This is a genomic window from Ferdinandcohnia sp. QZ13 (assembly GCF_031324165.1).
In the GTDB taxonomy this organism is placed as follows: domain Bacteria; phylum Bacillota; class Bacilli; order Bacillales; family Bacillaceae_L; genus Ferdinandcohnia.
Map to the genome: position 1 here is coordinate 2,191,377 of NZ_JAVIVW010000001.1, position 57,671 is coordinate 2,249,047.

Sequence of the window (57,671 nt, forward strand, 5' to 3'; positions counted from 1 at the left end):
GTCCGGTATTCAGGGTGCAGTGGCAATGCAATCTTCCACTTCATCGCCATTTTATACACGGGTGACTCCTGTGCACTTTTAATCCAACTTTGATTAATTCCTTGCTCTTCTGCTTTTTGGATCACTTCCGGGTCAAATGGATCTAAAAAGACAGAAAGCTGTGATTCATATAAGTCTTTCGGATCTTCAACAGATGCTGCTTCCTTCACGCGATCCGCATCATATAAAACAACCCCGATATAGCGGATTCGACCTACACATGTTTCGGAACAAATGGTTGGTAGACCCGCTTCTGTACGTGGATAACAGAAATTACACTTTTCCGCTTTATGCGTGTTCCAGTTATAGTACACCTTGTGGTATGGGCAACCATTCATGCAAAAACGCCAACCACGACAAGCATCCTGATCAACCAGAACAATTCCATCCTCGTCCCTTTTGTAAAGCGCACCTGATGGACAGGAAGCTACACAGGATGGATTTAAACAATGCTCACAAATTCGTGGTAAATACATCATGAATGTTTTTTCATATTCCATCGCAATATGCTCTTGAAGCTTCTGCACATTAGGATCCATTGGAACAACTTCACTACCACCCGCCAGGTCATCGTCCCAGTTTGGGCCCCATTCCGGCTTATCCATGTATTTCCCTGTAATCATTGATTTTGGGCGTGCCACAGGGATATTTTCCCCTTTTTTAGCCCAATGAAGATGCTCAAAATCATATGTCCAAGGTTCATAAAAATCATCAAGCTCTGCCATATTTGGGTTGTAAAAAATGTTTGCCAGTTTGGATATTGGACCACCAGCTCGAAGGTGTAGCTTGCCATTTCTTAATGTCCAGCCACCCTTATAGCGATCCGTGTTTTCCCATTCTTTTGGGTACCCTGGTCCTGGGCGGGTTTCGACGTTATTGAACCAAACGTACTCCATGCCTGGTCGATTGGTCCATACATTTTTACATGTGACAGAACAAGTATGACAGCCAATACACTTATCTAGGTGCATCACCATCGCCACTTGTGCCTTAATCCTCAAGCCAGTCGACCTCCTTTAATGGGCGAACAATTGTCAACGTATCTCTCTGGCTACCTGTTGGTCCATAATAATTGAAACCATAGCTTAGCTGTGAATAACCACCAATCATATGTGTTGCCTTTGGATAAATTCTGGTCACGCTGTTATGTGTTCCACCACGATTTTTATTAATTGTATTTCCAGGCACTCCCATTGTGCGGTCTTGGGCATGGTGCATATAAACCGCTCCTCGCGGCATTCTGTACGTTAATACAGCCCTTGCGACAACGGCACCGTTCCGATTATATAATTCAATCCAATCGTTATCTTTAATGCCAATTTCAGCAGCATCCTCTTCATTCAACCAGACAACCTGCCAGCCTCTAAAAAGCTGAACCATGTTGCGGGTATCTGTGAACATCGTGTGGATCCCCCATTTTTGGTGAGGTGTCATGTATCGAAGAGTAATGGACTTCCCACGATTCTCAACCTCTTTTTCACCCTTAATAAAAGGACCTTTGTTAATTGGCGGAAGATAGAGCGGCAAACCTTCACCATAATCGAGCATGACTTCATGATCTAAATAGAAGCTTTGTCGACCCGTAAGAGTATGCCACGGAATGTGGTACTCTTTGTTGACTGTAAAAGGTGAATAACGACGACCATCACTTTCCAACCCACTCCAAACCGGTGTTGAAAGGGTTTGTCTTGGTTGAATGGTCAAGGCATCTAAGGTAAAATCCTCTTCCTCACGCGCTTCTGAAATATGGCCCAACTTCTTCCCAGTCTTTTGCTCCATCGATTTCCAGCCTTCAACCGCACGCTTACCATTTGTTGCTCCTGACATGAGAAGAATCGCATTTATGGCTTTCACATCGGAATATAAGGAAGGAAGACCTTTTCCAACCCCTTGTGATTTTGATGGCCCAAGTCGGTCCAATAAAGATTGGAATACCTTATCTCCAGGGATTTTAACCCCTTTCGTTCCGTAGCCATTTTTAATATTCGGTCCGACAGTTATCCACATGTCATACACATTTGGATAATCACGTTTCACGAAATTAAGGTTAGGCATCGTTTTTCCCGGAATTCCTTCCACTTCACCTTTACGCCAATCCTTCACTTTTCCAAAAGGTTGGGCGATTTCATTGATTGTGTCATGGGCAAGTGGGGAAATGACGAGATCCTCCTGTGCCGGCAAATGATCTTTGGCAAGTTCTGAAAAGACTTTTGCAATTTCCCTAAACGCATCCCAGTCACTTCTTGTTTCCCATGGTGGACTAATTGCCGCATTAAATGGGTGAACGAATGGATGTAAATCTGTTGTACTAATGTCCTGTTTTTCATACCAGGTTGCAGCAGGAAGGATGATGTCAGAGAACAGCCCAGAGCTGGTCATCCTAAAATCCATACTTACGAATAAATCGGTTTTTCCTTCAGGTATTTTTTCAGAAATCTTGACGTCCTTTGGCTGCCAAGATTGTTCTGGGTCTGATAAAACCGTATCCTTTGAGCCAATTAAATGCTTAACGAAATACTCATGGCCTTTCCCACTGTCTCCTAATAAATTGGAGCGCCAATTAAAGAAGACTCTCGGAAAGTTCCGTGGGTCATTTGGATTTTCAATCGCAAAATCAAGTTTTCCATCGACAAGTTGCTTTGCAATATCATCAATCACAGCCTGGTCATCACTGTTTTTCGAACGAGCTTCCTTCATGACATCCAATGAATTTTGCGATAGTGTTGGAAAGCTTGGTAACCATCCTAGACGTGCCGACATCGCATTAAAATCAGCCGGATGCATGTTGGAATATTTGCTGCCCCAGTCTGTCTCCCTATCATCAAAATCATATTCATAACGGAACTGTTCGGTTGCAAAGTAGAAAAACGATGTACCATTCATTAAACGCGGTGCTTTCACCCAGTCATTCGCAAATGCAATTTGGGAAAAGCCCTCTAATGGACGAACCTTTTCCTGCCCCACATAGTGAGCCCAACCACCACCATTGACACCTTGTGACCCTGTTAACAGTACAAGATTCAAAATAGCACGATAGATTTGGTCACTATGGAACCAGTGGTTTGTTCCTCCACCCATTGCAATCATCGATTTACCTTGGGTTAGAGCTGCATTTTCTGCAAATTCACGCGCTACCTGGATCACGTGTTCCTTTTTCACACCCGTAATGCTTTCCTGCCACGCAGGAGTGTATGGTCGAGTTGCATCATTATAGTCAGTCGGATAGTCACCTTGAAGTCCTCGGTTAATACCCGTGTGAGCAAGCATTAGATCATAAACGGTCGTCACAATCAATTCATTACCAGATTGGTCCTTCATCCGTTTAATTGGGACACTGCGAACCACTTTTCCGCCCTCTTTTTCTGCGAAATAAGGGAATTCTACCATCACGACTTCATCCGAATCTTTGATAAAACTTAACTTCGGATTGATACTCGCACCATCCTCCGTTGTCATATCGAGATTCCATTTTGTGCTGCTATCCCATCTAAAGCCCTGGCTTCCGTTTGGAATCGCGATTTGATTTGAATTTTCATCCCAAACCACAGTCTTCCATTCACCAAGCTCTTGTTGATCGGAAAAGTCAGACGCACGCAGGAACCGGTCAGATCGATAGTTTTCTCCTTTTTTATTTAGTGTTATGAGGAACGGCAAATCTGTGTATTGTTTCACATAATCCCTAAAGTAAGGCGTTTCTTTATCCACATAAAATTCCTTTAAAATAACATGGGTCATGGCCATTGCAAGCGCACCGTCTGTCCCCGCTTTTGCAGGGAGCCAAATGTCGGCAAACTTGTCATATTCCGCGTAGTCTGGGCTAACTCCGACTACCTTTGTGCCGTTGTAACGAGCTTCCACCATAAAATGTGCATCAGGTGTTCTCGTTTGCGGAATGTTAGTCCCCCATATAATGAAGTATTTCGTGTTGTACCAATCACCGCTTTCCGGAACGTCGGTCTGGTCACCCCACACCTGTGGTGATGCTGGCGGTAAATCTGCATACCAATCATAGAAGCTAAGAATAGTTCCACCAATTAGGGATAGGAATCTAGCACCACCTGCATAGCTAACCATAGACATAGCCGGAATCGGGCTAAATCCTACGACCCGATCTGGCCCATATTTTTTAATGGTGTAAATGGTAGATGCTGCAATGATTTGGCAGACGTCCTTCCAGTTGCCTCTCACAAATCCACCTTTACCACGGGCAGAAACATAAGCCTTCCGCTTTTCCGGATTAGAAACGATATTTTCCCATGCTTGTACAGGATTACCAGCCTTCGCGACTTCATCCTTCCAAAGTGCGAGGAGGTCACCTCGTACATATGGATATTTCACCCGTGTTGGGCTATATGTATACCACGAGAAACTTGCACCACGTGGACATCCGCGAGGCTCGTAGTCTGGAAAATCGTCCCCGGTTGACGGATAATCTGTTTGCTGAGTTTCATAGGCGATGATTCCGTCTTTGACATGGATTTTCCAGCTACATGAGCCTGTACAGTTCACACCATGTGTGGAACGGACAACCTTGTCATAAGCCCAACGCTGGCGATAGATTGATTCCCAGTCACGTGGCCGTGGATTTTCTTCTGTCCAGCCATCGTTTATACGCTCTCCACGCACTAAATGCTTTAGCGAGCGGAAGAGACTATTCTGCTTTGCCAATGTCTCCATCCTTTCCCTTTATGATTTTTGCCAATGGGTTAAAGTCTTCACCTACTAACCTGAAGCTTTGTGTACCTGCTTGAAATTCTTCAAGAAATACCTCCCAGCTCGATGCATTTGCTGCCGCTAAAATGAGGCGCTGAAGTGTACTCATATCCTGGATTTCATAGATTTCTTCGACCATTTTTCCTGGAATATCACCAAATCTCATCCGGATTACTGCAATCAAGTCTTCCCGATCATCAATTAACATTGCGTCATTCTCCATTGAAAACAACAAACCAACTCCTTTTTAGAAAAGTTACCAGCCTCAACTTTTAAACTAGTAAAAGTCTATAGTTTAATCATCTTGTAATAATCTGAAATCAATTGATTCTTACATTTTTCAGCAGTTTCTTTGAGAAAGTCAGTAATCTCTTCGTCTGGATTCTTTGCCTGCTCAAAGGTTACTAAGGCTGTGACAGATTGCGAAAAGGATTGTGAGAATCTTAATGTCAAATCATAGCCCTTTTCTTGCTTTACAACAGTTGCATAAATATCGTAGGAATGAATGTTATATGAAGAAAAGACATCAACCATCTTTTGGTATAAGTTTGGTGCTGCAAACCTTAGCAATTTTTCCTCAATTACATCTTTTTTACCCATTTTCATCCCCTTTCCTCCGTTTCCTAATTTTTCATATTATTCGTTGTTGGCTAGCAATTTATTCATCTCATCATCGTTATGGATCTCATCGATAATAATTAAGCTGTCCAGGAGAGGAATCATGCGATGATCTGCCTCTTCTGTCTCTAAGCTTTTCTTCATTGTTGCAACAATGCGACGCATTAAATCGTGATCTCGTGTTAATTGATTCACGATTTTTTCTAGCTTTGGATTACTCTCGATCATTTCTTTATATAAGCCCTCTTCTTCTGAATCAGCATGCTTCAGTGTTCTAGATTCCCAATGATCGATTGCCACCTCCGCAACCTGTAGTGCTTTTTCTTTATCTTCTTCTTCAATACACTTCCGAAAGAGATTTCGAAGCTCCTTCGCTTCATGTAAAGCCGCCTCATGAATCGCTGAATGAGCATCTGTTTTTCGTAAACTTGGTCCTGTTGCCACTATGTTCATCCTTTCTAATTTGAACTTTCTTCTTAATCCTTTCCATCTTGGGTTTGGTTAAACTTCTTTGCTTACAATTGGTAGGAAAATGTCATAATTGCGGGTAAACAAAGTTAGTTGGAGTTGAAAGTATTGAAGTGGGATTGTGTGTTAAGTTTGGAGAAAAGTGTTTTGGATTGAAGATTTGCGTCGGTACTTCGGAATTTGCGTATTTTTTGGGATTTTTGTGTCGCGGTTCTAGGATTTTGCGTCTCTTCTGGGATTATATGCGTCGGAGTTCATGAATTTGCGTCTCTTCTGAGATTTTTGCGTCGGCGGCTACGGATTTACGTCTTTTCCACGATTTTTGCGTCGGTGCCCAAGGATTTGCGCATTATTTCGTGGATTTGCGCTTTACTTTTATATTTGCGCGTTAACTCGTTGGATTTGCGCATTATTTTCAATAATTGTGCTATAACACGGTTACCACCCACTTTTTCCAAGCCCAAATAAGAGCTGAGGTCGCCCCCAGCTCTTATTCACGTCCCATTTTCAGTTAAGTCGTTGAAGAGGCCAACGTAGTATTTGACCTCACCCGCTTCATTTTTCACTTCACTTATGGTCAGCCATTCCCGATAGACCTCTTTATTTTTGCGTCGATTCCAAATTTCACCCTGCCAGTACCCTTGATTGCGGATTGAATTCCACATCTGATCATAAAACTCTGAACCATGCTTTCCGGAACGCAGAATGCTTGGTGTTTTTCCGATTGCTTCTTCCGGCTCAAATCCCGTAACTGTTGTAAAGGCTTGGTTGACCTTTTGAATGACTCCCTTTGGATTTGTGACCATCATCCCTTGGGCTACATTCTCAATAAGCTTTGCTTCAAGCTGAATTTTTTCAGTGTAGAACATCCACACAACGAATACAGAGCTTAATAATGCAAACATAGCAAGCGACATAAATCCTATTGCATAGTGACCCGTCATACCAAACACAATCGAAAGCACAATGGGTGGGAAAAATCCACCTAGACCACCCATCGCCGATACAATTCCGTTGACAATCCCAGCTTGCTTTGAAAAATAGTACGGTACTAGTTTAAATATCGTTCCATTTCCAGTCCCTGCAAAAATGGATACGAGCAAGCAACCGATTGTGTATAAAACAATATCTGGTGTGAAAGCCAGGAGTACTCCTGCAAAAGTGATGACATTAAAAACAATGAACAAAATTAAATAGGGATTGAATTTATCACCGAGCCATCCCCCGACAGGTCTCATGAGCGTTGCCAGTGTAATAAATCCAGCCGTCCTCAAGCCTGCGTCAACGGTTGTTAACCCAAAATAAGTAACTAAAAAGTTCGGTAAATATACAGTAAACGCAACAAATGAACCAAATGTGACAAAATAAAATAAGCTGAGGAACCAAAGCTTTTCATTTTTGTACACACTTTTAATCTGTTCGCTCAATGGTTTATTGACTTTAGGTTCATTGCGGTCACCAAGTAAAAAGTTTAAGAGGGCAAATAAAATAACCGGGATGAGAAATAACCGTACCGTGCTCTGCCACCCAATATTTACTGCAAGCACGGGGGCTGCAAAGGAAGTAATTGCTGTCCCGATATTTCCTGCACCGTATATCCCGTTCACAAATCCGTGACGTTCTTTCGGGTAATACTTCGGTAAAGAGGTAACCCCAATCGAAAATAAGGCTCCCCCAACCCCGATGATCAGTCCGCCAATTACTAAATCAAACATAGAATCTGCAATACTAATATAAAAAATCGGAAGGATTAGGATAATAAAACCTATAAAAAACAACCATCTAGCCCCATATCGGTTTGTCCAAAAACCTAATAAAATTCTGAGCAGAGAACCTAAAATAACCGGAACGGCGGTGACGATTGCTGTTTGGTTATCTGTTAATGGAATATCCTGCTTTATACTCGACATCAGGGATGACAGAATCACCCACACCATAAATCCAACAACCAAACTTGCAGTTTGAAGTGGCAGCTGCAATTTTTGCGTCCTCATTCTTTGTTCTCCTCCTCCAAACATTCCATTTTACATTTTCCCTAGTTTATGGAATTACAAGAAATTCAAACATACTTTTTGCAGATAGAAACTGGAAGTTCCTTAAAGATTTACAGCAAGCAAAAAATAAGGCATTATATCATAGGACTTACATCAAACCTATATATAACACCTTAACCTAGTTAGTTATTCAAATTTTTTGATGGCTTCATAATCTTCGGGTGTATCGACATCTCTTACTTTTTCAATCTCGGTATCATATAATATCTTTTTATCAAAATTGGCGATTATTTTTTTTGCACCGATATCCCCGTGCAATTCCATAAGTTTCGGAATCAATTTTTTCGAAAATAGGATGGGAGGATACACAACTTGCTCATTCCTGTACCCAAGAATTTCTTTCGATTTTTCAAATCCATAAGCATTTATTAGAAAATCAATCATTTTGGAGGTTACCAATGGTTGATCCGCGAGTAAAATAATCACTGCATCTGCGTTCTTTTTTATCGCTTCCTTCAAACCAGTTTTTATGGAGTAAGACTGACCCTTGTCGCTCTCTTTTGACGGAATTGTCTTCCACCTTTCCTGATATGGATTTGAAAACAAAGTTGAATCAATCCATGACAATGGATCATTTTCGTTGGTGATTACAAGAACATCATCTAATGAAGAATTAAGGGCGTTTTTTAGTCCAATTGAACCTAAGGGGAGCCCCTTAAACTCAAGCAATAATTTATTCTTTCCCATTCGACTACTCTTTCCTGCTGCGAGGTAAATGCCCACCACTTTCATATATTGCACCTTCCCCTACTTTTTCACCTCTCATTACTAAAATCATTTCTGCCAGAATACTTATGGCTATTTCAGTCGCTCCCTGTGCACCAATAGACAAGCCTACTGGTGCTGAAACCCACGGGGGTTTGGAATTTTGATCAAACAATAAATTAATTCTGTGCTTGGATCCTAAAATACCAACATAGCGAAGTTGCTTTTTTAATAGGTACGATACAATTTCTTTATCTCTTTTTAAATTGTGTGTCATTAAGACAACAAAATCTTCATGAGTGAAGGTAAGCCTCTGAAAAACATCATTTGGAAACCCAATTATAAAATCATCTGCTTGTAGCAAGTGATCTCGGTTACAGAGTGATTCCCGCCAATCACAAACAATTACAGAAAACCCTGTTTTGGCCGCTAATTCCACTAGAGGTTTTACATCGGGTCCAGCCCCAAATATGATCAGTCGTTTTCTTGGAAAATAGGTATGGTAGTATACTAGATTTAACAATCCTGATTTAGTGGGCCATTTGCTATTAACTAAAGTTCCTATTCTTTTTTCACCAATTAATTCTCCATATTCTGTACGGTATCCTGAAAATTCAACGGTAAAATTTGAGGAAAACTTGATTACATGCAGTACCCTTATCCCACTCTTCAATTGATCACGAACTCTTTTTAAGTTCTCTTTTAGGTGATCATTCACCATTTCTAGTAAAATATAGATTATTCCACCACAGCCAATTTCTTGTCCCCATATAACATCGTCTTCTACCGTAGAATCGTAAACAATCGTTTGGCTTTTCCCATCATTAAATACTTCTTTCACTCTATAGCTCAAATCCTCTTCTATACAGCCAGGGCTAATCAAACCACATTTTTTTCCATCCTCGAAAAACAACATAGAGGTGCCTTCCTTTAGATAGGCAGAGCCCTCTACATGAATGATTGTGGCCATTACACTTGGTTGATCACTCTCTATTGCCTGTTCTATTACTTGAAAAACATCATGCATGTTTCTCCCCAACTTTCTACATAACTAATCGTCATGCGAAAAGTTTATGACTGATTTGACCGCTTTCTCAATTTCTAAATAACTTGTACAGCGACAGATATTTGATTCGAGCCACTTCGTAATCTCTTCATCTGAAGGATTCCTCTTTGATTCTAGTAAAGCATGGCAATTCATAATAAAACCCGGTGTACAATATCCACATTGGAAGGCAAAGCAATCAACAAAAGCCCCTTGAATCGGCGAATCTAAACCTTCAATTGTAACGATTTCTTTACCAATCGACTCTATAGCCAAGTTCAGGCAGGACTTTTGAGCAATCCCATCAATAATAACCGTACATGCCCCGCAGTCACCGTTTAAGCAACCGGGTTTCGCGCCTGTTAATCCTAATTTAGAGCGTAAAACATCTAAAAGAATATCTGATTTGCGAAAGGATACCTCTGATTCCTCCCCATTTATCCGTAACGTTGTGCTTACTTTAAATTCAGATGTCTTCAGAGTTCTCACCTCCCAATGTTTGTAGCACATCATAAAGGATATTTTTTAGCACAAAAATTCTGTAACGGGAAGTGCCTTCCGTGTCATTTAAGATAGGTACGTTTAAGCTGTTAATGGCAAGTTCAATTCTTTCTTTATAGGACAGTTCTGTTTTGTTTAACGCATCTTCTATTTGATAGGAACGAAAGGGAAAAGGTGAGAGACCGCTAATCGCAACTCGAATACCTTGTTTAAATTTAAGAGCGGCCACAGTCAATAAAGGATAACCTGTATTCCATTGTCGTCTCCTTTTTAAAGTGAAAAAAGGAACTTCTAAAAATTTGCGATTTGTTTTGATTTGCATAAGAAACTCGCCTCTTTTTAATCGAAGCTGCTCGTTAAATATTTCTGTAATAGGAACACTTTTTATTCCTTGGTTGCTTGCAATAATCAAGATGCTATCCGTAAGTAAAAAAGGCAATACCGCCTCCCGATAAAAAATCTGTCCACATATGTTTCCACCAACTGTAATCTTATTTCTCGATGTACGGTCGGCAATCTCACTAACTGTTTGGCTCAATAACGGAAATAGGTTCTTCTCCTCAATAGTGGTTAGCGTGAGAGCTGCACCTAATACAAGGAACTCCTCATTTAACTCGTGAACATTACATTCAAGGATATTATTAATATCGATAACTGAACCTGTTCTTACTATATTTAATTTTCCTAGTGTAATAATCTCTGTTCCACCCGAATAATACATAGGGGATTTTCCATCTTTATCTGACTCATTGAATAAACTTACTGCTTCCTGATATGTTTTGGGGTTGTGGTACTCGAAATCATAGGATATCAAATCTCCGCCCCCTTACATCTCCATATTAATTCAGGTGTCACTGGTAGTTCATTAAGTTCTGCACCCGCTGCAAGAGTAAGGCTATTAGCTAGTGCTGCAGGCATCCCTAATAATCCGTGTTCTCCAACCCCTCTCGCCCCGTAAGGAGCATCTATCTGAGGTGTAGTCACAAAATCTACAAGATAGTCCGGATTCTCTCCGTAATGAATTGGTCTATAGGTTCGAAGCTGTGGGTTTGTGATTCTTCCTAAATGATCAAAAATAAAGGTTTCTCTCCCCGCATACGCTAAACCCATACTCATAGCTCCCATGACTTGACCGACTGCTGCTTTATGATTTAAGACAGTTCCAATATCCACTACCGTTACGGCTTTTTTGAGTTGGTATGTAAAATCTCTTTTATCGTATTCTACTTCGACCGCATGGGCTGCTACAGTCCATTCCGGACCTGGTTGACCTGCGCCAGTATTAGGATCTAATTTTGTGATTCTCCTTATCACATAATTCCCATGACCAATAATTTGACCACCAATTGTATTTCCATTTGGAAATTTGTATCCATAGACGACTTCTTTAAAATCCAAACTTACTTTTGGATTATCGCGTAAGAACACTTTACCATCGGCTACTTCGAGGTCTTCCGTCGATACCCTTAATACACAAGTAGCAATGTTTTTTATTTGTCTAATCACGTCTTCCGCCGCTTCTAATACTGCTCTTCCACCCATAAAAGTCCCTCTACTGGCTACTGTCTTCCAATGCTCCGGGGTTGTTTGTGTGTCGATCTGCATTCTTACGTGTATTTTATCAATGCTTAGTTTCAATCTTTCTGCAAGAATTTGAGCCAATACAGTCTTTGTCCCTGTTCCAATTTCAACTACACCTGACATTAAATTAATACTTCCGTCTGGATTAAAAGTAAGGATCACACCTGAACTTGCGTCAGGATCAATAGTAGATGTTTTCCAACTACACGCAATTCCCTTAACCCGAATTTTTCTTTCATTTACTTCTTCGATTTGCCCCTGATTCCAGTTAATCAGTTCTTTTAAGCGATCAATACACGCTGGTAAATTTCCAACATTGCTTCTGTTTAAAACAACTTGTGTCGGAGTTGTATGCCCAGGTAGTATCGCGTTTTTCTTTCTTAATTCAATTGGATCCATTCCTAGTTTTCTTGATAGTTTATCCATTGTTCTTTCAAATGCAAATAGTACCTCCGAATGACCAAACCCTCTAAATGGACTTCCATATGGGTGATTCGTGTATATGCAGTATGAATTGCACCATACATTTTCGATATGATACGGTCCTGTACAATCAACTCCGCCAGCACGGCTTACATCAATCGCTTTATCTGAATAAGCCCCACCATCGAAAAGATAAACTATTTCAGCCGCTTTAATAATTCCTTCCTTAGTACTTCCAATCTTTACTTTCGCTTCTAAACCAACATGACATGGCGCAGTCGTTAAATCTTCCTTTCGTGTATATGTAAGTTGTACACGCCTTCCTCCGACTGCTAGCGAAGCAAGATAAGCAAGAATTTCCCATTGAACAGGAGCCTTTCCGCCATAGCCTCCTCCTACAAGAGGGGTTTCGACAACAATTTTTCCAACCTCTATATTAAAATAAATACTCAGTAATTTTTTCACCATAAAGGGTGCTTGTGAGGAAGTCGTAATGTAAACATATCCATCTGGTTTAATTTCTGCTGTTGCACTTCTCGTTTCCATCGCTGCATGGCTAGATGGAGAAAACTTATACGTTCCCTCGACAATCACTTCCGATTGCCTCCAACCTAGATTCATGTTCCCTTTCCGTATTTTTGTCGTATTGGAAATATTAGAATTTGGTGTAGGATAAGCTGTTCCGATAATTTCATAATCAGCCAAGTTTGGGTGTATGATTGGAGAATCTTCTTTGAGGGCTTCTGATGGATTATTAATGACAGGTAGTAATTCATATTTTATATCAATCAACTCTGCTGCTTTTTTGGCAATTTCCGGGCGGTCCGCCACTACAAGAGCTACAGGTTCTCCATAGTATCGTACTTTCTCTACAGCAATTGGGGGGCGATCCCTTATTTCTTCACCCGTAAGTGGAAAATCCCTACTCCCAAGGATTATTGCTTTTACACCAGGAATATTTTTGGCTAATGTATCATCTATTGACACAATTTTCGCATGTCCATATGGACTTGTTTTCATTTTTACATGAAGTGTATGAACGGATTGTTCATCGGCTGTATACATTGCTCTTCCTGTCACCTTGTCAAAGGCTTCTTTTCGAATAACACTTTTCCCTATAATGTTCATTTTTTTCACCCCCAATTTTATCTTCTTTATAATATATGGAGGTGTCTTGAGAACTTTCCCTTTTTTCATTTTCGCAGAACCCACAAAAAAAAAAGAGAAGCAAATTGTCCTCTTTTTGTGTTAGCTATATCGTATGTTGTGTAGCATTACTTCAACCTTTGTTCGGTTGAAGTTTTTCGTGAAAATATCCGGAACCAAACCAATTGAAGGATACCCGCAACTAATACACCTACAAATGAGTCTCTCAGCCTGTCCATGGCGTAGCTCTTTGATTGGTGTTCAAAAACAAAAACAAATAGGATCGTAAGTGAGACTTGATGGAGGACCTTTTTGTCCAATTTTAAATACATGGAGATGTAACATCCTAAAAGGATTAACACTCCCAAGACCCAACCCTCAACAGGTAAGTGTTTTGCTATTAATACCGTAACAAAAATTCCTATTATCGTTCCAATCATTCGTTTTATCGAAAGGCTAATCGTTTTGTCCATTGTAGATTGGATAGTTAGGATGACAGTAAGTGGAGCTAAATAAGGATGATGGGAACCTAAAAGTTCGGCTAATTCCCAAGATATAATCGAGCCTATAGATAATTTCCAAGTTAGGATCGATAAATTTTTATTTGAAAGTTGTTTTTTCTGTAATTCCATCATAGGAAACCTCGATTATGTTTACTTTTTTCGTACAAGGCTTGGGTAGTTGAATTTACCGATTAGGTGTTTCTTTCATAATAAAGCTTAACCTGAGCTTTAGGTTTATATGCATAGGATTTACATCGCTCATCTATTACAAAGGCACATAAAAAAGCATGGGAACAAATTTCATTCCATGCTTTTCTGGTTCTGTAATAACTTACTTAACCTGTTACCTTACTTTTTAAAGCTTTTTTTAAAAAGTGAAAAGAGTCCTTTTTTCTCGGTGTTTTTCGGTTGTGTCAAATCTGTGTTAACTTTATAACCGATATAGATGTCTTCTTTGTCAATCGCATGATCAAGCGCAAGTACAAGTCCGAGGTCAGAATTATAGTCCTTGTTTGTGACAATGGTGTATTCAATGTTATTTGCACTCGCCAACTTCACATACTTGGACAAAAAGCGATAACTTACATGGCCATTCAAGTACATATGTACTTTGTTGTTCTTTTTACAAGCCTCTTCAATCTCCTTGTATACTTTATTCTCTCTGACCTGAGATTGTGTAAGTGCAAATTCGACTCGTTCTCGAATGGTTCCAAGAAATTTTTTACGTTCTTCTGGCTTTATTTCCTTTGCTCCGTGTATGCCCTGTTGAAGATAATCATCCATGTTTGGCTTCGTCATACCCGGTCCTCCCCTTCATCGATCAGCTTAGTTATTCCCCATTATACCAATACCTCGCTCCTTTTATCAGTATTCCTACCTGCATGTCTGTGTTCAACATAAAAACCATATGAAAGAATGACGGTAAGGAACCGCTAAGATGAATTCGTTAAAAGTGATATCCAGGGGGCGATATTCCATTACATTAAAACTACTTCATTTCCAAATGTTGCAGTTCTTCAATTAAATATTTTTCATTTAATAATGTATCCTCCGGATGAAAGGCATGGGCTGATTTTTCTACCCATACTATACGTTTCCCTTTTGGTGCATGAAGCCGATTTACAAACTCCTCTACTAGACTTCCATTCACATGAAAATCATGTCTTCCGTGAATAAAAGTAACTGGAATAGGAAGTTCGGGGACTGCTTCCATAAAATTATTCTCTGCTAGCTCCTCAATGAAAGCTTGTGAGTAAATAAGCTTAAATCCTTTATAATATGTATGGTACACATCTTTAAGCGAATACTCATCCGATCTGACCATATCCATTGTAAGCGCTAGAAGACCAGGTGCATTTTCGGTTTGATAAACCAATGTATTAAAAATACGTTGCCACTTGCGAATTAGACTCCATTGGACAAAACTTTCTATGTAAGGGGGCTCACCTACATTTTCTAATTGACCCATTGCTTTCTTATTTCCACGTCTTTTTGCTTCTTCCTTTAGCCATTTCAAAGCGAGTCGATCATTTTCCGTCCAACTAATAATCTGTGAAAAACCAATATACGAATAGAACTTTTCAGGATACAAAGATACTAAATTTAAACCAATCGTTGTACCCCAGGAATGTGCAGCAAGGAAAATTTTATCTTGCTTAAATCTATCCCGTAAATAATCTGTTAGTTCATTCGCATCCGAAATAAATTGTTCTATCGTCATAGAATCTTGTCGAATTTCCTTATGATAAGATTTACCTGTACCCCTCTGATCCCAAAATACAACAACGAAGTTTTTCACAAGTTCCTTCGTATTTGTCACAATCGTATAGTCACGCCCCTTAGAGGAGACACCTGGAAGCGGCATAGACGGACCGCCATGAATAAACAATATAACAGGTTTCGAAACATCAACCGCTTGAATTAAAATACATTGCTTAATGCCCCCAAGTGTAATTGTCTCAACGGATTGTATCCCACTAGAAGGAATCTCAAAATCGGGCTTTTTCGATAATATCCCCACACCATCCAACCTCTCAAACTATAGAATTAAATACTATCTATTTCTACAAATACAGGAAATTTCCTTTTTTGCACGTTACTATGTATGGAATAGAGGAACGGGTTCTGTCCCATCTAAAAAAACAAATGAGTGACAGAACCTGTCTTATCTAGCAATATGTACCTTAAGCAGTTTTCCTTTTATCGTTGTATCCTTCATAGCCGCTAGAACAAGCGGCGCTTTCCCGTTTAGGATGTCTACATATGTTGCGTTTTCCTGAATGGTAATGATCCCAATATCTTCAGCGGTTACCCCAGGGATTTTTGCAATCGTTCCTACAAAGTCTACCGCTCGTAGCTTCTTTTTCTTTCCACCATTAAAGTAAAGCTTTACAATGTCTTTGTTAACTTGCTCTGCTTTATCGTGCTTAAGTCGTGGCTTAGTGATCATCTTTTCTTCGAAAGCTGATTTTGCACGAGCGACCTCGGCATGACTTGGAGATTCGATTCTCTTAATTCCTTCGCCAATGTATTCTTCGATTTCCTTAACTAAGTTCTCTTCTCTAGATGTTACAAAAGTTATTGCTTTCCCAGTCTTACCCGCTCGACCTGTCCTACCAATTCGGTGAACATAACGTTCTTTGTCTTGAGGAACATCAAAACTGATGACTAGAGAAATATTCTCAACATCTATCCCCCGAGCGGCAATATCAGTGGCCACTAGATAGCGAAATTTTCCTTTTTTAAAATCATCCATAACGGCAAAACGCTCTTCTTGGACCATGCTTCCATGGAGTTTATCACAGGAATAATGGGCTTTTTTCAGCTTTCGATATAAATCGTCCACACCCTGCTGCGTCCTGCAAAAGATTATACAGCTATCCGGATTCTCAACAATCGTAACAGCCTTTAATAAGGAAAACTTGTCTTCTTCATCCATATTAATTAATAAATGATTAATAGTTGCTTTAGCTGACTCTTCTACCTTGATATACGTTGGAGATTTCATATACCGAACCGAAAGATTTTCAATATCTTCCGGTAAAGTTGCAGAGAACAACATCGTAACTCGATCTTCTGGTAGTGCTTTGATAATAGCCTCTACCTGTTCAATAAAACCCATATTCAGCATTTCATCCGCTTCATCAATTACAAGAAATTTTAGTTGATCCACAAACAGAGTTCCCTTATGAAGGTGGTCTAACACCCTACCAGGTGTCCCAACCACAACATGTGTCTTTTGCTTCAGTTCTAGCTTTTGCCGCTCATAGGATTGTTTTCCGAATACGGCGGTAGCCTTTATTCGCTTAAACCGACCAATGTTGATAACATCATCCTTCACCTGTGCAGCAAGCTCTCTCGTCGGAGTTAAAATCAAAGCTTGGGGCTTGTTTTCTTCCCAATGTACTAATTCACAAATCGGAATCGCAAACGCTGCCGTCTTACCGCTTCCCGTTTGCGACTTTCCAACAATGTCCTTTTGCATTAATGCAACTGGAATGACCTTCGCTTGAATTTCAGTCGGTGTTTTATAATGCAAACCCGAAAGTGCTTTTACGATTTCATCACTTAAATTAAAATTAGCAAAACTCTTCATCAGAACGACCTCGTTTTTTTCTTTTATTATACCCTTTTGTCTTATCTTGCTTGTCTATCCGAATTTTGTCGAATTTTTGGTACATATTCTCTTTGACTTCTACTTGAAGTTGTAATAACTTAGTATAGTTATTGAAAAATAGATTGGAAAAATAATTACTTTATCATAAATAAAAAGAGGTGGATCGATGACGGCGGATCAACGAAAAAAAATGATCATTTTGATGATCAATATGTTTATTGCAATCGGGAGCTTTGGAATTATTATTCCCATTTTACCTGCTTATCTTGAATCGATTAATGAGGGTGGAAAAGCAGCTGGCCTCATGATTGCCATATTTGCAGGAGCACAATTTATTTTTTCACCAATCGCTGGAAAGTGGACGGATCAATATGGCCGTAGAAAAATGATTATTTACGGACTAACAGGTTTGACACTTTCCATGTTTATTTTTTATTTCGTGAATTCCATTTGGCTCCTGTATGCATCTCGAATTGTAGGTGGAATTGGTGCAGCCCTTCTCATACCAGCGATATTTGCCTATGTAGCTGATATTACAACAATGGAACAACGTGCAAAAGGGAATAGTTATATATCAGCTGCTATGTCACTTGGAATTGTTGTGGGACCTGGAATTGGTGGATTTTTAGCGGACTATGGGATAAAATTTCCGTTTTTAATCTCCGCATTAGTTTCTCTTGTGTCGGTTATTTTCTCCTTTGCGGTTCTAAAGGAAAGCCAACAAAAGGTAGAAGGCTTCATGCCTGTTGATGATGAAACAATGGCCAAAAAACTTGTACGTTCAGTACGTATGCCATTTTTCATTCCATTGATAATCACTCTTGTGATGAGCTTCGGTTTGATGGCATTTGAATCCGTTATTGGACTGTTTGTCGATAACCAATACAATGCAACCCCACAGGACATCGCGTTAATGGTTACATCCACTGGGCTTGTTAGTGTAATTGTGCAATTATTTGTGGTGGATCGTATGGTCACTCGCTTTGGAGAAGGTAAAATCTTAAACATCTTTATTTCTGTAGCTGCTATCGGCTTCCTTCTTTCAATATTTGCGAACAGTTTTGGACTCTTTTTTGGCATTTCGCTGCTCATCTTCCTTGCGACTTCTATCCTACGTCCAGTGTTAAATACCTTGATTTCTAAGCTTGCAGGTAACGAACAAGGATTTGCAATGGGGATGAACAATGCATACATGAGCATTGGAAATATATTAGGGCCAACACTTGGTGGATTGTTATATGACGTCCAGATCATTTATCCATTTGTTTTAGGTCTATTACTTCTTATGGTCACGTTATTCATTACAATTCTTTGGCAAAAAAACTCAAAGACGAAAACTCGTGTAAAAGCATTGGTATAAAAATAAGCGTATGGATTCGGAACTTGATTGCCGAAGCCATACGCTTTTTTATTATTTATAGACATTCGTTCTCAGATTTTCTTTAAATGTGTGTATCAGTGAGAGTATTGATTGTTGAAGGTCGTCAAGGTTGGATTCAAGGAATAACATATCATGCTCTCCCGCTTGCGCCGGGTCAAACTCGTCTTTGGAGTTTAGGACGAGCACGACCTTACTATCTGGGAGATGCTTGGATATAAAGGAACCAACTTGAAAAATATTGTAAATATAGGATTGAGGCAAAAAGACCAGGGACTCCTTGTACACTCGTAGCTTTTCATAAAGCTTTGCCTCATGTGCAAGCCATTCTACCTGAAACTCACTATCTTCCAAACTTGCTTCAAAAATTTCGATCATTTTTTCGTTTTCTACTAATGAAAAAATACTCACGATAACACCTCAATTCTAACATTGAATAGAACCAAAACTTTCACTAATAAAAAAACTAATTGCGATTGTACCTAAAACTCTTCTTCATTTTCTTTTCCTCCCAAATTCGCCACCATTTGTTCTTTATACTGAACCACCTTTAGTATATACCGAACGGAATATATTGAAAACACGTAAAATAGTCTGTTTGTTCTATATAATGACTTGTTTTCTCTTTAAATCTCTATTATTCTTTACTTTACTCAAAAAATGTTCTTTAAAAAGAATGTTTCGTTTCGTTCTTAAAATGAAACGCAATAAAGGTGACCTCTTGTAGGTCACCTTCTTCAATAGTGGGACAAGGAAGCTGTCCTTGTGTCCCTAATGCACTCCACCTGAATATTCGCAAATCTCGTATAGTCGATTCATGCGGTAAATAACTATTTTATGGTCATACATTTCAACGATTCCTTCTCGCTTCCAGCCATTTAATAGACGATTCACGCTTTCACGAGTAGTTCCGATGAAATCACCTAAATCCTTGTTTGTTAACTCGATAGAGAGTAGAATTCCATCCTTGCATTTGACACCATGTGTTGTGGTTAATTTGATTAATGTCGATGCCAGTGCACCTTGTTTGTCAAGGAATAGGAAATCGTACAATTTGTTTTGCATAATACGTTGTGTCCAGCCAATCCAGCTCATAAATTCCACTGCAAAGTTACCGAATTGATATAATAATTTTTTCAAGTCACTCATATGGATAATGCCAATTTCCGTTTGCTCTTCTACATCAGCGCGGTAATTGTAATATAGTTTTTCGGTGAAACCGCCAAATTCACCAATTAGACTTCCTTTTTCTTTTATCGATAATAAGAAGTCCTTCCCACGTTCTGAGGATGCACGAAGCTTCACTCTTCCAGAAATAATATAGTACATTTTTTCTGCTTCCTCACCTTCCCAAAAAAGGTGAGTTCCTGCGGCTACCTGTCTAATACGCATAATGCTTTTAAATTTATTTAAGTTTTCTTCCGATAGAAATTGATCGATGCTTTCATTAACTGACTCTATGTGAGGAACCTCGTTATTTAATTCCTGTATAATCATTGCCATTTTGAATCCCCCCGCCACGACTTTATACTATAATCATACGGCTAATAGTGATAACAAGGTATCGGGGGAACTCCTGAACTTTCCTTCCAAATTCCCCTATTTATTTTCCAATGATTTTCCCCTAGCCAAGCACACTCTTTAAGAATTTCCCTTAAAACAGGTCTAAATATCATCTTTTAAAGCAATAAAGTTAAGGGAATTCCCTGAGATACAAAGACATGAAAAAGATTTACAATAGATAGGAAGACTAAATCTATTTTTCGTTGATATAAAGAAATCACCATCAGTAATCGAGGAGAGATTCTCATGGAAGCGATACAAGTGGAAATTGAACAAAAACTTCATGATTTGTGTATGAACACCTCAAGTGATTTCTCTGCGATTGCACATGTTGATCAAGGGAATCAGACAATCCGCTGGGAATATGCACATGGTTATACAAATAACCGCTTTAAAAACATGGTGATTCGGCCTGGCAAAGGGTTATCAGGCTCTGTTGTCCGTTTTGGCACAACCATGATTTTGGATATTGAAACTCCTGATCGGCAGCGTACTCGACTTCAATACCCGATCATGCTTGCTGAAAACCTGGTATCAGCAGTAGCTGTTCCTATCCATATGAATAACAAGGTTGGAGGAGTCCTTCTAATCGGCTCACGCACTGAAGTAAAATACACAAAAGAACAAGTAGAGCTCGTAAAAAAGGCAGCAAGTGAAATTGCATTAATAAAAAAATGAATCCCGCGATAGGATTCATTTTTTTTAGCCTTCTTTAATTCGTTTTCCGGTCATATCACTAAGCATACCCGCGTATTGTACAATATCCCCGGAGTCATTTTTAATCGCGCTGATTGTTAACCATTGTAAATAATTCGATCCGTCCTTGCGTTTATTCCAAATCTGTCCTTGCCAGAAGCCTTCTGTTTCAATCTTCTTCCAGAGCTCCTGATAAAATTCCTTTGTCTGTTTGCCAGATTTTAAGATGTTTGGCGTCTTCCCAATAATTTCATCTTCAGAAAAACCTGTAATTGTAGTGAAAGCTGGACTTACAGAAATTATTTTCCCGTGTGAATCGGTAACCATAATTCCTTCAGCCGTATGGTCGATGACCTGTTTCGCTAGCTCCATTCTTCCATTATAATACATCCATACCACAAGAATTAAGCTTGCTAATGCTACCTCAGATAAGGCCATAAATCCAATTGCGTAATGTCCGTTTACATGATAGAGGATTCCTAAGAGAATAGGTGGAAAAAATCCTCCTAGTCCACCGATTGCAGAAACAATCCCATTCACAATCCCCGCTTGCTTTTGGAAATACATCGGCACTAATTTAAAAATAACTCCATTACCGATTCCCGCACAGAAAGCAATCGTTAAGCATCCGACTGTGTACCATCCGATTGATGGTGCAAACGATAAAATCATCGCAGATACGGTATAGCATCCGAACACAAACATTAATAGCTTTAGAGAATGAAAACGGTCAGCTAGCCAACCACCGATTGGTCGCATGATAGTCGCAAGCACGATAAAACCCGCTGTTCTTAGACCCGCATCGATCTTATCTAAACTGAAATTCTCCACTAAGAAGTTTGGCAAATATACGGTAAAAGCCACGAAAGACCCGAATGTAAGAAAATAGAATAAGCTTAGAAGCCATAGTTTTTCATTCTTATAGACACCCTTGATTTGTTCCATCAATGGGGTTTGCACCTTAACTTCCTTTTTATCTCCTAATAAAAAGTTTGCCAAAATAAAGATTGCTAGAATAATTAAATAGAGCTGAACAGTTAATGACCAACCAATTTTGGTCGCAATTACAGGTGCTGCGAACGTGGAAATTGCCGTTCCAAGGTTCCCTGCACCATAGATTCCATTAACAAATCCGTGTTTTTCCTTTGGATAATATTTTGGTAATGATGTTACACCTACTGAGAACACCGCTCCCCCGATCCCAAGGAAAAGTCCCCCAACTAAAAGATCCGCCACTGAATTAGCTATACTAATATAGTAAACTGGAAACAATAATAAGACAAAACTAAGTAAAAAGATCTTCCTTGCACCAAATTGGTTGGCGTAATATCCAAGCGGAACTCGCAGAATTGATCCAAGGATGACAGGTACTGCAGTGACCAACGCTAATTGATTTGCTGGGATTGCAATATCCTCTTTCATAAATGGTAAAAGGGATGAAATAAGTACCCAGATCATAAAACCAACGATAAGGTTTAATGTTTGTAAGGGAAGTTGAATTTTTTTAACCACTATGACCACTTCCTTTTTTTTACGACATAGGTTAATCCCGCTTGCGGATCAAAGGCTGACCATATGTCGTCGCTTATGGCTACCTCTGCTGTTAACGGCACAGCAAAAAATTGAAGTCGGTCAAAGTAAATTCGAAGATGGGTTCCATCAGGACATAGCTCTGCTTTAATAATTTCCTTTTTCACAAATGGGGCTTTATCATCCCCGTCTTCATCCAAAATGGAGACTTCCACATTTTCCGAAATAAATGATTCCAAACTTTTGATTTCAGTTAACTCCACAGCTGCTGCACCCTCTCTTTGCAGGATAGATAAACATTTTATAGCCTTGAAGATAAGACCAAAAACCTTCCTCGGCATGTGTTTCGATGTAATCGACCACTTCATCCTCTGATTGCCATCTACTCATACCCTTTACCTCAGCAATCACAATTTCAATGCCTTCTTCCGTCTTTTCTTCCAAATACCAATTCAACCGTATACCCTTAAATAGATTTGTTAAGAGTTCATTGATTTCATCCGTAAAATTTCCGGTTGCCTCTCTAATAAAACAAAAATCAAGATAGGTTTCGCTGTTCATGTTTGTCACGCCTTTTTCAACTTTTTATAGACAACCCATGCGACCGGAAACAACACGATGTTTAGGCCGCAAAAGATGAGCGTATTTACATAGTTTTCATAAAAATATTGGTGTACCATTTTTTGTGTAAAAATAACATTCAAAAACAGGATGACAGAAAGGATAAGGACACCTTGATAACTACGCTTCATAACGTTTCACCCTCACTGCATAAACTGCGCCGTTCTCCACCTTCACTTGAATTTCAGGCAATGGACGTCGCGGTGGGCCTGCAGTTGGTGCACCCGTTTCTGCATCAAAAAATCCGTGGTGACAAGGACATACCATTTGCCCTTCCTCCTTCACCCAAAATACTGGGCAGCGAAGATGGGTACAGGCATTTTGATAAGCTACATATTTGTTGTCTGAAAGCCTAATTAAAATTGCATCATCATGGTCACCAGGGAAGGTAAAATTCGTTGAATCCCCTACCGCTAGCTTACTTACTTCGATAATTTTTTTATGAGCGTATTCTTTATCCCCAAGTCCCATTAATTCCTTTGCAGCCACAGCCCCCCATGGCAAAGACGAAATCGCAAACACTCCAGCAGCGCCAACCAATGTCTTCATGAAGCCACGGCGGTCAAGGCTTCGTTCATTATTGCGATTAATATTATGTGTGTAATTATCCTCATTAAAAGGGATCTTATTATTTTTATCAGACGGCATTTCCATCACTCCTTAGCCGATGTATCTAAAATAACTTCTCAATGCCCTGTAAAATTCCAGGTAAACTAATCTTGACGTTTGTTTCGCCTTCAAGTGGCATGCTTGTAACCCATTTTTCGTTGTCGAGGTTATGTTTCTGTTTTTTCGCTTCAATTTCTTCATCTGTCAGCCATTGAATCGTATTTGATGGACAAACACTTGCACACATTGGTGGAATTCCATCCTTTGATCGATCGATACAAAGGTCGCATTTGTACATTAGGTTTTGCTCTTCATCGAATTTTGGAATTCCATATGGACAAGCAATTGTACAGTTTTGACAGCCAATGCATTTTTCAACAAGCGCAGATAGTACCGCACCTGACTCATGAATTTGAATCGCTTGTGCAGGACAGCTTCTTGCACATGCTGGGTTTACACAGTGAAGGCACATAAGAGGCATGGTTTGCCTATTCACAAGTGGGTTGACGTCATACACATAGTTTCTATTACGTTGTTCATGCCCTCCACATTGTGTACAAGCCGCTAGACAAGAGCGGCACCCGATACAGTTTTCAAGTTCTAAATAAAGCCTCTTTTGCATTTACTGCACCTTCTTTACAACTAGTTTTTCAATCTGGGCAGCACATGCCTTGAATTCAGGCATTCTTGAGATCGGATCAAGCGCTGCAATTGTCAGTAGATTAATAGATTCCTCGTGACCGAAATGATATGGAACAAACACGGTATCTTTTCGGATGGCTTCTGTGATTTTTACTTTATAGATACTTTCGCCCCTTCTTGTAAAAAGGCGAACTCGTTCTTCATGCTGAATATCGTATTTTGCTGCTGTTTCTGGATGAACCTCAACATATGGCTCCGGACACATATCGTGTAGGAATGGAATCCTTCTGGTTTGATTTCCGGATAGATAGTGGTATACAACACGTCCTGTTGTTAGGCGAAGCGGATATTTCTCATCCGGTTCTTCAGCTGGTGGACGGTATGGTAATGCACATATCTTAGCCTTTCCATCTGGATGATAGAATTTTTTATCGAGGAACATATGTGGTGTTCCCTTGTCTTCTTCATCACGACAAGGCCAGAATACCCCGTCTTGCTTATCGATTTTATCCCATGTTGCCCCGTAGTAATCGGCATATCCACCCTTACTTGCAAGGCGGAATTCATCTGCAACATCTCTAGCTGTTTTTAAGTGTGAAAAATACTTTCCTCTTCCAAGACGTTCAGCAAGCTCAACTTGCATTTGCCAATCAGGCTTTGATTCACCGAGTGGTTCTTGGGCTTTATTGATTTTGATGATTCGCCCTTCGATATTTGTAACAGTCCCCTCATCTTCAGACCATGTTACAGATGGAAGTATAACATCAGCAAATTCTGCTGACTCTGATAGGTAAAAGTCCGCACACACCATGAAGTCTAGTGTTTTAAGTGCTTTTCTCACAAAGTTTAAGTTTGGTGCAGAGACTGCTGGATTTGAGCAAAGAAGATATAATCCGCGAATCGTTTTTTGCTCCATTAATTCAAACATTTCATAGGCAGAAACACCTGGTTGTGGCATTTCTTCCGGTGTAATTCCCCACACTTGGCAAACTTCTTTTACGTGTTGTGGGTTTGTTAGTTTGCGGTAACCTGGTAATAGATCCGATTTTTGACCATGCTCACGTCCACCTTGCCCATTTCCTTGACCAGTGAATGTCGCAACACCTGATTTTGGTCGACCGATTTTACCAGTGACTAAGGCCATATTTGTATAACCCGATACATTATCTACACCTTTATGCTGTTGCTCAATTCCACGAGCAAACATAACGACGGCGTTAGGTGCTTTTCCGTATACTTCTGCAGCACGGATGATTTTTTCAGGAGCCACTCCAGTGAGTTGACTCGTATATTCAGGTGTGAACTCCTTCACAAGTTCCTTCGTCTCTTCAAAGCCATTCGTGTGATTGGCGATAAATTCTTCATCCGTATACCCATTTTCAATCAGTAAATGTAAAATTCCGTTTGCTAACGCTAAATCTGTTCCTGGTTTTAGATCAAGATGTACATCCGCTCTCCTTGCTAAAGGTGTTTCACGCGGATCAGCAACAATGATGTAGCCTCCTCTTTCCTGGACGTTCCAAACGCGGAACATGGAAGTCGGATGGCACTCTGCTGTGTTACTTCCGGCAATAAATAAACAATCAGTTTCATGAATGTCAGTCCATGGAAGTGTGGATCCTCGGTCAACCCCAAAGGAACGAAGAAATCCACCGGCTGCACTCGACATACAGAAGCGTCCGTTGTAGTCAATGTAGCGAGTACCGAGTGCTACACGTGCAAACTTCCCTGTCAAATAACATTTTTCATTCGTCATGGATACGCCACTGAAGACGGATAATGAGTCCTTCCCATATTCCTCTCGCAGCTTCGTGAAATTTTTGACGATTAAATCGTATGCCTCTTCCCAGCTTGCCTCACGAAAGCCTTTCTTTGTCCCTTTTAATGAGGCATCATCACGAATGAGTGGCTTTAAGATGCGGTCCTTATGATTAGTTTGCTGGTATGCCGTAACTCCTTTCGGACACATTTTTCCAACGGTTACTGGCCAGTCATAACGCGGTTCCACTCCCACAATTTTATTTGTAGTTGTATTGACTCTCAGGTTCATTCCACACTGCATGCCGCAATAGCTACAATGTGTTTTAATTAATTTCTCATTTGGATGAATGACGTTCTCGATCTCTTTAAAAAATTTATCCCTTTGCATTCTGATTTGCCTCCTTAACTTTTACCTCGTGGGTCGGGAAGCCGGAAAATTGTGCAATCCGGTATTTTCTACGACATGGAAGGCACATTTCAGCTAAATGGTGACCTTCTTTTGTTTTAAAATGAATATCGTTCACATCAAGTACATTGATGACATCTTGTGATTGTTCAACTGAAACAAATCCAGATCCACAAACCTTACATTGTTTCGTTTCTTTTTCGGCATAATGCTCACGATAGTTCCTTGCCAACACACTCATTGGACGGAATGGAATATGAGCAAGTTTTCCAAATGGTAAGTAGATCAAAGTCATAATCACCGACCATTGGTGAATCATGGACATCACAGGCTGCCCTGTTCCATGCAAGAAAATGTTCATGTACGTTAAAAGTAAACCGGTAATACTCACGAACAAAAGCATATAAAGTGGCATCAAGTCATAGATGAATTTTTGTTCGGCTTTTGCTTGAAAGTTTTTCACACGACGGTAAAGCGCCATGCAAACCCCGGAGATTACCATTACAGCCGTAATATTTAACGCATTATAGGAAAGGTTTGCGATGATACCATCTGCAGGTACCGTCATGATTTGCATCCCCATTGCGATAATGTTGTAATAACCGTTGTCGTCCATTGTGAAGTACATCCAACCGAAGACTAGTGGAAATGTAACCAAACAAGAAAGGATACAACCCCAACCAATTAAAATGTGCTGAGTCCATCGGTAAATTCCCCTATTCCAGATGAAATTGTATGTACCTAAATGTTCAACTGATGTTTTAGGAGTTGATTTTCGAAATAAAAGTTTTACGCCTTTTTTAATGATGATCTTCGTAGGTGGTCTTTCCCCCCACGCAATGAAGCGATAAAAGAATCCACCAATAAAAACAATCGTTCCAACCATATAGCCATAAAGATTTAAATCAACATGTGTAAACATTCTTGTTCCGATAAAAGATAAAATGGCCAGCCCTACAATCGATAAAAACATGGACTTGGCAAACTTTGAAGCAAAAGCATTATTATAAGCCGGTGACTGCTTCTTTTGCACGGCAGCAGTTCTTGCCTGCATATGAACTCCTCCTCAATTCGAATCAAATGCGCCTTGGCATATTTGCGCCCAGATTTTTTAGGCCCACATGAGGTGGGTCACAAAGACGGTGCCACAGGACGTAGCGCTCTTAGTCTTTGATCCTATGCTCGAAAAGCTTCATTAAAAAATCTGTGGCATCCGCCGGAGGCTTTAACTTTATTCAGTCATGGTTTGAACATCTTCTGAATTATTTGCTTTTATTTCATTTAGCCCACCACTGTAGGAAATCTCTGCTGAATAAAGTTAACATATACTCATTGTAGAAGAACTGTGATTTAAAACATATCAGGGAACCTCCCTATCTTTGAAAGAAAAATCCCTTATTTGTAACAATTTCTTGAACTAAAAAATGGTTCGCTAACGTGGTATAATAAGAATATTGTGAAATGGGGAGGATTATTGTGGTTAAACTACTGATTGTTGACGACCATGCTGTTGTCCGTTCAGGTCTAATGATGCTGTTGAACGGTAAAAATAATATAGAAGTCATTGGGGAAGCATCTGAAGGGGACGAGGCCATTCAAAAAGCAAAGGAATTAAACCCTGATGTGATACTCATGGACTTAAGCATGCCTCACGGAAAAGACGGATTAACTGCAACACAAGAACTTCATGAGCTAATGCCACATATAGCAATATTGATTTTAACGATGCACGATGATGAGGAATACTTATTTAGAGCGATTCACGCCGGAGCATCTGGTTATATTTTAAAAAATGCGCCACATGAAGATTTGCTCGGGGCAATTGAGTCTGTTTCCTCAGGCAATGCCTACTTAACACCTTCCGCAACAAAGGTGTTAATGAGCGGCTATTTAGATCGTGTCAAAAACGGGGACAATGCGGATTCATTTGCTATCTTGTCTGAGCGTGAAAAAGAAGTACTTGAATGGATTGCCAAGGGATATTCGAATAAAGAAATTGCAGAGCATCTTGTGATTAGTGTAAAGACCGTTGAATCCCACAAAAGTAATTTAATGGAAAAGCTAGGTTTGAAAACGAGACCTGAACTTGTGAAATATGCAATGAAGAAAGGATTGCTACATTTTGAGTAAAATTGATCGACTCCAACATCAATCAGAAATTGGTGGTCCCAACGTCATTAGGCTCCTTGCTGAATTAGAAAAGCATATTGAGGATTCAAATTATCGTGAGGACGTTGAAAAATCATTGCGGCACCTTGCAGATTTAACATTTGCACTGGACGAATCCTCAATAGTAGCAATCACGGATCGACAAGGAAAAATTCAATATATTAATAATAAGTTTTGTGAAATCTCGAAGTATTCAAAGGCAGAGTTAATAGGACAGGATCACCGAATCATTAATTCCGGTCACCATGACAAGGAATTTTGGAAGGAAATGTGGCGTACGATTGGATCTGGTCATGTCTGGAAGGGTGAAATTAAGAACAAAGCGAAGGACGGCTCCTATTATTGGGTCGATACGACAATTGTTCCCATTTTATCTGAAAATGGACGCCCTAATCAATATTTAGCTGTTCGTCACGAGGTCACCGCTTTAAAAGAAACCCAAGAAGAGTTAAAAAATATGATGACGCGGGTAATCAGTATCCAAGAAGAAGAACGGAAACGGTTTTCTCGAGAACTCCATGATGGAATTGGGCAAAGTATGTTTTCATTGTTGATTCAGCTCGACCAACTGCTTAGTGAAAAACCAGATGAGCGTCTCGCACATTTACGGCAGGATGTTTCTTTTATGATGGAGGATATTCGTAGCCTAGCCTGGGAACTTCGCCCATCTGTTCTAGACGATTTAGGTGTTGTGCCTGCTTTACGAAAATATGTAGAAAACTATTCTCAGCATTATGGTATCCATGTTGATTTTGAATGTACACTAAAATCGCGTCTAGATATTCATAAGGAAACAACGATTTATCGTGTTGTCCAAGAGGCTTTAACGAATATCGCGAAATACGCAAATGTGTCGGATGCAGGTGTAAAGATTCATGAAGGCGAGACTGACGTTGTTGTAGAAGTAATAGACAACGGCCAGGGTTTTACTACCGATGAAAAAGGAAACGGTGTCGGTTTGTTTAGTATGGAAGAACGCGCGCGTGGCATCGGCGGAAGCATTACGTTGGAGTCTGTGGTTGGAAAAGGCACAAGGTTAGAGCTTATCGTGCCGAAATAAATTAGGTTTGCACTTTGATGCAGGCCTTTTTTGGTGCTTGTTTTACAGTCCCCTTTGAATCTACTACTTTTTTGAATATAATGAACTTAAATACACGAAAAGGATGTGGACTATGGTATATAAACACCGCACGAAGCCCCAGGAATTAGTTGTTTTTGAAATTCTAAACAAGCGAACCGAATTATCTAGCAAGGACAAGCAGTATTATGTAAATCTAAAAAAAGGTTATGAAGGTGAACTATTATTCGACTCGTTGACGGAAAAACTTCGATGTCACTGTTTAATATTAAATGATTTGTTACTCGAGGTGAATAATACAACATTTCAAATCGATACCTCTATTTTTATTGGTGAGAAAATTCACTTTTATGAGGTGAAAAATTTTGAAGGTGACTACTATTATGAGTCGACAAAATTATTTAAGAAACCTAAACATGAAGTAAACAATCCCTTACTTCAATTAAATCGGAGTGAATCTTTACTAAGCCAATTGCTTCGTAACCACGGATGTCCCCTACCAATTGAGGCTTCAGTCATTTTCATTAATCCTACCTTTACTCTTTACCAAGCACCCCTAAATTTACAAGCCATATTTCCCACGCAGCTCAATAATTACTTGAGGGCATTAGATACAACTCCCTCAAAAGTAAATGAAAAACAGAAAAGGATTGCTGATCTGTTAGTTTCCTTACATATCACCAAGTCTCCTTATTCTAAGGTTCCTAGCTATCAATACGAACAGCTTCGAAAAGGAATAACTTGTAAAGTGTGCGATTCATTTTCCATCGTTATTGAAGGTCGAAAATGCAAATGTGAAAAATGCGGGCATAATGAGTTGGTTGCTGACGCAGTATTACGAACCGTTCACGAATTTACAACACTCTTTCCGGATCAAAAGATTACGACGAATGTTGTTTTTGAGTGGTGTCATGGCAATCCCACAAAAAGAAAAATTCAAAAAATACTATCAAACAATTTTAAAAGTGTTGGTGTGCGCCAATGGACTTATTATGAATAAAACAAAAATATACTTCCCTGGATACGTTTAGAATAATGGTTAAGCCATCATCAAATTTGGTGATGGCTTTTTTATTTAGCCCGGCACGTGTTAAGGCACCTTTTACACTATGAGCTTTTCGAGTAATCTACAGATAGATTAGGTCATCATCAACTTGATGATGTCCGTTTTCCTGGTTCGTTAGCTGCTTTTTGAGCTTTATCAGCTCATGATAACCAGTTCTATGAATCTGCTACCGCTTTTTCGTCTTCATCCACCTTATGATAACCAGTTCCTCGAATCTACTGCCACTTTTTTGTCTTCATCCGCTCTATGATAACCAGTTCCTCGTAACAGCTGCCGCTTTTTCGTCTTCATCCACTCTATGATAACCAGTTCCATGAACCTGCTGCCTCTTTTTTGTCTTCATCCGCTCTATGACAACCAGTTCCATGAATCCGCTGCCGCTTTTTTGTCTTCATCCACTCTATGATAACCAGTTCCTCTTAACAACTGCCGCTTTTTCGTCTTCATCCACTCTATGATAACCAGTTCCATGAACCTGCTGCCTCTTTTTTGTCTTCATCAGCTCTATGATAACCAGTTCCATGAATCTGCTGCCGCTTTTTTGTCTTCATCCGCTCTATGATAACCAGTTCCATGAACCTGCTACCTCTTTTTTGTCTTCATCAGCTCTATGATAACCAGTTCCTCGAAACAGCTGCCGCTTTTTCGTCTTCATCCACTCTATGATAACCAGTTCCATGAATCTACTGTCGCTTTTTCGTCTTCATCCGCTCTATGATAACCAGTTCCATGAACCTGCTGCCGCTTTTTCGTCTTCATCCACCTTATGATAACCATTTCCTCGAAACAGCTGCCGCTTTTTCGTCTTCATCCACTCTATGATAACCAGTTCCATGAATCTGCTGCCGCTTTTTCGTCTTCATCCACTCTATGATAACCAGTTCCTCGAATCTACTGCCGCTTTTTCGTCTTCATCCACTCTATGATAACCAGTTCCATGAATCTGCTGCCGCTTTTTCGTCTTCATCCACTCTATGATAACCAGTTCCATGAACCTGCTGTCGCTTTTTTGTCTTCATCATCTCTATGATGACCGTTTCTCCAAATCATCAGCAGCATTTTTGGCTTCATAAAACTTTAATCCTCATCAACACAAAAAACCCCAATCCGCATCAAACCATAGCGAATCGGGGTTTCCAAACTTAACAAATCCAATTATTTAACAGCTTTTACCCAGTCAGCTGCGAACTTTTCTAAACCTTGGTCTGTAAGTGGGTGCTTAGTAAGTTGCTCAATTACAGAGTATGGAATCGTTGCGATGTGAGCACCAGCTAATGCTACGCGAGTAACGTGGTCTGGGTGTCTTACAGATGCAGCGATGATTTGAGCATCTAAGTTGTGAACACGGAAGAGCTCAGCAATTTTTGCTACAAGTTGTACGCCATCTTCAGAAATGTCGTCTAGACGACCTAAGAATGGAGATACATATGTTGCACCAGCGCGAGCTGCTAATAACGCTTGGTTCATAGTGAAAATGAGAGTAACGTTTGTTTTAACGCCTTTTTTAGATAGGTAACGAGTTGCTTCTAATCCAGCCACAGTCATTGGAACTTTGATTGTGATGTTTTTGTCGCCACCGTTGATTTTTAGAAGCTCTTCTGCTTCTGCAATCATGTCTTCAGCAGTTTCAGCGCTTGGAGATACTTCTGCAGATACGCTTTCTACTTCTGGCACAGCTTGAAGAATTTCAGCGATGCGGTCTTCGAATTTAACGCCTTCTTTTACAACAAGAGATGGGTTTGTTGTGACACCAGATAGTACACCCATTTTATACGCTTTTTTAATATCATCTAGGTTAGCTGTATCGATAAAAAATTTCATTTCTTTTTCCCTCCAGTAACTTTATTGTATCACAGATATTTTAAGCACATTTGACTCACCTATTCGCGAAAGGAGAGTCAAATGCAATTAGTAAAAACTACTATATTAAAGAACCTCTTTAAAGTTCTTAACTACGTTCTCAACTGTAAAGCCGTATTCTTCTAGAAGCTTGCCTGCTGGTGCAGATGCTCCGAATGTGTTGACAGCAAGAACTTTACCTTCGTCGCCAACGAATTCTTTCCAACCAAGTGGAGAAGCCATTTCGATACCAAGACGAGCCTTCACAGATTTTGGAAGAACACTTTCTTTGTACTCAGCAGACTGCTTTTCGAAGCGATCCCAGCTTGGCATACTTACTACAGATACGAAGATGCCTTCTTTTTCTAATTCTTTTTGTGCTGCAATTGCTAATGAAACTTCAGAACCTGTTGCAAGTAATAGACCCGCAACTTCTCCATTTGCTTCAGAAACAACGTAAGCACCTTTTTTAACACCTTCATATACAGCTTCCCCGTCAAGCTCTAAAGTTGGTAAACCTTGACGAGTTAATACAAGTGCTGTAGGTGTGTCAGTACTTTCAATCGCTAAGCGCCATGCTGCTGCAGTTTCTTTTGCGTCAGCTGGACGTAAGATTGAAAGACCTGGCATTGCACGTAATGCAGCTAATTGTTCAACTGGCTCATGTGTTGGGCCGTCTTCTCCAACTGCAATTGAATCATGTGTAAATACATAAGTTACAGGTAGCTTCATGAGAGCTGCAAGACGAATAGCTGGACGTAGGTAATCAGAGAATACGAAGAATGTAGCTCCGAATACTTTTACTCCGCCATGAAGTGCCATACCGTTGAGTGCAGCACCCATTGCAAATTCTCTTACTCCGAACCAGATGTTACGAGCAGCAAAGCTGTCGATTGCATAGTTCTTTTCAGAAGTGATTAACGTTTTGTTTGAACCTGCTAAGTCTGCTGAACCACCGATTAATTGTGGAATCGCAGTAGCAGCTGCATTTAATGCTTTACCTGAAGCATCACGAGTTGCAACTGAAGATCCAGCTTCGAAGTTTGGAAGTGAAGCTTCCCAGTTTTCAGGTAGTTCGCCATTTAATGCCTTTTCAAATTGCTTCGCTAATTCAGGGTATTCTTTTTTATATTCTGCAAATACTTCATTCCATACACTTTCTTTTTGTTTGCCAGCTTCTACAAATTGGCTGTAGTGCTCTCTTACTTCTTCTGGAACGAAGAATGGCTCTTCATTAGTCCAGCCGTATGCTGCCTTCGTTAAAGCAACTTCATCTTTACCCAGTGGAGCACCGTGTGATGCAGATTTTCCTCCTTTATTTGGAGAACCGAAACCAATTGTTGTTTTAACTTCAATTAACGTTGGACGGTTTAAATCCGCTTTTGCTTCTTGTAAAGCTTTTTGAATTTCATCCATATCATTTCCGTTTTCAACACGGATTACTTGCCATCCGTAAGCTTTAAAACGATCTTCAACACTTTCAGAGAAAGAAAGGTTTAAATCACCATCTAATGAAATGTCGTTAGAATCGTACATTACGACAAGACGGCCTAATTTTAAATGACCAGCAAGTGAAGCTGCTTCTGCAGAAACACCTTCCATAAGGTCACCGTCACCACAAATGGCATATGTAAAGTGGTTAACGATTTCATAATTGTCTTTGTTATATGTTTCAGCTAGATGTCTTTCAGCCATTGCCATACCAACAGCCATTGCAATACCTTGTCCTAGTGGACCGGTAGTTGCTTCAACACCAGGAGTATGTCCAAACTCAGGATGTCCTGGAGTTCTGCTTCCCCATTGACGGAAGTTCTTTAAGTCTTCCATTGTTACGTCATAACCAAATAAATGTAATAAACTATATAAAAGCATGGAACCATGTCCAGCTGATAAAACAAAGCGATCACGGTTGAACCAGTTTGGATTCTCAGGGTTGTGATTCATTTCTTTTGCCCATAGAGTGTAAGCCATTGGTGCAGCACCCATTGGCATACCTGGATGTCCAGAATTTGCTTTCTCTACACCATCAATGGATAGCGTACGAATTGTGTTAATTGCTAACAAATCTAGTTCTTTGTTATTTAAAGCTGTCTTCATTTAACCACACTCCTAAACTATTAAAATAATAATTCTATATTGTTATACCCTACCTAAAAAATCCAATCTTTTCAATCTTAAAAATAAGATGTATAATTAATTCGTTCACTAAACAAATTATAACATTAATAATGTACCACCCTTATCTTTATTCGTCAATTATCTAAGTAGAAACAATTAATTCAAATCTAACTTTTGTCTTGTGAAAGCGTCATCAAAATAAACACACATATTGCTTATAATTATGTGTAACTTAATGATGAAATCTTCTTTTAAAGAACGTTAATTAGTTGTACTTACTTGCAAATGGGGGATTTGTATGATTACCGGAGATGCAGCATATATAAAAAAAATAAATCGTTCGCTTATTCTAGAAAAAATAGTCGAAGAAGGTATGATCTCAAGGGCTGACATTTCCAAAGCTACAGCACTTACTAGGGCGACAGTCTCTGCACAGGTTGCTGACTTACTAGATGAAGACTTAATTATCGAAACGCAGCTTGAGCATAATAGTGTTGGGAGAAAGCCCATTATGCTTTCATTAAACGCGAATGCAGGCTATGCGCTTGGAATTGATGTGGATTACGGACAAATCTCCTTTACCATTTCAGACCTGCTTGGAAAGCCTATCTTTGAAAAAACTACGGATTGCACTAGTCTTGACTATGACTACATTCTGCAAATTTTAATTGAACAAATTAATTTATTGGATAAAGAGTTCAATGATAACCGTTACGGCATTATCGGTGTCGTCATTGCCATTCATGGGCTTGTAGGAAAGGATGAAAAAATTCATTTTGTACCTCGCTTCAAGTGGCGGTCCGTCGATTTAAAGGCAGACCTTGAAAAAGCGTGTAGCCTCAACATTCAAATTGAAAATAACGCAAATATGTCTGCTTTTGCCGAAAGGGTCTTTCACCATCATGAAACCAACAGCCTTCTGTGTACCACGATTTATTCTGGAATTGGGCTTGGAATGATTGTGGACAATCATTTTTTCAGGGGAAATGATGGCTTCGCTGGTGAAATCGGTCATATGATTATCGTCCCACATGGGAGACCTTGTCCTTGTGGCAACGAAGGCTGTTGGGAACAATATGCTTCAGAATCTGTCTTCCTTGACCTTATAAAAGCTGAAAAAGAACTTTCTTCTTTTTCATACGATGATTTGCAAAGGCTAGTTGAGGAAGGCGACGAGGACATCAGTGAACGTCTTGAGCAATTTATCTTCTACCTATCGATTGGTTTAAATAACATGATTAATATGTACAACCCGGATACAATTGTTCTTGATGGTGAAATCCTGCGTCTTTTCCCGGACTCCATCAAACAAATAGAAGAACACCTAAACTCTTCTATTATTCATTATCGCCAATTATCGGTCTCAACCTTTGGAAAGAAAGCCGTACAAATGGGTGCGTGTGCCCTAGCTATTAAGCGCTTTTTAGGCGTACCGATGATCAATCTTACTTATAAAGATGCGTAAAAGGAGCTTAAAAAAGCTCCTTTTTTAAACGTTCAAATCTCTCTTTTTATAAAAAACAAACGTAACTATTGTGAGAATGGCGATTAAGCTAAGGGAAATAATCACAAACACTGCTTCAAACCCATCCCCGGTCAACATATCTTTCGCAGCAAAATACTTAAATGGCACGATGTATGAAAGGTTTTCCAGTTTCTCACTTAAATCAATCACAATCGACAAAATAAAGGTCAGCAGTAAGATCCCCGTTGCAATCGGTGCTGCACTCCGCGTATTACGAATAATTGACGCTAGAGCAGAGCCAATCATTAAAAATAAAACCTGTAAAATGAACATTCCACCCATCAACATGAATATGTCCGCAATTTCATTATGCATTTCGAATATAAGGATCGTCGCAACAGTTGTAACAACATTAAAAACGACGAGGTTAAAAATTCCGGCCGTGAGTTTCATCGAAATGACCTTCGTTCGAGTAATTGGTTTTACAAATAGAAATTCAAAGGTTTTGTCTCTCTCTTCTTTTGCAATGATTGACGAGCCCATCATTGCCCCGTGGATAGTGGCCATCAATAGCAAATATACATATAAAATTGAAAAATACCCAATCAGAGTCGATACATCTAGCGTCCCAGTCCCCATCAGCGCCTGCAACGCTTTTGGCATCGACTCAATTAACTCATTCAAGGATTGACCTGAAGTAGAAAGGCTCGAGTATTTCGTCTTCCCCATCAAAATAAGCATGACAATGCCAACGCTCCAAATAATAAGGGACTTACGGTACGCCTTCAATTCCCTTAAGAATACATTCATTGTAAAAACCTCCCCCCTCAAACAGAATGAATATCCTTTTTCGTATAGTAGAAAAAGCTTGCAATGGTTGCAAATAGCACGATACCTAGTCCTGCTAATAAAAACGCTCCCTCATAACTTGTGTGCTCCATTATATAGGAGGAATCAAAGTATTTAAAAGGAGACAAATACCGTTTTAACTCATCTCCACCTGTTGAACTAAGCATGCCAATAATAAAAAATGCAAAAACCGTCCCTAACGAAACCGAGAGAACCGATTTGATCTTAGGAAGGAATACCGACAGGAAAATTCCAATCCCTAGAAAAATAACTTGCAATAATAACAAGGATAGGGAAATTAGAAAAAATGCTTTTATGCTATAGTCATCCGTCGCAACAACAGCTACCACAAGCCATGCGGCAACTATAAATACAAGGCTTGTAAACAAAATGGATGTGAATGCTGCTATCATTTTTGCTGTTAAAATGGCTTTTCGAGTAATTGGCTTTGTTAGCAAGAAATCAGCTGTCTTCTCTCTTACTTCCTTCGAGACGATTGCCGTACCAAAATTCATTGCTTGGATTGCCCCGCATAGACTGATATACACAAACACATAGGAGTAGAATCCAAGAACAGACCCAAAGGTTTCCATCTGGAGTCCTAATGCTTGTTTCATTGCGTCAGGAAAACCATCTAACACCTTTTGATACTCCTCAATGTCCTTTGCAATCGTCGGAAACATGGACATGAACAATGCCATCACCCCGACTAGTGACAATGTCCAAATGATGGTCGTTTTTCGATAGGCCCTTACTTCATGAAAAAAGACATTCATAACGGTTTAGGCCTCCTTCTCGTAATAATGCATGAAGATCTCTTCGAGGTCTGGCTCCGTAACAGATAAGTTGGTAATCTCGATTCTAGCGATTTTCTCCATCACTGTATTGATATCACCCTTGAACAGGAAGCTTACTTCCTTGTTATTCACTTCTAAATTATTCACACCAAGAATGGAAAAATAGCTCTTATCTATTGGATGTGCCGTTTCAACTGTAAATCTCTTAAAATTGTTATCTTTTAATGTACTTATCTTCTCAACCGTTATGATTTTTCCTTCTTTAATAATAGCCACTCGATCGCATAGACGTTGAACCTCACTCAAAATATGAGAGGAGAAAAGAATCGTCACGCCTTTTTTATTTTCTTCCTCAAGCAAGTCAAAAAAGCGCTGTTGCATCAATGGGTCAAGCCCACTTGTCGGTTCATCAAGAATCACAAGCTTTGGTTCGTGTAGCAGCCCCTGAACGATCCCTACCTTTTTCTTGTTTCCTAGAGATAAATCATCAATTTTACGATTTAGGTCGAGCTCCATGATCTCTGCCAGCTCTTTCATTCGCTTCGTACAATCTTTTTTATAAAAACTGGCAGAATACTTGAGCAAATCCTTCACTTTCATATTGTCATAGTAAAAAACTTCTGATGGTAAATAGCCTATTTCCTTTTTAATTTCTGATGAGAATTGGATTGAATCCTTTCCAAAAATTTTAGCACTCCCACTTGTTGGATAAATGAGTGATAGCATGGTGCGGATCGTTGTCGATTTACCAGCGCCATTCGGTCCGATAAATCCGAAAATCTCCCCTTCCTCAACATGAAAGCTAATATCCTCGATACCGCGAGCTTTTCCATACATCTTTGTTAGGTTCTGAAGTTCAATCACATTCATTACTGACCACTCCCAACATTATTTGTAAAATGCTAGTTTTAGCATTTCGATATATTCGTCCATTTCTTTAATCAGGTCTTCACTATTTAATTGGTCTAAAGGTATAGCCTTTGTTTGCTCTTGCTTTTGGTACCCAAAGGCTTCAAGTGACCAAAAAATAATATTCATCGCTTTTTGAACATCGATTCCTTCCTTAAATTTTGAAACATCAATCGAATTAGCCAACCTGGTGTAACTACTCTTTAGGACATCCTTGTTCCTTTTTTCTAGTTCTATTTTGATTTCAGGTGAATCTTCTTCAAAGGCAAGCCTAACAAAGTTGAACATCTCTGGGTGTTTTTTCATTAGTTCAAATTTAATCAATGTTATGCTGCGGTATTTGTTAAAAATATCAGGTTCATCTAGGTCAATATTTGCAAATAAGTCATTGACCATTACCTCTAAATAATAGTCATATAAAAACAAATAGAGTTCTTTTTTATTTTTAAAGTAATGAAACAACAGCCCCTTCGAAATACCAGCTTGCTTCACAATCTCATTTGTGGATGCATTTACATAGTTTTTTTCGGCAAACTCTTTTGTGGCTGCATTTAAGATTCGTTCCTGTTTTTCTTGATCTAAGTTGAAAAACTTTGAATACATAGTAAAACCTCCACTTAACATTGACCAATTCGGTCAATCCCATTATATTCCTAAATGACCACATTGGTCAACAATAAAAAAGCCCCAAAGTCACCCTTTGAGACATTAACCAAACAATATATCGACTTCTTTTTTTAGCTCTTCTATCAATGGAAAAATGGAGGCATGGCCTAGGCTCTCGACGATGTTTCGGTAATACCATTCTTGTTTTTCCTTGCCGCGACTAAATCTTTGCCAAACTTGATCGCCCTTTTCTTCGTAATCGTGGATAATGGACCGGATATTATGAAGTTTATCAGCACATACGACGGTTCGAGTGTCTTCTGAAGCCGTCCGTAGGAATGATATAGTATGCTCTTTTCTTGCTTCCCACGGTAGAGATTTATCGGGCTCTGAACAACCTTCCACAAGTGTTGCAACTTCGTCACCGAAATCGTCTCTTATATCTTCTAAAGTAAGCTCAGTATCCTCCACTGTATCGTGTAGGATTCCAGCCGCTATCAGTTCCTCACGTGCATTTACTTTCATTAAAATCAAACCGACACTAAGCGGATGTGTGATGTATGGAATATTGGTTAGCTTTCGATATTGTCCATCATGTGCCTTACTTGCAACCACAATCGCTTTTTCAATCATTTCCATTTTTTAGCCTCCCTATCAAAGAAGTACCTGACACACCGTGTGCCAGGGTTAAAGTATTTTACTTAAAAATGCTTTTGTACGAACATGCTGAGGATTTTCGAACAGTTCTTTTGGTTTGTTTTCCTCCACGATATAGCCATCGTCCATGAAGAGGACACGGTCACCAACCTCACGCGCAAAACCCATTTCGTGGGTTACGACAACCATGGTCATTCCCTCTCGCGCCAACTGCTTCATAACCTCCAAAACCTCTCCAACCATTTCCGGATCAAGAGCAGAGGTCGGTTCATCAAAAAGCATAATTTTCGGCTCCATTGCAAGTGCTCTTGCAATCGCCACACGCTGTTTTTGTCCGCCGGACAAGGAGTCTGGATAGGCATCTGCTTTTTCAGCAAGACCTACCTTTTTTAAAAGTTCCATCCCTTTATTATATGCTTTTTCATTGGAGACCTTTTTTACCTTCAACGGAGAAAGCATGATGTTTTCCATCACCGTTTTATGAGGGAAAAGATTAAACTGCTGAAACACCATTCCGACGTCCGTTCTAATTTGGTTGATGTTTGTCTTTTTATCCGTGATATCGATTCCCTCAATATAGACATGCCCTTCATTGATGGTTTCTAATAAATTTATACAGCGTAAAAAGGTTGACTTTCCAGAACCTGAAGGTCCAATGACTACGACAACTTCCTGGGGTTCGATTTCGACCGAGATTCCTTTGAGCACCTCATTTTTCCCAAACGATTTCTTTATATTGTTTATTTTTATCATTCAGTTTTCAACCTCTTTTCTAGATAGTTTAATAGAATGGTCAATGAAAGAGTGAGAATTAAATAAATGAAAGCTGCCATTAAGTATGGCTCCCACACGCGGGCATGCTGTCCCATCATCATTCGTCCCCAATGCATGATTTCTGGAGTCGCTACTACTGAAAGAAGGGATGAGTCTTTTATGAGAATCACAAATTCATTTCCTAATGGAGGAATCATCCGCTTAAAGGCTTGCGGGATTATAACGTATCTCATGGCTTGCGCATGTGTCATACCTAAAGATCGTGCGGCTTCCATTTGTCCACGGTCAAGGGACTGAATGCCTGCTCTAAAAATTTCTGCTATGTATGCGGACGCATTTAAAGTAAGTGCAATCACACCTGCAACAATTCCGTTTGTTCCTCCTAAAAATAATGGAACAACTCCGAAGTGAACTAAAAAGATTTGAACGAGAAGTGGTGTCCCTCGGAAGAACGTCACATAACAAACAAATGGAAACGCCACCCATTTATTTCGAATCATTTTTCCAAGCCCAATAAATAAGCCTAGGATTGTCCCAAGCAAAATACCAGCAATCGATAAACCAATGGTCACTAATGTCCCTTGCCCAAAATAGGGAAGGTAGTCAATGAGAATATCAAACTTAAAATCCATGCTGCGTCCCCCTGTATGATTAAATTATAAAGTCAAAAATTGCGTAACACGTTGTGTCGTTACGCAATTTTGTTCTCCTTATTTTGACGCTTCTTGTTCTGCCTTAAGAGCTTCTAAATCTGGCTCTGTACCAAACCATTCTTTATAAATTTCTGTGTATTTTCCGCTTTCGATAACTGCTTCAATTGCCTTATCAAAATCGGCTTTTAAGTCGTCACTGCCCTTAGGGAACATCATTCCATAAAACTCCGCATCAAACGTATCTTTGTCTCCAACAACCTTTAGGTTTTTGTCTGGGTTTTGCGCGGCATAGTATTCAATAACACCGTTATCGGCTACAACCGCATCCGCACCACCGCTATCAAGCTCAAGGATGGCAAGGTTATTATTTTCAAAAGCTTTAATATCAGGGTGCTTTTCACCTAATACCTTTTCAACCGCAAAATGACCAGTTGTAGAAGCTTGAACCGCTACCTTTTTCCCCTTTAGATCTTCAGCCGTTTTGATGTCGCTATCTTCTGGAATCATGATTTTGTTTGTTGATAAGAAGAAGGGTATCGTAAATAGATATTCCTTTTCACGGTCTTCAGTAATTGAAATGGATGATATTGCCATGTCATAGGATCCTTTGTTTAATTCAACGAAAATGGGATCCCAACCAGTATGTTTGATATCGAGTTCGTAACCTGCTTCCTCAGCTACAGCTTTTAGAACATCGATCTCAAAACCAACAATTTTGTCCCCCTCCATGAACTCGAATGGAGCATAGGCCGCATCTGTCATGACCTTAAGTGTTTTTTTACCTGCGTCTTCTCCATCTTTTTCTCCGCCTGTCCCACTCGTATCACTCGTTCCACAGGCTGCTAAGAACAGAAAAACAAGCAGGATCGAAAAAACCGTTACTTTTTTCACGTATGTAACCCCTTTCTATTTTTATAAAATTTAAACAATTCGTTTTTTTACTATATTAGCACATTGATAGTCTAAAAGAAACATTGAATTGACAATTCCCCACTATCTATGCCTTACTCCTTACATTTTATGAACCTCAAGCAGGACGTTAGAACTAAACCAATCGACAAAAATCGGGTGACATAGGCTTGAATTTCGAATATATTTAGAATAGTAGGTATTTTCGAAAAGAGAGGTGTTATTGTGGGGGTTGTCAAGGAGTTCGGGAAGATTTTTGCGATCTATTTGTGCGTGTTCTTATGTGTATTCTTATTTGTTCTTTTCCCTCGCGAACCGAGTATTGAAATGGAAGGTAAAGCGATGACAGTTGTGTATTCCTATCATTTTAATTTGAAGGAATACGCTACAAATGTAGGTACGTTTTTAAAGAATGTATATGAGAATAAGAGTCTTGGAGGCACGAAGTTTGCGACTTTATCAGCCGAGGATGAAATCGCGAAATTTTTCCCAAGAAGCCTCAAGATTATCTTGATTGGATATATTCTTAGCATTGTGTTCGGGGTATTAAAGGGGATTCTGGATTACCGGTTTACGAATACGAAAAAAAGCTTTTTAGGAAGTGGCGCCACCTGGTTTTTATCGGGGGTACCTGACTTTTTTATCACCATCTGTTTAAGCTATTTTATTCTATTATATATTCCTGATTTTAGCATCATGGGTACGGAGGCATGGTGGAAGTTTATTGCACCTAGTATTCTTATCTCCATTGCGCCAATGCTGTATGTTGCGAGAATAACATCTGTTTCCCTGCTTACCCAGGATCGCGAACCATATATTCAGGTAGCATTCGCTAAAGGCTTTACAAAAAATAGAGTTCTCCTTAACCATATGATGAGATCATGTTTCATCACGGTTTCAAGTCATCTGCAATCGATTATGGTGTTTGTTCTATCAAACTTATTGGTTGTCGAATATTTACTAGGTTATCAGGGCGCAGCTTATCGGTTGTTTACTGCAATTGGCTACACAAATTTTATCCCACCAGGTGGCGGGGCCGATGAACGTGGTTTAATCATTGGGATTTGTATAAGCTTTCTTATGCTGGTGATGGTTGCCCATATTATTAGTCAAGTCATCAAAATGAGATTGGATCCGAAATAAGGGGGTGTCCTAAGTTGAATCGAAATTGGTTTTTAATCACTGGCTTAATTATGTTAGGTATCTTACTTCTTGTTACGTTTGTGGGACCTCATTTTCCATATGTTAAAGAAGGTATTGAAGAGGGCAGAATTCGTTTCTTAGATGGTGGAAAGAACTTGCTTAAAGCACCATTTACCCCTGAGCAGCAGCCTCCTTTTGGGTCAGACCATGAAGGAAGAGACTTGTTAAGTGTTTTAATTGTTGGCGCAAAGGACACGTTGAAAATTATTATAGGAATTGTTGTCCTTCGCTACCTGATTGCAATCCCGCTTGGGTTACTTGCTACCAGAAAAAACAATCCGATTTCCTGGATTGTTACAACTTGGAATAATGTCTTTTCAAGTATTCCAATCATTTTTTCTGCGTTGCTTTTATTAGCCATACCAGCACTAGTTATGAACGATAACAGGTTATGGTGGTCGGTTTTACTTTTAGCATTAATTGAGGTTGGAAAAGTAAGTCATATCATTCGTGAGGAAACACAACGAATTGTAAGAAAACCTTATATTGAGGCTGGAATTACCGTTGGAATCTCCCCGCTCAGACTTGCTTTAGGGAATATTTTACCGAATACATATCCAGCAATCATGGTTAATTTCTTTATTGATATCGGAAGAACCTGCTTATTAATTGCGCAGCTTGGCATTTTTGGCGTGTTCCTCTCCCAAGTGTTTGTTCAAACGAATTATGGTGTTGGGGAAATGATTAACACAAGTCTAAATTGGCCAACCTTACTCGGGCAAGCTAAAAAAGACATGCTCAGTTCCATTTGGATTCCATTTTGGACATGTATAGCAATCTCCTTTACAATGTTTACATTCACCATATTAGGGGAAGGCTTAAGAAGGTATTTTGACCGAAAGACAGCCTAATTGACACACTGTTATAATGAAAGGTGAATGGTAAAAAAATCATTCGTTCATAACGTGAATCGAAAGGAGCTAGGAAATGACTACATCTAATAACGAACTACCAGCTAAAACATGTTCGATTGACCGCCTAGTCACAATGGAATCTGACATCAAAAAGGTTCTTGAGGGTAAAAAAACAGCTACACGTAGAAATGGCAGATATGCCGATGTTGGGGAAATTATGACCCTTGAAGGTCAATCATTTAGAATTGACCACGTATACGAGCAATCCCTTGGAGAGCTCACAGATGAGGACGCAAAAAGAGAAGGCTTCAATACGGTTGATGAATATAAAGAATCGATTCTATCATACCATCCGGGGATGCCATGGCTTCCTCAGATGAAAGTGTGGGTCCATGAGTTTAGCAAGCTAGAGGATTAACAAAAAACCCTTGTCATCGCTATGATCGACAAGGGTTTTAACGTTTATTTATGGCTTGTTTTTTCAACAAGTCCCTGTTCATGTATCGTACTTATTTCTGGTGCCACAGTTTTTATTTTTGTGATGAAGTAGTAGTATTTATAAATAACAACCGCGACTAACAGTAGTTTTACAGCAATGCTATCAAGAATTATAAATGGAACTGCAATCATCGCATCTGCAGTTAATAGAATCGTTAACTTCTGTCGTAGCGTCATTTCACGTCGCTTCACAAAGCCTTCTAAATACTTTTTATATAAACCAGTGCTTTTAAACCAACGATCAAAACGGTCCGATCCCTTTACAAAAAAGAAGGAAGCAAGCAGTAACAGGGGCGTTGTTGGGATGAGTGGCAACACAATGCCTACTGCTCCAAGACCCAAAAAAAGAAAACCTAAGACAATATATAAAAATTTTTTGATTTTGTTCATCAATATTGCCCCCCTTTCTTTACCTTCTAAAATCTTTTTCTATTATATCACGTATTTCTTACTGGAAACCCACTGTCACAAAATAGTAAGATAATGATTGGAGAATTGTGAGGTACATCACTTGTTTTTTTTAGTAAAGTGCTATCATTAGTAGTGAAATATGTTGTGAATGGGGGTTTCCATCGAGTGGATGTCATTTATCAAGTACTTGTTTTCATACATATTTTTTCAGCCATCCTTGGAATGGGACCTGGCTTTATTTTAACAACCGTTGTGAAGTCGGGAGACACAATGACTGAACTTCGACACTCTTACGCAATCAGACATAGACTCCATATTTTTGTCATGATTGGAGGTATTCTCCTGCTTGTTACCGGTCTTTTAATGGGGGCTATCAATCCGTATTTATTTAAAATGGGGTGGTACGTAACAAGTTTACTGCTCTTTCTTGTTGCGTTGGCAATGGGGCCATTTGCTCTTACGCCTAAATCAAAGCCAGTAAAAGCGTTATTGGAATCACATCAAGGGGATGACATTCCTGCAGAATACTATCCTTTGGCAAAGGCTTTATTTAGAGTGGAGCATATTGAGAACACAATCTTTTTGATTGTCATAGCGTTAATGATTTTGAAGCCTTTTTAAAAAGTTAGTTACTAAATCCCCATCCATTCACTGGTGGGGATTTTCTTCGATTGTTTGTTTCTTTTTAAATGGGAATGATACTCCTTGTGTGAGTAAGCTTATGATAATGACGACTCCAACAAGTAAAGATATGATGATCCAAAAATTGATCCCGAAACCAACAAGCTTATAGGCACCTTCATAGTAATTTACGTCCGGACGATTGATATTGGATGATATGATTGCAGCGGTAATGTGTTTTGTGGCATATAAAAAGGCCGACACTGCAATGAAAAAGCAGCCAACAAATGCCTTGATTTGCTTCATTTTACCCCTCTTCCCTATTCACTTTTTGTTAATCGTATCATGATTGCAAATGATGGAACATATTACTTTTGACCTAGATTGTTAGGGGATGAAGAACTAGATATGTTTGGGGGCGGCTGAATCCTGGGCTTATCAGGCCTCGACTTAAGGGGCAGTATCATGACCGAATTCTTTTCATTGTTACTATGAAGGGGAAAAGGTGCGTGGAAACCGCGACAAATCCTTTTCAGCCGGTTGATGAAAAGGGAATTGAAGATAGAAACTCCTGCCCAATCCTCTTCATCACGTCAATGAACGGGATACTATGCATGAAACCTGCTCCTAATCCTCTTCATCACGGCAATGAACGGGATACGAAGCAAGGAATCACTGCCTAATCCTCTTCATCGGGTCGATGAACGGGAATTGAAGCAAGTAACTCCTGCCTAACCCTTTTCATCGCTTCATTGAAGGGAAATCGAAACAATGTCCCCATCCCAATCCTTTTCAACTTCCACCAAAAAAGCCGCATAAAGAATTTCTTCTTTATACGGCTACTAATTTCACGCTTCCACTAATTCCTTTTGCAGCATAGTGCCTGTTTGGGCAAAGTTTGTATGCCACGAGAATGCTTTTTCTAGTACGTGTGGAGTTTGACCGCCTCTGGTTAAAGCTTCTTGGTAATACTCTCGTAGCTGCTGTTTATACTTTGGATGTGCACAATTTTCGATTAGCAATTCTACACGTTCTCTTGGTGCAAGGCCCCGTAAATCTGCATATCCCTGCTCCGTAACGATGACATCCACATCATGCTCTGTATGGTCGACATGGGAAACGAATGGAACAATACTTGAAATCTTCCCACCTTTGGCAATAGACTTCGTCACAAAAATCGCTAGGCGAGCGTTTCGAGCAAAGTCACCAGACCCACCAATTCCGTTCATCATCTTTGTACCAAGCACATGTGTTGAATTCACGTTTCCGTAAATATCAAGTTCTAACGCTGTGTTAATGGAAATTAATCCGAGACGACGAATGATTTCAGGATGATTTGAAATCTCCTGAGGTCTCATAATCAATCGGTCACGATACTGGTCAAAGTTCGAAAATACCTTTTTCATTTTTTCTTCTGATAGAGTAATCGAACAGCAGGAAGCAAAGTTCACTTTGCCGGCATCCATTAAGTCAAATACCGCATCCTGTAATACCTCAGAATACACCTCTAAATCCGTAAACTCCGAATCAAGCATGCCGTGAAGAACCGCGTTTGCTACAGAGCCAATACCAGATTGTAAAGGTGCAAGCTTCTCAGTTAAACGTCCAGCTTCAACTTCTTTACGTAAAAATGTTAATAGATGCTGTGCCATGATTTCTGTTTCTTCATCAGGTGGTACGATTGTTGAAGGTGAATCAGTTTGCTCTGTAAAAACAATTCCTTTTATTTTTTCAACATCCACTTTAATTCCAGGTAAGCCAATTCGGTCGTCTGACTTTGTTAAAGGAATCGGCTCTCTCTCCCCTTGCTTACCAGGTGCATATAAATCATGAACTCCCTCGAGCTCTGGTGTTTGGGCAAGATTGATTTCAATGATAATTGATTTAGCATGCTGAGCAAAAGTTAATGAGTTTCCGATAGATGTTGTTGGAATGATTAAACCATCTTCTTTTATCGCAACCGCTTCCAATATTGCGATATCGACATCCATCACATTTGAACGTATTAATTCTGATGTATGTGATAAGTGTTGATCTACAAATAAGAAGTCCCCTTGGTTAATTCCCTTCCTCATTGTTGGATCAGCTTGGAACGGTAAACGCTTACCTAAAATTCCTGCTTCTGCAAATAATTTATCAACATCAGAGCCTAATGATGCTCCTGTATAAACATTGACTTTTAATGGTTCGGTCTCAGCACGTTTCACAAGTGCAAATGGAACCGCTTTCACATCACCCGCACGTGTAAAGCCACTAAGTCCTAACGTCATACCGTCCTCGATCCTTTCTGCCGCTTCTTCCGGTGTGACAACACGGTCATGCAGACGGGCATCATTAATACGATCTAGTTTGTTATTCATTTCTCCCATCCCCTTTATGAAATTGAATATTAAGATAATTTTACATGGAATTGCCATATGATTAGGGATTTCTGGAGTAAAGAACAATAAAATCCGATAAAAAAGAAGAACAAATCCCTAAAGCAGCAGATTTGTTCTTTTTCTAGAAAATTAGAACCCTAACAGTTTTCGAAAATAACTAGAATAGTTTTGACTGACTGGAACTCGTGTTCCATTGTTCATTTCTAGGACGAACGTCGAATGGGTATCAGGGTGAATTTCTTTTATTTGATTGACATTCACGATAAACGACCGGTGGCATCGGATAAAAGAGTCCTTTGGCAAAGTATATTCAAATTCCTGCAAGGAGTACTTATGTGTTCCGGAGAAGTCGATTGTGTATACATGGGTCTTCTTATCCTTCGCCTCCAGATACAGACATTCAGAAAATGGAATGGGAATCCAGCCATCCTGAGATTTCACGGTCACAACCGATTTTCCATCTGTTAAGGCTGGGTAGATTGCTGTGACACATCCCTCTAACTCATTACTGTGAAAAAAAGGTACAGCCATTCCATGATAAGGTATACCAAATACATCCCGATTAATAAATTCGGAAGCCTTTTGTTTAGAGGTAATCGCTTTATAGGCGATGGTCCCCTCTTTTACCTTATCACCTGGTTTTATTTTGAGATCAATACGTTTACTTGGTCGATAATAGACATATTCCTTTGTATTTGAAACCGCTATCGAAATTTCGTCTGAGAACAATTCCCCAATCACGTCTAAGAGTGAGCCAATTGTTATATCCTTCACCTTCAACATCCTTTGTCGTATAAATCTAGTATTTTATTCTATTTTACAGGTAATTGAAGGATTATACATCATCTTTACAAAAATTCATGTCAATGCGTTTAAAATGGTTTTTACATGTGCATGAAGTATAATGGTAGTAACCATATTTTTAGGAGGGATACATATGTACCATTCAATTGACGAATTTGTTCAAGATTGGCAATACGAAGGCGGAGCAACACAAAAAATTTTAGATGCTTTAACCGATGAATCCTTATCTCAAGCGGTTGCACCTGGACACCGTACATTAGGTGAACTTGCATGGCATGTTGTGACTTCACTCCATCATATTATTTCATTAACTGGACTCCAGTTTGAAGGTGCAAACGGTGAGGCAGTCCCAGCTTCAGCAAAAGAAATTGCAGATGGCTACCGAAAAACGAGTGAAAATTTTATTTCTGCGTTGAAAGATCAATGGAATGACGAAAGCTTAAAAGAAGTAGCGGATATCTTTGGTCAACAAATGCCAAAAGGGGCAACACTAAAAATGGTGAATACCCACCAAATTCACCACCGTGGACAAATGACAATCCTTATGCGTCAAGCAGAATTGAAGGTTCCTGGTGTTTATGGTCCTTCAAAAGAGGAATGGGGAGCTTAATTTATTCGCATGAAAGGAGCCATTTTGAGATGGCTCCTTTTTTCTATTCAAACCCTAATTTAGTTGACATAATATTTTTTAATCAAACGTTTGTTTAGCGTTCTATCCCTTGGTACACAAGGGTTTCAATTTTCAATCAAGCGTTTCTTACGTTTAGTCAAGTGGTCGTTCTAAAAAATTTTATAATATATATTGTTTTGATTGGGGGATTAAAAGAAGACATGACAAATAGACCTATCCATTTACATTTTTTTGAATAGGGATAGAATTGTGATACTATGTATGTATGACTATGATTTGGTGGCTAGCCGGTAATCATAGTTTAGGTTGTGAGTAACTAAAAAGAATATATTCTTTAATAGTTTATTCACACAAGCGATAGACGCAACTTTATGACATTTGTTGTAGGGTTGCGTTTTTAATTTGTCATAGTAATCAACAATGTGATTGTTGCCAATCCTGCGTAATTTAATCATATTTTGTATGATAATGAAAAGCAGTTTTCGTAAGTGCTTGTTCCCGCGTTTATTGATCTTATCCTTGTAAAAAGTCTTACCAGACTGATATCTACGAATATCAATACCTGCGTATGCATTAAGCTGTTTATTGTTATTAAATCTAGTAATATCACCAATCTCCGCCATCAGCCTTACGGCAGTGTTAGGACCTATCCCAGGAATGCTAAGAAGTATTTGGTACTCAAATCTCTTTTCAGCTAGAGTTATCATTTTATTTATACAGACTTCCTTCTGGTTCGCTAACTCCTGATACCTTCCGGCATATACTCTTACTTGCTCACATAATACATCATCTAAAGATACAGCTGGAAAGGACTTTTTTGCTGTTTCCAATAGTTCTATGGCTTTCTCTTCCGCCCTATTCTTAGAAATGTTTTTATTTGTATTTGCCATTATTTTATTTTTAATCACTGTCTTCGAGTGATTGAGTATTAAATCAGGATGTGGAAATAATTGTACGATATTTAAAAACAGCTCCGATTTAGCTTTGAATATTGTCTCAAGTTCAGGAAATGTTTCTTGTAGTACCTTATGCAATCTATTGCGAGTAACTGTTAATGCATCATCCAACTCACTATAAAAGCGAGAAAGGGATTTTAGTTGATCAAATACTTTATCTGATGAATGCTTTACCTTTCTTTCCGTATTAAAATGGGTAAGAGCCAGTTGATGTGCATCACTTTTGTCCGTTTTATGTATTCGCAATGCATCACACTGAATTTTAGCTTCTAGAGGATTTAATAAACAATAAGAATAATTGTTTTCTACCATAAACCGTTCGAGTGATCTAGAGTAAACGCCTGTTGATTCAAAAACAATGTCTGGGCTCTCCCCGTAGCCTTGAGTAATTTGGTCTATTTTATTTTTAATATTGATAAAACTAGGTCTATCATGTTGAATTTCACCCTCAAAAATACATTGTTTTAAAGGGTTATAGATTACCATATAATTTTTCCCCATACTTACATCAAATGCCATCACATGCTTCATAATAGAACCTCTCTTTCCAAATTTGAAGTCTTCATCTTACACTTATCGATTCCCATTTCTTATACACGATCTCAAGGATCCAACATACTTAAACCTGATTCAAATAAGGTAAGTGAAGAAGGCCAGTTTGTTATGACGGATTCAAAGATCCAAAACGCTTGTCGACCTATTCTTCACTTCTACTATATAAAAAAATAGTAGTGCGAACCAATGCCTTGGTCTGCACTACTAATCTTAGTATGTTTGTTTGAATTTTTGCTTACAAAAAAATGGAGTTGGAGCATTTTTTAATCAAACGCTTGTTTAAAGTGCGCCCCTTGATATGTAAGGGATACATACTTCAATTAAACGTTTGTTTGAATCCCTGTTTTCATCATGCGGCAGCTTTTTCCTTCCTAGTAAACATCCATTTTAAAAAGCTTGGAACAAGTAATATGATGAATAATAGACGGATGAGTTGTAGTGAACTTACGACAGCTGGATCTGCTCCTATTGCTGTAGCCGTTAATACCATCTCTACTAACCCTCCTGGCGCCAAACTTAGGAGTGCTGTTGGTAAATCCAAGTCTGAGAAAATAGCAAAAATATAACCTAATCCAAATGATATTGCTAGCAAAAACACTGTGAGTACAAAGTAAACTCCACAATATCTTCCACCAATCTTTAAATCTCTCAAATTGATATTATTCCCCATCCTCATCCCAACCGTAATTTGGGCAAGAATCAAAAACCATGGTGGGATACTTGGCAGACCTACTCCTGCGACACCAAGGATCGCCGTAACTGCAAGTGGGCCAATGACATAAGCAGCTGGTAACTTATCTCGAAGGAACCAACCTACCAATAGCGCTAATCCAAACCATAAATATGCGTAGAACGGAACACTGCTGATATTTTTTGTTACCTCATATGCATTTCCTGCCCCCGCAATGAACCAGTGGGTTACAATAAACGGAACCATAAATACGACCGTTAGCAAGCGCACCGTTTGAAATATGGTCACCATTGCGGAATTTGCTTTTAACGAATGGCTTGCCGCTACCATCTCTGAAAGTCCCCCAGGAATCGATCCGAAAACGCTTGTCATCGGGTCAATTTTAATAAAACGCGTCACAAAAATACTATTTAGAACGCTAACTGTTAGGAGCAAAATGGTCGTGAATAAAAACGGGATGATATAAGGATATACGATAATAAAGGTTTCCTTCGTAAAGGATAATCCAAAGTAAATCCCTAGTGTTGCAAGTCCAACGTTATACAATCTTGTTGATACAACCATTTTTTGATGAGTTATCGCTTTGTATAAAATCATGAACGTCATTGGTCCGAGTATCCATGGGATTGGAAAATGTAATAAATAGAACAACATGCCTCCAACACTCGCAACTATATAAGACTGTAAAATCCCCTTCATCTGTGTAAAATTCATTTTCATGTACGACCTTTCTATGTTATCAGTCTTTTCTATCCATTATGCAGGAAAAGACGCTGCTTTGCAGAATATACTCATTAAAAAGGAGGTATCCCACATGGAAAATTTTAAATTCTCACATACCATTCGCGTCAGATATTCTGAAATCGATGGACAAAAAATTGTATTTAATGCGCATTATCTTACATATATCGATATCGGCTTTACTGAGTACATGCGTGAAATACTAAGTCCCGATTGGCTTACAAACCCTCAATCTTCACATTTTGAGCCGGTCCTTGTTAAAAGCACGATTGAGTACAAAAAACCAGCCTTGCTCGATGACTTAATAAAGGTGTATGTTCGTGTAAAAAAAGTAGGAAGTTCTAGCCTTACCCTCGAAACTTTTATTAAACGCGATGACGATATTCTAGTCGAATCGGAAACGGTACAGGTAAATTACAACAATGTTACAAAAAAGTCAGCACCTATTCCAAATGAAATAAAAAATAGAATCAAAGAGTTTGAAGGGATATAGGCATGAATTCAAGGCGCTAGTTGATCTATTATTTTTCAATCAAATGATTGTTTAGCGCCTTATCCAATCCCTTTTTTGCCCCCTTTTGCCATTCTATATAGGAATGATGTCCCTCTCACCCGACCAAAGTAGGAGAATCCCCACAGCAATCTATCAGTTAAAATTTCCTTTATTACAAATTTATTTCGACATTAAAAGTGAGGTTCCTTCATTACAATCCTTTATTCTATTGAGTTTTGAAATGTTACAATTTTAACAATATGTAACAATTTCGCGACAAATGGAGAAATTCATAGAAATATATGATAATATGGGATAGTAAAAACTACGTAATAGACTAAGTAGATTAGTAAGAAAGTAGGAATTATTTTGAAAAAGACACTCGTAACCTTAAGCGCCACTTTAATGATAAGTGCCTTTTCTCCATATGTGATGCAAACTAGTGCGAATACGATAAGTACCCTTCAAAGTGATCTTAGCGAAACACAAAATGCTTTGAAAGAATTAAACGCACAAATTGCAAAAGTTGACCAAGCAATCGAAGATAACCGTAAAATGATCGCTCAAACTGAAGAGGATATTAAAGAGTCTGAAGCACAAGTACATACTCTTCAAGCTGAGATTGACCAACTCGAAAAAGAAATTGAAGCACGTAATGAGATTCTTAAAGAGCGTGCTCGCATGATGCAGGAATCTGGTGGAACAATCAGCTACCTAGATGTTATTTTTGGTGCTCAAAACTTCTCAGATTTTATTAATCGTGTTAGTGCAGTCTCCACCATTATGCAGGCTGATCAAAAAATAATCGACGAACAAGCGGAAGCTATCAATCTAGTAAAAGAAAAACAAGATACCATTCAAGAAACGTTAACTTCTTTAAATAGTAAGAAAGAAGAATTGGTAGCCATGCAGGGTCAAATTGAAGACCAAAAAGCTCAAAACGATGCATTAAAGGCTTCCTTACAATCAAAAGAACAAAAAACATTAGCTGATATCGAAGACCTTCGTGCAAGTATGATTGCAGCTACACCTGCTGTTACTACTACACCAACTAATTCGACATCAACAGCATCATCTACACCAACTGCATCTGCTCCTGCGGTACCAACTTCAACACCAAAGGTAACAGGATCAATCAGTACCGTCATTAATGCGGGATATAAATACATCGGTAACTCCGTATATGTATTTGGTGGGGGAAGAAGTGCATACGACATTGCAAACGGTCGTTTTGACTGTTCAGGTTTCGTACACTGGGCGTTTGCCCAAGCTGGAGTAAGTGTTGGCGCTAGCACGGATTCACTGAAAAACCAAGGTACAGCCGTTTCAGTCAGTGACATGAAACCGGGTGACCTAGTATTCTTCAATACGTATAAAACGGATGGTCACGTTGGAATTTATATCGGTGGGGGTAAATTTATTGGATCTCAATCCTCTACAGGTGTTGCTATTGCTAATATGACTTCTGGATATTGGAAAAATACTTTTAACGGTCGTGTAAAACGTATAATGAACTAAACAAAATTAGACCGAATAAAGCATCTTCATTTTGAAGGTGCTTTTTTTGTTAACTTTTTTATAACTTCCCCCATCAACGACTCGCAAATTGTTTTCATTTAATTTATTATAGGAAGGTAAGCTATCATACTGGAGTGACATAATTTGGATACAAAAAAAGCGTTACCGATTCTTTTTGCCGTTATGTTTTTGGTTTATGTCGGGTTCGGAATCATTATTCCTGTTATCCCCTTTTATGCAGAAGACCTTGGTGCTTCACCAACTGAATTAGGTCTACTCATGGCTGTCTATTCCTTAATGCAATTCTTGTTTGCACCCATGTGGGGAAGAATTTCAGACCGGATTGGACGTAAGCCAGTTATCATGATTGGTATTTTTGGCCTTGCCGTTTCATTCTTTTTAATGGCCTTATCTACAGAGCTATGGATGTTGTTTGCAGCTAGAATCATCGGGGGCTTCCTTTCAGCCGCAAATATGCCAACCGTCATGGCGTATGCTGCCGATATTACATCTGAGGAAGACCGTGGCAAAGGAATGGGCGTCATTGGTGCATCGATTGGTCTTGGATTTATTTTTGGACCAGCGATTGGTGGCATTTTTTCAAAAACGGACTTACAAATGCCTTTTTATATAGCTGGAACCTTATCTTTAATAACTTTCTTCCTAGTGATGTTCGTTCTTAAAGAATCATTGTCAAAAGAGGAAAGGCACGAAACAGAGAGAAAAAGAACAAGTCTCTTAAAAGCACTCAACGGCCCGGAATCTGTTCTGTTTTTCCTTTCACTCTTTATCACATTATCTCTGTCAGGTCTTGAAGCCACCTTTGCCTATTTTGCTGCGGAAAAAGCTGGCTTAGGGACAACTGAACTCGGTTATATTTTTATGATTATGGGGCTCGCTGGAGCGATCGTACAAGGTGGGCTAGTTGGAAGATTGACCAAGCGCTTCGGTGAAGGCTTTGTCATCCAAATCGGGATATTCGTGTCTGCAATAGGTTTCTTCCTTATTTTATTCACGAAAAATTTCCTGACCGCCGCGATATTCCTGACAGTCTTCGGAGTTGGAAATGGCGTTATTCGCCCTGCAGTATCCGCATTATTAACGAAGCGTGTCAAGACTGGTCATGGAAGTGTTACAGGATTATTGTCTTCCTTCGATTCACTTGGAAGAATTCTCGGACCAATTCTAGGTGGCTTGCTCTACTCAGTCTCAGTTGGTTTACCTTATATCTCAGGGATATTCCTATCAGCCATCGCGTATATTTTATTTAAGATTTATACGGTAAAAACAAACAAAGGGTAGCATTAGAGCTACCCTTTGTTTGTCTTTAATTGAAAAATACCAAAGAACCAATGGAACCGTCCCTGTAGTCCTTACAGAGCTTCTCCTAGAAATTTTGCAAGTTCTAACATTCCGTATTTGCCTGCTTTGGCTTCAGCATCGGAGTTGTAGTTTGTGTTTGTGTTAACGTCATAGGTGTATATTTCACCGGCGGCATTTTTTATAAATTCAATTCCAGCTACATCGATTTTTACAGCTTTTAGAAAAGCTTCATAGTGCTTTATTAATTCTTGGTCAACGTCTTCTGTTATTTCAAACTTAGGACGAACTTCAACCTCTTCCCCAACTGGGCAAAACAGATCCCCAATTTGACATGCATCTGCTGGGCAAAGTTCAAACCCATCTGACGTATCAACCCGTACCGAATACACATATTTTCCACCAACAAACTCTGCTCTTGTAATATAGGACTCTGGTGATTGGATATATTCCTGAATAAGCGTAATTCCATCAACCGGCTCTTCGAATCCAGGACTGTTCACGTATGCTTTCAATGATTCCAGAGATTGAAATAATTGAACGCCAAGCCCCTTTCCTGCCCGATTATGTTTTGTGATAAAAGGTGTTGTCCCTAGTCTTTCGGCTGCCTCAATAATTTGTTCACGGCCGACTGCTCCGATTGTTTTCGGAGTGCGAATCCCATTTGCCTCAAGCGCTGTGTATTGTTTTATTTTACTAAGTTCTAATCGCAATGCATTACTTCCATTAAAAACCTTACGATTATGATATTCAAGCCAGTCTAATATCCCACCGGTTAACTCGGGAGCAAATCGGTGGTCCCTTGTATGTGAGGAGGCACTCATTCGATTGTAGAACACTCCCTCGGGTGGCTCGGACGTCAAATCAATAATCCCCTTATCAAGATGCCAAGCCTCGTATGGAAGTTGCAACTCATCTAAACGTTTTGTTAAATGAACAGTCCACTCATCATTTTCATGAATTATATATATTTTTTTAGACATAGTACGCCTCCTGAATCCCAATTAATCTTATATGTATTATCATATTTGAATACATAAAGAAGTGCAAACAAAAAGAAACTTGGATCGGTGGGACAGGTTCAGCGTCCCACCTAGATAAACATATGATGGGACATAGAACTTGTTCACATGTTACAATTTAATTGGAAACACTTTCAAGCATAGGGAGGAATGGAATTGAATAAAACAAAGCAAATCGTCCAAAAGTCTTTAGATGCATTAATGAAAGATGACACGTTTATTCCAGAGTTAACAGGAAAAACCCGGGAGCAAACTTTTACCTCATTAGCCTCCATACTTTCAACTCCAAATCATGTACATAAGTCTTTTTTAAGAATCCCGTTAGAAAATGGTCAAGTGGTTCGAATTCCAGCCTATCGCGTACAGCATAATAATGCATTAGGTCCTTACAAGGGTGGGATCCGATTCCACGAAACAGTCAATGAGGATGAAGTAATCAATCTTGCATCCCTAATGACATTAAAA

The 57,671-nt window shown here is 39.3% G+C and carries 61 protein-coding genes (2 of these 61 cut by a window edge); 16 read left to right on the forward strand and 45 right to left on the reverse strand.

From position 1 onward, the window contains the following. The 15 genes from narH to RGU12_RS10730 form a co-directional block, all read right to left on the reverse strand. Positions 1-1,040, reverse strand: partial view of a nitrate reductase subunit beta gene (gene narH, locus RGU12_RS10660; RefSeq protein ID WP_309536064.1) — the 5' portion only. 463 nt of this gene lie to the left of the window's left edge; the window shows 1,040 of its 1,503 coding nt (coding positions 1-1,040); its start codon is at positions 1,038-1,040; its stop codon lies off the left edge, out of view. Beyond that, complete coding sequence (locus RGU12_RS10665) at positions 1,030-4,707, reverse strand: nitrate reductase subunit alpha (RefSeq protein ID WP_309536065.1); 3,678 nt, start codon at positions 4,705-4,707, stop codon at positions 1,030-1,032. Before RGU12_RS10665 ends, narH begins: the two co-directional genes overlap by 11 nt. Continuing rightward, positions 4,691-4,975 carry a hypothetical protein gene (locus RGU12_RS10670; RefSeq protein WP_309536304.1) on the reverse strand — a complete coding sequence of 95 codons (285 nt, stop codon included), beginning with the start codon at positions 4,973-4,975 and terminating at the stop codon, positions 4,691-4,693. Before RGU12_RS10670 ends, RGU12_RS10665 begins: the two co-directional genes overlap by 17 nt. A 65-nt stretch (positions 4,976-5,040) precedes the next feature. Continuing rightward, the gene (locus tag RGU12_RS10675) at positions 5,041-5,358 is read right to left on the reverse strand and encodes a hypothetical protein (protein WP_309536066.1); all 318 of its coding nucleotides are present in this window, start codon (positions 5,356-5,358) and stop codon (positions 5,041-5,043) included. Positions 5,359-5,388: 30 nt separating this feature from the next. After that, entirely contained in the window at positions 5,389-5,814 is a 426-nt protein-coding gene (locus tag RGU12_RS10680) for a hemerythrin domain-containing protein (protein ID WP_309536067.1), read from the reverse strand. Positions 5,815-6,332: 518 nt separating this feature from the next. Further along, positions 6,333-7,832: a nitrate/nitrite transporter gene (locus RGU12_RS10685; RefSeq protein WP_309536068.1), complete on the reverse strand. Its 1,500-nt coding sequence runs from the start codon at positions 7,830-7,832 to the stop codon at positions 6,333-6,335. Between the two features lie 186 nt (positions 7,833-8,018). Then, positions 8,019-8,579 (reverse strand): nucleotidyltransferase family protein, encoded by a 561-nt coding sequence (locus RGU12_RS10690; RefSeq protein WP_309536069.1) that lies wholly within the window; start codon positions 8,577-8,579, stop codon positions 8,019-8,021. Between the two features lie 4 nt (positions 8,580-8,583). Further along, positions 8,584-9,624, reverse strand: a complete 1,041-nt coding sequence (locus RGU12_RS10695; RefSeq protein ID WP_309536070.1) for an XdhC family protein — start codon at positions 9,622-9,624, stop codon at positions 8,584-8,586. 24 nt (positions 9,625-9,648) lie between these two features. Then, the gene (locus RGU12_RS10700) at positions 9,649-10,131 is read right to left on the reverse strand and encodes a (2Fe-2S)-binding protein (protein WP_309536071.1); all 483 of its coding nucleotides are present in this window, start codon (positions 10,129-10,131) and stop codon (positions 9,649-9,651) included. After that, positions 10,109-10,957, reverse strand: coding sequence for an FAD binding domain-containing protein (locus RGU12_RS10705; protein ID WP_309536072.1), 849 nt, complete (start codon positions 10,955-10,957; stop codon positions 10,109-10,111). The genes RGU12_RS10700 and RGU12_RS10705 overlap by 23 nt, the downstream gene beginning before the upstream one ends. Continuing rightward, on the reverse strand, positions 10,954-13,275 hold the full coding sequence (locus RGU12_RS10710; protein WP_309536073.1) for a xanthine dehydrogenase family protein molybdopterin-binding subunit: 2,322 nt from the start codon (positions 13,273-13,275) through the stop codon (positions 10,954-10,956). The genes RGU12_RS10705 and RGU12_RS10710 overlap by 4 nt, the downstream gene beginning before the upstream one ends. Before the next feature lie 146 nt (positions 13,276-13,421). Then, on the reverse strand, positions 13,422-13,925 hold the full coding sequence (locus RGU12_RS10715) for an FUSC family protein (protein WP_309536074.1): 504 nt from the start codon (positions 13,923-13,925) through the stop codon (positions 13,422-13,424). Positions 13,926-14,144: 219 nt separating this feature from the next. Then, positions 14,145-14,594 (reverse strand): YueI family protein, encoded by a 450-nt coding sequence (locus RGU12_RS10720; RefSeq protein WP_309536075.1) that lies wholly within the window; start codon positions 14,592-14,594, stop codon positions 14,145-14,147. 190 nt (positions 14,595-14,784) lie between these two features. Further along, a complete protein-coding gene (locus RGU12_RS10725) occupies positions 14,785-15,816 on the reverse strand; it encodes an alpha/beta fold hydrolase (protein WP_309536076.1) in 1,032 nt (343 codons plus the stop codon). Positions 15,817-15,960: 144 nt separating this feature from the next. Then, on the reverse strand, positions 15,961-17,391 hold the full coding sequence (locus RGU12_RS10730) for a DEAD/DEAH box helicase (protein WP_309536077.1): 1,431 nt from the start codon (positions 17,389-17,391) through the stop codon (positions 15,961-15,963). 187 nt (positions 17,392-17,578) lie between these two features. Between RGU12_RS10730 and RGU12_RS10735 the strand changes: the two genes are divergently transcribed. Continuing rightward, on the forward strand, positions 17,579-18,772 hold the full coding sequence (locus tag RGU12_RS10735) for an MFS transporter (RefSeq protein WP_309536078.1): 1,194 nt from the start codon (positions 17,579-17,581) through the stop codon (positions 18,770-18,772). Positions 18,773-18,823: 51 nt separating this feature from the next. On the opposite strand, the gene RGU12_RS10740 is transcribed toward RGU12_RS10735, so the two are convergent. Both RGU12_RS10740 and RGU12_RS10745 read right to left on the reverse strand, forming a co-directional pair. Next, on the reverse strand, positions 18,824-19,201 hold the full coding sequence (locus RGU12_RS10740; RefSeq protein ID WP_309536079.1) for a hypothetical protein: 378 nt from the start codon (positions 19,199-19,201) through the stop codon (positions 18,824-18,826). A gap of 360 nt (positions 19,202-19,561) precedes the next feature. Further along, entirely contained in the window at positions 19,562-20,293 is a 732-nt protein-coding gene (locus tag RGU12_RS10745) for a Crp/Fnr family transcriptional regulator (protein ID WP_309536080.1), read from the reverse strand. A gap of 306 nt (positions 20,294-20,599) precedes the next feature. Here RGU12_RS10745 and RGU12_RS10750 point away from each other — a divergent pair, with 306 nt between their 5' ends. Further along, on the forward strand, positions 20,600-21,031 hold the full coding sequence (locus RGU12_RS10750) for a GAF domain-containing protein (RefSeq protein ID WP_309536081.1): 432 nt from the start codon (positions 20,600-20,602) through the stop codon (positions 21,029-21,031). A gap of 24 nt (positions 21,032-21,055) precedes the next feature. Here RGU12_RS10750 and RGU12_RS10755 read toward each other — a convergent pair whose 3' ends face one another. From RGU12_RS10755 to RGU12_RS10790, 8 genes are read right to left on the reverse strand one after another with little or no spacing between them, the layout of a single operon-like run. After that, positions 21,056-22,561 (reverse strand): nitrate/nitrite transporter, encoded by a 1,506-nt coding sequence (locus RGU12_RS10755; RefSeq protein ID WP_309536082.1) that lies wholly within the window; start codon positions 22,559-22,561, stop codon positions 21,056-21,058. Next, positions 22,561-22,842: a hypothetical protein gene (locus RGU12_RS10760; RefSeq protein ID WP_309536083.1), complete on the reverse strand. Its 282-nt coding sequence runs from the start codon at positions 22,840-22,842 to the stop codon at positions 22,561-22,563. Before RGU12_RS10760 ends, RGU12_RS10755 begins: the two co-directional genes overlap by 1 nt. Then, on the reverse strand, positions 22,829-23,140 hold the full coding sequence (locus RGU12_RS10765; RefSeq protein WP_309536084.1) for a hypothetical protein: 312 nt from the start codon (positions 23,138-23,140) through the stop codon (positions 22,829-22,831). Before RGU12_RS10765 ends, RGU12_RS10760 begins: the two co-directional genes overlap by 14 nt. 5 nt (positions 23,141-23,145) lie before the next feature. Next, positions 23,146-23,331, reverse strand: a complete 186-nt coding sequence (locus RGU12_RS10770; protein ID WP_309536085.1) for a hypothetical protein — start codon at positions 23,329-23,331, stop codon at positions 23,146-23,148. After that, on the reverse strand, positions 23,321-23,848 hold the full coding sequence (locus RGU12_RS10775; protein ID WP_309536086.1) for a Rieske (2Fe-2S) protein: 528 nt from the start codon (positions 23,846-23,848) through the stop codon (positions 23,321-23,323). The genes RGU12_RS10770 and RGU12_RS10775 overlap by 11 nt, the downstream gene beginning before the upstream one ends. A 25-nt stretch (positions 23,849-23,873) precedes the next feature. Beyond that, positions 23,874-24,431, reverse strand: coding sequence for a 4Fe-4S dicluster domain-containing protein (locus RGU12_RS10780; protein ID WP_309536087.1), 558 nt, complete (start codon positions 24,429-24,431; stop codon positions 23,874-23,876). Beyond that, on the reverse strand, positions 24,432-26,600 hold the full coding sequence (locus RGU12_RS10785; RefSeq protein ID WP_309536088.1) for a molybdopterin oxidoreductase family protein: 2,169 nt from the start codon (positions 26,598-26,600) through the stop codon (positions 24,432-24,434). Continuing rightward, positions 26,587-27,672 carry a hypothetical protein gene (locus RGU12_RS10790; protein WP_309536089.1) on the reverse strand — a complete coding sequence of 362 codons (1,086 nt, stop codon included), beginning with the start codon at positions 27,670-27,672 and terminating at the stop codon, positions 26,587-26,589. The genes RGU12_RS10785 and RGU12_RS10790 overlap by 14 nt, the downstream gene beginning before the upstream one ends. A gap of 407 nt (positions 27,673-28,079) precedes the next feature. Between RGU12_RS10790 and RGU12_RS10795 the strand changes: the two genes are divergently transcribed. From RGU12_RS10795 to RGU12_RS10805, 3 genes are all read left to right on the forward strand, one after another. Beyond that, entirely contained in the window at positions 28,080-28,748 is a 669-nt protein-coding gene (locus RGU12_RS10795) for a response regulator (RefSeq protein ID WP_396232326.1), read from the forward strand. Further along, positions 28,741-29,847, forward strand: a complete 1,107-nt coding sequence (locus RGU12_RS10800) for a PAS domain-containing sensor histidine kinase (RefSeq protein WP_309536091.1) — start codon at positions 28,741-28,743, stop codon at positions 29,845-29,847. The genes RGU12_RS10795 and RGU12_RS10800 overlap by 8 nt, the downstream gene beginning before the upstream one ends. Positions 29,848-29,959: 112 nt before the next feature. After that, complete coding sequence (locus tag RGU12_RS10805) at positions 29,960-30,865, forward strand: nuclease-related domain-containing protein (RefSeq protein WP_309536092.1); 906 nt, start codon at positions 29,960-29,962, stop codon at positions 30,863-30,865. 258 nt (positions 30,866-31,123) lie between these two features. On the opposite strand, the gene RGU12_RS10810 is transcribed toward RGU12_RS10805, so the two are convergent. From RGU12_RS10810 to tkt, 5 genes are all read right to left on the reverse strand, one after another. Beyond that, positions 31,124-31,246, reverse strand: a complete 123-nt coding sequence (locus tag RGU12_RS10810; RefSeq protein WP_309536093.1) for a hypothetical protein — start codon at positions 31,244-31,246, stop codon at positions 31,124-31,126. Between the two features lie 33 nt (positions 31,247-31,279). Continuing rightward, positions 31,280-31,402 carry a hypothetical protein gene (locus RGU12_RS10815; protein WP_309536094.1) on the reverse strand — a complete coding sequence of 41 codons (123 nt, stop codon included), beginning with the start codon at positions 31,400-31,402 and terminating at the stop codon, positions 31,280-31,282. Beyond that, the gene (locus RGU12_RS10820; protein WP_309536095.1) at positions 31,384-31,506 is read right to left on the reverse strand and encodes a hypothetical protein; all 123 of its coding nucleotides are present in this window, start codon (positions 31,504-31,506) and stop codon (positions 31,384-31,386) included. Before RGU12_RS10820 ends, RGU12_RS10815 begins: the two co-directional genes overlap by 19 nt. Positions 31,507-32,086: 580 nt before the next feature. Then, entirely contained in the window at positions 32,087-32,752 is a 666-nt protein-coding gene (gene fsa / locus RGU12_RS10825) for a fructose-6-phosphate aldolase (RefSeq protein WP_116353508.1), read from the reverse strand. A 105-nt stretch (positions 32,753-32,857) separates the two neighbouring features. Then, positions 32,858-34,867: a transketolase gene (gene tkt, locus RGU12_RS10830; protein ID WP_309536096.1), complete on the reverse strand. Its 2,010-nt coding sequence runs from the start codon at positions 34,865-34,867 to the stop codon at positions 32,858-32,860. Positions 34,868-35,186: 319 nt separating this feature from the next. Here tkt and RGU12_RS10835 point away from each other — a divergent pair, with 319 nt between their 5' ends. Beyond that, on the forward strand, positions 35,187-36,353 hold the full coding sequence (locus RGU12_RS10835; RefSeq protein ID WP_309536097.1) for an ROK family protein: 1,167 nt from the start codon (positions 35,187-35,189) through the stop codon (positions 36,351-36,353). A gap of 24 nt (positions 36,354-36,377) precedes the next feature. On the opposite strand, the gene RGU12_RS10840 is transcribed toward RGU12_RS10835, so the two are convergent. The 8 genes from RGU12_RS10840 to RGU12_RS10875 form a co-directional block, all read right to left on the reverse strand. After that, complete coding sequence (locus RGU12_RS10840) at positions 36,378-37,163, reverse strand: ABC transporter permease subunit (RefSeq protein WP_309536098.1); 786 nt, start codon at positions 37,161-37,163, stop codon at positions 36,378-36,380. 17 nt (positions 37,164-37,180) lie between these two features. Continuing rightward, positions 37,181-37,978 (reverse strand): ABC transporter permease subunit, encoded by a 798-nt coding sequence (locus RGU12_RS10845; RefSeq protein WP_309536099.1) that lies wholly within the window; start codon positions 37,976-37,978, stop codon positions 37,181-37,183. Positions 37,979-37,984: 6 nt separating this feature from the next. Then, positions 37,985-38,869: an ABC transporter ATP-binding protein gene (locus tag RGU12_RS10850; protein ID WP_309536100.1), complete on the reverse strand. Its 885-nt coding sequence runs from the start codon at positions 38,867-38,869 to the stop codon at positions 37,985-37,987. Between the two features lie 18 nt (positions 38,870-38,887). After that, complete coding sequence (locus tag RGU12_RS10855; RefSeq protein ID WP_309536101.1) at positions 38,888-39,511, reverse strand: TetR/AcrR family transcriptional regulator; 624 nt, start codon at positions 39,509-39,511, stop codon at positions 38,888-38,890. Between the two features lie 105 nt (positions 39,512-39,616). After that, a complete protein-coding gene (locus tag RGU12_RS10860) occupies positions 39,617-40,153 on the reverse strand; it encodes an HD domain-containing protein (RefSeq protein WP_309536102.1) in 537 nt (178 codons plus the stop codon). A gap of 48 nt (positions 40,154-40,201) precedes the next feature. Next, positions 40,202-40,924: an amino acid ABC transporter ATP-binding protein gene (locus RGU12_RS10865; RefSeq protein ID WP_309536103.1), complete on the reverse strand. Its 723-nt coding sequence runs from the start codon at positions 40,922-40,924 to the stop codon at positions 40,202-40,204. Next, positions 40,921-41,577: an amino acid ABC transporter permease gene (locus tag RGU12_RS10870; protein WP_116353500.1), complete on the reverse strand. Its 657-nt coding sequence runs from the start codon at positions 41,575-41,577 to the stop codon at positions 40,921-40,923. The genes RGU12_RS10865 and RGU12_RS10870 overlap by 4 nt, the downstream gene beginning before the upstream one ends. Positions 41,578-41,655: 78 nt before the next feature. Continuing rightward, positions 41,656-42,489, reverse strand: coding sequence for a basic amino acid ABC transporter substrate-binding protein (locus tag RGU12_RS10875; RefSeq protein ID WP_309536104.1), 834 nt, complete (start codon positions 42,487-42,489; stop codon positions 41,656-41,658). A gap of 243 nt (positions 42,490-42,732) precedes the next feature. Between RGU12_RS10875 and RGU12_RS10880 the strand changes: the two genes are divergently transcribed. The 3 genes from RGU12_RS10880 to RGU12_RS10890 all read left to right on the forward strand — a co-directional run bounded on the left by RGU12_RS10880 (position 42,733) and on the right by RGU12_RS10890 (position 44,982). Then, a complete protein-coding gene (locus tag RGU12_RS10880; protein ID WP_309536105.1) occupies positions 42,733-43,650 on the forward strand; it encodes an ABC transporter permease subunit in 918 nt (305 codons plus the stop codon). Between the two features lie 14 nt (positions 43,651-43,664). Continuing rightward, complete coding sequence (locus tag RGU12_RS10885) at positions 43,665-44,561, forward strand: ABC transporter permease (RefSeq protein WP_309536106.1); 897 nt, start codon at positions 43,665-43,667, stop codon at positions 44,559-44,561. Between the two features lie 76 nt (positions 44,562-44,637). Continuing rightward, positions 44,638-44,982 carry an ASCH domain-containing protein gene (locus tag RGU12_RS10890; RefSeq protein ID WP_309536107.1) on the forward strand — a complete coding sequence of 115 codons (345 nt, stop codon included), beginning with the start codon at positions 44,638-44,640 and terminating at the stop codon, positions 44,980-44,982. A 44-nt stretch (positions 44,983-45,026) separates the two neighbouring features. On the opposite strand, the gene RGU12_RS10895 is transcribed toward RGU12_RS10890, so the two are convergent. Beyond that, a complete protein-coding gene (locus RGU12_RS10895) occupies positions 45,027-45,452 on the reverse strand; it encodes a YbaN family protein (protein WP_309536108.1) in 426 nt (141 codons plus the stop codon). A gap of 186 nt (positions 45,453-45,638) precedes the next feature. Between RGU12_RS10895 and RGU12_RS10900 the strand changes: the two genes are divergently transcribed. Continuing rightward, positions 45,639-46,094, forward strand: a complete 456-nt coding sequence (locus RGU12_RS10900; protein ID WP_309536109.1) for a DUF2269 family protein — start codon at positions 45,639-45,641, stop codon at positions 46,092-46,094. Positions 46,095-46,121: 27 nt separating this feature from the next. Here the strand turns inward: RGU12_RS10900 and RGU12_RS10905 are convergent, their stop codons facing one another. After that, positions 46,122-46,400: a hypothetical protein gene (locus RGU12_RS10905; protein WP_309536110.1), complete on the reverse strand. Its 279-nt coding sequence runs from the start codon at positions 46,398-46,400 to the stop codon at positions 46,122-46,124. A 203-nt stretch (positions 46,401-46,603) separates the two neighbouring features. On the opposite strand from RGU12_RS10905, the gene RGU12_RS10910 reads away from it, so the two are divergent. Beyond that, entirely contained in the window at positions 46,604-46,777 is a 174-nt protein-coding gene (locus RGU12_RS10910; protein ID WP_309536111.1) for a hypothetical protein, read from the forward strand. Positions 46,778-46,942: 165 nt separating this feature from the next. Here the strand turns inward: RGU12_RS10910 and scpC are convergent, their stop codons facing one another. Together scpC and RGU12_RS10920 are read right to left on the reverse strand one after the other, a co-directional pair. Beyond that, positions 46,943-48,454, reverse strand: a complete 1,512-nt coding sequence (gene scpC, locus RGU12_RS10915) for a succinyl-CoA:acetate CoA-transferase ScpC (RefSeq protein WP_309536112.1) — start codon at positions 48,452-48,454, stop codon at positions 46,943-46,945. Between the two features lie 150 nt (positions 48,455-48,604). Beyond that, the gene (locus RGU12_RS10920) at positions 48,605-49,249 is read right to left on the reverse strand and encodes a LytTR family DNA-binding domain-containing protein (RefSeq protein WP_309536113.1); all 645 of its coding nucleotides are present in this window, start codon (positions 49,247-49,249) and stop codon (positions 48,605-48,607) included. 163 nt (positions 49,250-49,412) lie between these two features. Here RGU12_RS10920 and RGU12_RS10925 point away from each other — a divergent pair, with 163 nt between their 5' ends. Beyond that, entirely contained in the window at positions 49,413-49,889 is a 477-nt protein-coding gene (locus RGU12_RS10925; protein ID WP_309536114.1) for a DinB family protein, read from the forward strand. 290 nt (positions 49,890-50,179) lie between these two features. Here RGU12_RS10925 and RGU12_RS10930 read toward each other — a convergent pair whose 3' ends face one another. Continuing rightward, positions 50,180-51,397 (reverse strand): IS110 family RNA-guided transposase, encoded by a 1,218-nt coding sequence (locus RGU12_RS10930; RefSeq protein ID WP_309536115.1) that lies wholly within the window; start codon positions 51,395-51,397, stop codon positions 50,180-50,182. Positions 51,398-51,770: 373 nt separating this feature from the next. Continuing rightward, complete coding sequence (locus RGU12_RS10935; protein ID WP_309536116.1) at positions 51,771-52,832, reverse strand: AbrB family transcriptional regulator; 1,062 nt, start codon at positions 52,830-52,832, stop codon at positions 51,771-51,773. Between the two features lie 94 nt (positions 52,833-52,926). Here RGU12_RS10935 and RGU12_RS10940 point away from each other — a divergent pair, with 94 nt between their 5' ends. The 3 genes from RGU12_RS10940 to RGU12_RS10950 all read left to right on the forward strand — a co-directional run bounded on the left by RGU12_RS10940 (position 52,927) and on the right by RGU12_RS10950 (position 56,166). After that, entirely contained in the window at positions 52,927-53,346 is a 420-nt protein-coding gene (locus RGU12_RS10940; protein WP_309536117.1) for an acyl-CoA thioesterase, read from the forward strand. Between the two features lie 369 nt (positions 53,347-53,715). Further along, a complete protein-coding gene (locus tag RGU12_RS10945) occupies positions 53,716-54,864 on the forward strand; it encodes a coiled-coil domain-containing protein (protein WP_309536118.1) in 1,149 nt (382 codons plus the stop codon). Between the two features lie 144 nt (positions 54,865-55,008). Beyond that, positions 55,009-56,166: an MFS transporter gene (locus RGU12_RS10950; RefSeq protein WP_309536119.1), complete on the forward strand. Its 1,158-nt coding sequence runs from the start codon at positions 55,009-55,011 to the stop codon at positions 56,164-56,166. A gap of 71 nt (positions 56,167-56,237) precedes the next feature. On the opposite strand, the gene RGU12_RS10955 is transcribed toward RGU12_RS10950, so the two are convergent. Further along, positions 56,238-57,167, reverse strand: a complete 930-nt coding sequence (locus RGU12_RS10955) for an ATP-grasp domain-containing protein (RefSeq protein WP_309536120.1) — start codon at positions 57,165-57,167, stop codon at positions 56,238-56,240. Between the two features lie 189 nt (positions 57,168-57,356). Here RGU12_RS10955 and RGU12_RS10960 point away from each other — a divergent pair, with 189 nt between their 5' ends. After that, on the forward strand, positions 57,357-57,671 hold the 5' portion of the coding sequence (locus RGU12_RS10960) for a Glu/Leu/Phe/Val family dehydrogenase (RefSeq protein WP_309536121.1). 1,068 nt of this gene lie beyond the right edge of the window; the window shows 315 of its 1,383 coding nt (coding positions 1-315); its start codon is at positions 57,357-57,359; its stop codon lies off the right edge, out of view.

Bases quoted from the DNA above. Each gene is read 5' to 3' on its own strand.
- RGU12_RS10670 (WP_309536304.1), bottom strand. From the start codon at position 4,975: ATGGAGAATGACGCAATGTTAATTGATGATCGGGAAGACTTGATTGCA.
- RGU12_RS10675 (WP_309536066.1), bottom strand. From the start codon at position 5,358: ATGAAAATGGGTAAAAAAGATGTAATTGAGGAAAAATTGCTAAGGTTT.
- RGU12_RS10685 (WP_309536068.1), bottom strand. From the start codon at position 7,832: ATGAGGACGCAAAAATTGCAGCTGCCACTTCAAACTGCAAGTTTGGTT.
- RGU12_RS10690 (WP_309536069.1), bottom strand. From the start codon at position 8,579: ATGGGAAAGAATAAATTATTGCTTGAGTTTAAGGGGCTCCCCTTAGGT.
- RGU12_RS10695 (WP_309536070.1), bottom strand. From the start codon at position 9,624: ATGCATGATGTTTTTCAAGTAATAGAACAGGCAATAGAGAGTGATCAA.
- RGU12_RS10710 (WP_309536073.1), bottom strand. From the start codon at position 13,275: ATGAACATTATAGGGAAAAGTGTTATTCGAAAAGAAGCCTTTGACAAG.
- RGU12_RS10715 (WP_309536074.1), bottom strand. From the start codon at position 13,925: ATGGAATTACAGAAAAAACAACTTTCAAATAAAAATTTATCGATCCTA.
- RGU12_RS10720 (WP_309536075.1), bottom strand. From the start codon at position 14,594: ATGACGAAGCCAAACATGGATGATTATCTTCAACAGGGCATACACGGA.
- RGU12_RS10730 (WP_309536077.1), bottom strand. From the start codon at position 17,391: ATGAAGAGTTTTGCTAATTTTAATTTAAGTGATGAAATCGTAAAAGCA.
- RGU12_RS10735 (WP_309536078.1), top strand. From the start codon at position 17,579: ATGACGGCGGATCAACGAAAAAAAATGATCATTTTGATGATCAATATG.
- RGU12_RS10745 (WP_309536080.1), bottom strand. From the start codon at position 20,293: ATGGCAATGATTATACAGGAATTAAATAACGAGGTTCCTCACATAGAG.
- RGU12_RS10750 (WP_309536081.1), top strand. From the start codon at position 20,600: ATGGAAGCGATACAAGTGGAAATTGAACAAAAACTTCATGATTTGTGT.
- RGU12_RS10765 (WP_309536084.1), bottom strand. From the start codon at position 23,140: ATGAACAGCGAAACCTATCTTGATTTTTGTTTTATTAGAGAGGCAACC.
- RGU12_RS10770 (WP_309536085.1), bottom strand. From the start codon at position 23,331: ATGAAGCGTAGTTATCAAGGTGTCCTTATCCTTTCTGTCATCCTGTTT.
- RGU12_RS10775 (WP_309536086.1), bottom strand. From the start codon at position 23,848: ATGCCGTCTGATAAAAATAATAAGATCCCTTTTAATGAGGATAATTAC.
- RGU12_RS10780 (WP_309536087.1), bottom strand. From the start codon at position 24,431: ATGCAAAAGAGGCTTTATTTAGAACTTGAAAACTGTATCGGGTGCCGC.
- RGU12_RS10785 (WP_309536088.1), bottom strand. From the start codon at position 26,600: ATGCAAAGGGATAAATTTTTTAAAGAGATCGAGAACGTCATTCATCCA.
- RGU12_RS10790 (WP_309536089.1), bottom strand. From the start codon at position 27,672: ATGCAGGCAAGAACTGCTGCCGTGCAAAAGAAGCAGTCACCGGCTTAT.
- RGU12_RS10795 (WP_396232326.1), top strand. From the start codon at position 28,080: ATGGGGAGGATTATTGTGGTTAAACTACTGATTGTTGACGACCATGCT.
- RGU12_RS10805 (WP_309536092.1), top strand. From the start codon at position 29,960: ATGGTATATAAACACCGCACGAAGCCCCAGGAATTAGTTGTTTTTGAA.
- RGU12_RS10810 (WP_309536093.1), bottom strand. From the start codon at position 31,246: ATGGAACTGGTTATCATAGAGTGGATGAAGACGAAAAAGCGGCAGCTG.
- RGU12_RS10815 (WP_309536094.1), bottom strand. From the start codon at position 31,402: ATGGAACTGGTTATCATAGAGTGGATGAAGACGAAAAAGCGGCAGTTG.
- RGU12_RS10820 (WP_309536095.1), bottom strand. From the start codon at position 31,506: ATGGAACTGGTTATCATAGAGCGGATGAAGACAAAAAAGCGGCAGCAG.
- fsa (WP_116353508.1), bottom strand. From the start codon at position 32,752: ATGAAATTTTTTATCGATACAGCTAACCTAGATGATATTAAAAAAGCG.
- tkt (WP_309536096.1), bottom strand. From the start codon at position 34,867: ATGAAGACAGCTTTAAATAACAAAGAACTAGATTTGTTAGCAATTAAC.
- RGU12_RS10835 (WP_309536097.1), top strand. From the start codon at position 35,187: ATGATTACCGGAGATGCAGCATATATAAAAAAAATAAATCGTTCGCTT.
- RGU12_RS10840 (WP_309536098.1), bottom strand. From the start codon at position 37,163: ATGAATGTATTCTTAAGGGAATTGAAGGCGTACCGTAAGTCCCTTATT.
- RGU12_RS10845 (WP_309536099.1), bottom strand. From the start codon at position 37,978: ATGAATGTCTTTTTTCATGAAGTAAGGGCCTATCGAAAAACGACCATC.
- RGU12_RS10850 (WP_309536100.1), bottom strand. From the start codon at position 38,869: ATGAATGTGATTGAACTTCAGAACCTAACAAAGATGTATGGAAAAGCT.
- RGU12_RS10855 (WP_309536101.1), bottom strand. From the start codon at position 39,511: ATGTATTCAAAGTTTTTCAACTTAGATCAAGAAAAACAGGAACGAATC.
- RGU12_RS10860 (WP_309536102.1), bottom strand. From the start codon at position 40,153: ATGGAAATGATTGAAAAAGCGATTGTGGTTGCAAGTAAGGCACATGAT.
- RGU12_RS10865 (WP_309536103.1), bottom strand. From the start codon at position 40,924: ATGATAAAAATAAACAATATAAAGAAATCGTTTGGGAAAAATGAGGTG.
- RGU12_RS10870 (WP_116353500.1), bottom strand. From the start codon at position 41,577: ATGGATTTTAAGTTTGATATTCTCATTGACTACCTTCCCTATTTTGGG.
- RGU12_RS10890 (WP_309536107.1), top strand. From the start codon at position 44,638: ATGACTACATCTAATAACGAACTACCAGCTAAAACATGTTCGATTGAC.
- RGU12_RS10895 (WP_309536108.1), bottom strand. From the start codon at position 45,452: ATGAACAAAATCAAAAAATTTTTATATATTGTCTTAGGTTTTCTTTTT.
- RGU12_RS10905 (WP_309536110.1), bottom strand. From the start codon at position 46,400: ATGAAGCAAATCAAGGCATTTGTTGGCTGCTTTTTCATTGCAGTGTCG.
- scpC (WP_309536112.1), bottom strand. From the start codon at position 48,454: ATGAATAACAAACTAGATCGTATTAATGATGCCCGTCTGCATGACCGT.
- RGU12_RS10925 (WP_309536114.1), top strand. From the start codon at position 49,413: ATGTACCATTCAATTGACGAATTTGTTCAAGATTGGCAATACGAAGGC.
- RGU12_RS10930 (WP_309536115.1), bottom strand. From the start codon at position 51,397: ATGAAGCATGTGATGGCATTTGATGTAAGTATGGGGAAAAATTATATG.
- RGU12_RS10935 (WP_309536116.1), bottom strand. From the start codon at position 52,832: ATGAAAATGAATTTTACACAGATGAAGGGGATTTTACAGTCTTATATA.
- RGU12_RS10940 (WP_309536117.1), top strand. From the start codon at position 52,927: ATGGAAAATTTTAAATTCTCACATACCATTCGCGTCAGATATTCTGAA.
- RGU12_RS10955 (WP_309536120.1), bottom strand. From the start codon at position 57,167: ATGTCTAAAAAAATATATATAATTCATGAAAATGATGAGTGGACTGTT.